Annotated in this window: 52 protein-coding genes (1 of these 52 only partly in view); 32 read left to right on the top strand and 20 right to left on the bottom strand. The window is 70.6% G+C overall.

Annotation, left to right across the window (positions count from 1 at the left end):
- The first annotated feature begins 164 nt into the window (after positions 1-164).
- From OG285_RS04795 to OG285_RS04770, 6 genes are all read left to right on the top strand, one after another.
- Positions 165-1,055 carry a xanthine dehydrogenase family protein subunit M gene (locus OG285_RS04795; protein ID WP_356831287.1) on the top strand — a complete coding sequence of 297 codons (891 nt, stop codon included), beginning with the start codon at positions 165-167 and terminating at the stop codon, positions 1,053-1,055.
- Entirely contained in the window at positions 1,055-1,648 is a 594-nt protein-coding gene (locus tag OG285_RS04790; protein WP_356831285.1) for a (2Fe-2S)-binding protein, read from the top strand. Before OG285_RS04795 ends, OG285_RS04790 begins: the two co-directional genes overlap by 1 nt.
- A gap of 2 nt (positions 1,649-1,650) precedes the next feature.
- Positions 1,651-4,035, top strand: coding sequence for a molybdopterin cofactor-binding domain-containing protein (locus OG285_RS04785; RefSeq protein ID WP_356831283.1), 2,385 nt, complete (start codon positions 1,651-1,653; stop codon positions 4,033-4,035).
- A 231-nt stretch (positions 4,036-4,266) separates the two neighbouring features.
- Positions 4,267-5,745: an NCS2 family permease gene (locus tag OG285_RS04780; protein ID WP_356831282.1), complete on the top strand. Its 1,479-nt coding sequence runs from the start codon at positions 4,267-4,269 to the stop codon at positions 5,743-5,745.
- Between the two features lie 36 nt (positions 5,746-5,781).
- Complete coding sequence (locus OG285_RS04775) at positions 5,782-6,933, top strand: XdhC family protein (RefSeq protein ID WP_371790251.1); 1,152 nt, start codon at positions 5,782-5,784, stop codon at positions 6,931-6,933.
- A gap of 155 nt (positions 6,934-7,088) precedes the next feature.
- Entirely contained in the window at positions 7,089-8,585 is a 1,497-nt protein-coding gene (locus OG285_RS04770; protein ID WP_371790250.1) for a DUF6056 family protein, read from the top strand.
- Here the strand turns inward: OG285_RS04770 and OG285_RS04765 are convergent.
- The 3 genes from OG285_RS04765 to OG285_RS04755 form a co-directional block, all read right to left on the bottom strand.
- Positions 8,560-9,045, bottom strand: coding sequence for a GtrA family protein (locus OG285_RS04765; RefSeq protein ID WP_356831276.1), 486 nt, complete (start codon positions 9,043-9,045; stop codon positions 8,560-8,562). The two genes, OG285_RS04770 and OG285_RS04765, sit on opposite strands and share 26 nt — an antisense overlap.
- Complete coding sequence (locus tag OG285_RS04760) at positions 9,042-10,025, bottom strand: glycosyltransferase family 2 protein (protein WP_356831274.1); 984 nt, start codon at positions 10,023-10,025, stop codon at positions 9,042-9,044. The genes OG285_RS04765 and OG285_RS04760 overlap by 4 nt, the downstream gene beginning before the upstream one ends.
- Before the next feature lie 200 nt (positions 10,026-10,225).
- Positions 10,226-10,405: a hypothetical protein gene (locus OG285_RS04755; RefSeq protein WP_356831272.1), complete on the bottom strand. Its 180-nt coding sequence runs from the start codon at positions 10,403-10,405 to the stop codon at positions 10,226-10,228.
- 166 nt (positions 10,406-10,571) lie between these two features.
- Here OG285_RS04755 and OG285_RS04750 point away from each other — a divergent pair, with 166 nt between their 5' ends.
- The 7 genes from OG285_RS04750 (at position 10,572) to OG285_RS04720 (ending at position 18,650) form a co-directional block, all read left to right on the top strand.
- A complete protein-coding gene (locus OG285_RS04750) occupies positions 10,572-11,789 on the top strand; it encodes a cytochrome P450 (RefSeq protein WP_371793448.1) in 1,218 nt (405 codons plus the stop codon).
- A 395-nt stretch (positions 11,790-12,184) separates the two neighbouring features.
- Positions 12,185-13,447, top strand: a complete 1,263-nt coding sequence (locus tag OG285_RS04745) for an ROK family protein (RefSeq protein WP_371790249.1) — start codon at positions 12,185-12,187, stop codon at positions 13,445-13,447.
- Positions 13,448-13,801: 354 nt separating this feature from the next.
- The gene (locus OG285_RS04740; protein ID WP_356831268.1) at positions 13,802-14,323 is read left to right on the top strand and encodes a flavin reductase family protein; all 522 of its coding nucleotides are present in this window, start codon (positions 13,802-13,804) and stop codon (positions 14,321-14,323) included.
- Between the two features lie 44 nt (positions 14,324-14,367).
- Complete coding sequence (locus OG285_RS04735; protein WP_371790248.1) at positions 14,368-15,432, top strand: ABC transporter substrate-binding protein; 1,065 nt, start codon at positions 14,368-14,370, stop codon at positions 15,430-15,432.
- Entirely contained in the window at positions 15,429-16,403 is a 975-nt protein-coding gene (locus OG285_RS04730) for an ABC transporter permease subunit (RefSeq protein WP_371790247.1), read from the top strand. The genes OG285_RS04735 and OG285_RS04730 overlap by 4 nt, the downstream gene beginning before the upstream one ends.
- Complete coding sequence (locus OG285_RS04725) at positions 16,379-17,137, top strand: ABC transporter ATP-binding protein (RefSeq protein WP_356831262.1); 759 nt, start codon at positions 16,379-16,381, stop codon at positions 17,135-17,137. Before OG285_RS04730 ends, OG285_RS04725 begins: the two co-directional genes overlap by 25 nt.
- A 109-nt stretch (positions 17,138-17,246) precedes the next feature.
- Positions 17,247-18,650, top strand: a complete 1,404-nt coding sequence (locus OG285_RS04720) for an LLM class flavin-dependent oxidoreductase (protein WP_371790246.1) — start codon at positions 17,247-17,249, stop codon at positions 18,648-18,650.
- A 75-nt stretch (positions 18,651-18,725) separates the two neighbouring features.
- Here OG285_RS04720 and OG285_RS04715 read toward each other — a convergent pair whose 3' ends face one another.
- The 4 genes from OG285_RS04715 to OG285_RS04700 all read right to left on the bottom strand — a co-directional run bounded on the left by OG285_RS04715 (position 18,726) and on the right by OG285_RS04700 (position 25,948).
- Complete coding sequence (locus tag OG285_RS04715; RefSeq protein ID WP_371790245.1) at positions 18,726-23,021, bottom strand: discoidin domain-containing protein; 4,296 nt, start codon at positions 23,019-23,021, stop codon at positions 18,726-18,728.
- A 236-nt stretch (positions 23,022-23,257) separates the two neighbouring features.
- Positions 23,258-24,271: an NAD(P)/FAD-dependent oxidoreductase gene (locus OG285_RS04710; RefSeq protein ID WP_356831256.1), complete on the bottom strand. Its 1,014-nt coding sequence runs from the start codon at positions 24,269-24,271 to the stop codon at positions 23,258-23,260.
- Positions 24,268-24,810 (bottom strand): isoprenylcysteine carboxyl methyltransferase family protein, encoded by a 543-nt coding sequence (locus OG285_RS04705; RefSeq protein WP_356831254.1) that lies wholly within the window; start codon positions 24,808-24,810, stop codon positions 24,268-24,270. The genes OG285_RS04710 and OG285_RS04705 overlap by 4 nt, the downstream gene beginning before the upstream one ends.
- 70 nt (positions 24,811-24,880) lie before the next feature.
- A complete protein-coding gene (locus OG285_RS04700) occupies positions 24,881-25,948 on the bottom strand; it encodes a type III polyketide synthase (protein ID WP_371790244.1) in 1,068 nt (355 codons plus the stop codon).
- Between the two features lie 166 nt (positions 25,949-26,114).
- On the opposite strand from OG285_RS04700, the gene OG285_RS04695 reads away from it, so the two are divergent.
- Positions 26,115-26,984 (top strand): UbiA family prenyltransferase, encoded by an 870-nt coding sequence (locus OG285_RS04695; RefSeq protein ID WP_371790243.1) that lies wholly within the window; start codon positions 26,115-26,117, stop codon positions 26,982-26,984.
- An 81-nt stretch (positions 26,985-27,065) separates the two neighbouring features.
- On the opposite strand, the gene OG285_RS04690 is transcribed toward OG285_RS04695, so the two are convergent.
- Positions 27,066-28,211: a D-alanyl-D-alanine carboxypeptidase family protein gene (locus tag OG285_RS04690; RefSeq protein WP_371790242.1), complete on the bottom strand. Its 1,146-nt coding sequence runs from the start codon at positions 28,209-28,211 to the stop codon at positions 27,066-27,068.
- 369 nt (positions 28,212-28,580) lie between these two features.
- On the opposite strand from OG285_RS04690, the gene OG285_RS04685 reads away from it, so the two are divergent.
- On the top strand, positions 28,581-29,066 hold the full coding sequence (locus OG285_RS04685; protein ID WP_371790241.1) for a hypothetical protein: 486 nt from the start codon (positions 28,581-28,583) through the stop codon (positions 29,064-29,066).
- 61 nt (positions 29,067-29,127) lie between these two features.
- On the opposite strand, the gene OG285_RS04680 is transcribed toward OG285_RS04685, so the two are convergent.
- A complete protein-coding gene (locus OG285_RS04680) occupies positions 29,128-29,517 on the bottom strand; it encodes a hypothetical protein (RefSeq protein ID WP_371790240.1) in 390 nt (129 codons plus the stop codon).
- Positions 29,518-30,067: 550 nt separating this feature from the next.
- Here OG285_RS04680 and OG285_RS04675 point away from each other — a divergent pair.
- The 7 genes from OG285_RS04675 to OG285_RS04645 all read left to right on the top strand — a co-directional run bounded on the left by OG285_RS04675 (position 30,068) and on the right by OG285_RS04645 (position 36,048).
- On the top strand, positions 30,068-31,021 hold the full coding sequence (locus OG285_RS04675; RefSeq protein ID WP_356831244.1) for an urea transporter: 954 nt from the start codon (positions 30,068-30,070) through the stop codon (positions 31,019-31,021).
- A 4-nt stretch (positions 31,022-31,025) separates the two neighbouring features.
- A complete protein-coding gene (locus OG285_RS04670; protein ID WP_356831242.1) occupies positions 31,026-31,331 on the top strand; it encodes an urease subunit gamma in 306 nt (101 codons plus the stop codon).
- Between the two features lie 32 nt (positions 31,332-31,363).
- The gene (locus OG285_RS04665; RefSeq protein ID WP_356831240.1) at positions 31,364-31,813 is read left to right on the top strand and encodes an urease subunit beta; all 450 of its coding nucleotides are present in this window, start codon (positions 31,364-31,366) and stop codon (positions 31,811-31,813) included.
- Complete coding sequence (ureC, locus tag OG285_RS04660) at positions 31,813-33,537, top strand: urease subunit alpha (protein WP_371790239.1); 1,725 nt, start codon at positions 31,813-31,815, stop codon at positions 33,535-33,537. The genes OG285_RS04665 and ureC overlap by 1 nt, the downstream gene beginning before the upstream one ends.
- Before the next feature lie 93 nt (positions 33,538-33,630).
- Entirely contained in the window at positions 33,631-34,317 is a 687-nt protein-coding gene (locus tag OG285_RS04655; RefSeq protein WP_371793447.1) for an urease accessory protein UreF, read from the top strand.
- Positions 34,318-34,468: 151 nt separating this feature from the next.
- Positions 34,469-35,110: an urease accessory protein UreG gene (ureG, locus tag OG285_RS04650; protein ID WP_356831339.1), complete on the top strand. Its 642-nt coding sequence runs from the start codon at positions 34,469-34,471 to the stop codon at positions 35,108-35,110.
- Positions 35,107-36,048 (top strand): urease accessory protein UreD, encoded by a 942-nt coding sequence (locus OG285_RS04645; RefSeq protein ID WP_371790238.1) that lies wholly within the window; start codon positions 35,107-35,109, stop codon positions 36,046-36,048. Before ureG ends, OG285_RS04645 begins: the two co-directional genes overlap by 4 nt.
- Before the next feature lie 92 nt (positions 36,049-36,140).
- Here OG285_RS04645 and OG285_RS04640 read toward each other — a convergent pair whose 3' ends face one another.
- From OG285_RS04640 to OG285_RS04630, 3 genes are all read right to left on the bottom strand, one after another.
- Positions 36,141-36,557 (bottom strand): VOC family protein, encoded by a 417-nt coding sequence (locus tag OG285_RS04640; protein WP_356831236.1) that lies wholly within the window; start codon positions 36,555-36,557, stop codon positions 36,141-36,143.
- A gap of 169 nt (positions 36,558-36,726) precedes the next feature.
- On the bottom strand, positions 36,727-37,371 hold the full coding sequence (locus tag OG285_RS04635) for a response regulator transcription factor (protein WP_356831234.1): 645 nt from the start codon (positions 37,369-37,371) through the stop codon (positions 36,727-36,729).
- Positions 37,368-38,783, bottom strand: a complete 1,416-nt coding sequence (locus OG285_RS04630) for a sensor histidine kinase (protein ID WP_371790237.1) — start codon at positions 38,781-38,783, stop codon at positions 37,368-37,370. Before OG285_RS04630 ends, OG285_RS04635 begins: the two co-directional genes overlap by 4 nt.
- 190 nt (positions 38,784-38,973) lie before the next feature.
- Here OG285_RS04630 and OG285_RS04625 point away from each other — a divergent pair, with 190 nt between their 5' ends.
- Together OG285_RS04625 and OG285_RS04620 are read left to right on the top strand one after the other, a co-directional pair.
- Positions 38,974-39,543, top strand: coding sequence for a heme-binding protein (locus tag OG285_RS04625; RefSeq protein WP_371793446.1), 570 nt, complete (start codon positions 38,974-38,976; stop codon positions 39,541-39,543).
- 55 nt (positions 39,544-39,598) lie between these two features.
- Entirely contained in the window at positions 39,599-40,234 is a 636-nt protein-coding gene (locus tag OG285_RS04620) for an ankyrin repeat domain-containing protein (protein WP_371793445.1), read from the top strand.
- 126 nt (positions 40,235-40,360) lie between these two features.
- Here OG285_RS04620 and OG285_RS04615 read toward each other — a convergent pair whose 3' ends face one another.
- Positions 40,361-41,512, bottom strand: coding sequence for an SMI1/KNR4 family protein (locus OG285_RS04615; RefSeq protein ID WP_371790236.1), 1,152 nt, complete (start codon positions 41,510-41,512; stop codon positions 40,361-40,363).
- A 344-nt stretch (positions 41,513-41,856) separates the two neighbouring features.
- Between OG285_RS04615 and OG285_RS04610 the strand changes: the two genes are divergently transcribed.
- Positions 41,857-42,633: a class I SAM-dependent methyltransferase gene (locus OG285_RS04610; RefSeq protein WP_356831230.1), complete on the top strand. Its 777-nt coding sequence runs from the start codon at positions 41,857-41,859 to the stop codon at positions 42,631-42,633.
- A gap of 28 nt (positions 42,634-42,661) precedes the next feature.
- Entirely contained in the window at positions 42,662-43,366 is a 705-nt protein-coding gene (locus OG285_RS04605) for a M24 family metallopeptidase (protein ID WP_371790235.1), read from the top strand.
- A 29-nt stretch (positions 43,367-43,395) separates the two neighbouring features.
- Here the strand turns inward: OG285_RS04605 and OG285_RS04600 are convergent, their stop codons facing one another.
- The gene (locus tag OG285_RS04600) at positions 43,396-43,800 is read right to left on the bottom strand and encodes a hypothetical protein (RefSeq protein ID WP_371793444.1); all 405 of its coding nucleotides are present in this window, start codon (positions 43,798-43,800) and stop codon (positions 43,396-43,398) included.
- Between the two features lie 28 nt (positions 43,801-43,828).
- Here OG285_RS04600 and OG285_RS04595 point away from each other — a divergent pair, with 28 nt between their 5' ends.
- From OG285_RS04595 to OG285_RS04585, 3 genes are all read left to right on the top strand, one after another.
- Positions 43,829-44,338, top strand: a complete 510-nt coding sequence (locus OG285_RS04595) for an MFS transporter (RefSeq protein WP_371790234.1) — start codon at positions 43,829-43,831, stop codon at positions 44,336-44,338.
- A 212-nt stretch (positions 44,339-44,550) separates the two neighbouring features.
- On the top strand, positions 44,551-45,348 hold the full coding sequence (locus OG285_RS04590) for a hypothetical protein (RefSeq protein ID WP_371790233.1): 798 nt from the start codon (positions 44,551-44,553) through the stop codon (positions 45,346-45,348).
- A 159-nt stretch (positions 45,349-45,507) separates the two neighbouring features.
- Positions 45,508-45,897 (top strand): VOC family protein, encoded by a 390-nt coding sequence (locus OG285_RS04585; protein ID WP_356831222.1) that lies wholly within the window; start codon positions 45,508-45,510, stop codon positions 45,895-45,897.
- A 115-nt stretch (positions 45,898-46,012) separates the two neighbouring features.
- On the opposite strand, the gene OG285_RS04580 is transcribed toward OG285_RS04585, so the two are convergent.
- Positions 46,013-46,846: a hypothetical protein gene (locus tag OG285_RS04580; RefSeq protein WP_371790232.1), complete on the bottom strand. Its 834-nt coding sequence runs from the start codon at positions 46,844-46,846 to the stop codon at positions 46,013-46,015.
- Positions 46,847-47,062: 216 nt separating this feature from the next.
- The gene (locus OG285_RS04575) at positions 47,063-47,530 is read right to left on the bottom strand and encodes a MarR family winged helix-turn-helix transcriptional regulator (protein WP_371790231.1); all 468 of its coding nucleotides are present in this window, start codon (positions 47,528-47,530) and stop codon (positions 47,063-47,065) included.
- A 100-nt stretch (positions 47,531-47,630) separates the two neighbouring features.
- Here OG285_RS04575 and OG285_RS04570 point away from each other — a divergent pair, with 100 nt between their 5' ends.
- Positions 47,631-47,990: an HGxxPAAW family protein gene (locus OG285_RS04570; RefSeq protein ID WP_371790230.1), complete on the top strand. Its 360-nt coding sequence runs from the start codon at positions 47,631-47,633 to the stop codon at positions 47,988-47,990.
- Between the two features lie 57 nt (positions 47,991-48,047).
- On the opposite strand, the gene OG285_RS04565 is transcribed toward OG285_RS04570, so the two are convergent.
- From OG285_RS04565 to OG285_RS04550, 4 genes are all read right to left on the bottom strand, one after another.
- Complete coding sequence (locus OG285_RS04565) at positions 48,048-48,728, bottom strand: hypothetical protein (RefSeq protein ID WP_371790229.1); 681 nt, start codon at positions 48,726-48,728, stop codon at positions 48,048-48,050.
- Between the two features lie 358 nt (positions 48,729-49,086).
- The gene (locus OG285_RS04560; RefSeq protein ID WP_371790228.1) at positions 49,087-53,610 is read right to left on the bottom strand and encodes a DUF6531 domain-containing protein; all 4,524 of its coding nucleotides are present in this window, start codon (positions 53,608-53,610) and stop codon (positions 49,087-49,089) included.
- Positions 53,611-53,615: 5 nt separating this feature from the next.
- Positions 53,616-53,927, bottom strand: a complete 312-nt coding sequence (locus tag OG285_RS04555) for a hypothetical protein (RefSeq protein ID WP_371790227.1) — start codon at positions 53,925-53,927, stop codon at positions 53,616-53,618.
- Between the two features lie 86 nt (positions 53,928-54,013).
- Positions 54,014-55,168 carry a magnesium and cobalt transport protein CorA gene (locus tag OG285_RS04550; protein WP_371790226.1) on the bottom strand — a complete coding sequence of 385 codons (1,155 nt, stop codon included), beginning with the start codon at positions 55,166-55,168 and terminating at the stop codon, positions 54,014-54,016.
- A 251-nt stretch (positions 55,169-55,419) separates the two neighbouring features.
- Here OG285_RS04550 and OG285_RS04545 point away from each other — a divergent pair, with 251 nt between their 5' ends.
- Both OG285_RS04545 and OG285_RS04540 read left to right on the top strand, forming a co-directional pair.
- A complete protein-coding gene (locus tag OG285_RS04545) occupies positions 55,420-56,514 on the top strand; it encodes a winged helix DNA-binding domain-containing protein (protein ID WP_371790225.1) in 1,095 nt (364 codons plus the stop codon).
- A 104-nt stretch (positions 56,515-56,618) separates the two neighbouring features.
- On the top strand, positions 56,619-56,885 hold the 5' end (the start) of the coding sequence (locus OG285_RS04540) for a LysR family transcriptional regulator (RefSeq protein WP_371790224.1). It continues 624 nt past the right edge of the window; only the first 267 of its 891 coding nucleotides appear in the window; its start codon is at positions 56,619-56,621; its stop codon lies off the right edge, out of view.

Genomic DNA, 56,885 nt, shown 5'->3' with positions numbered 1-56,885 from the left:
CCAAGGTCACCAGCCAACTCCTTCATGGTTTCGGTGACTGCACCCCGCGCGGCCCGGCTTGTGTACTTGTGCCGTCAAGCGTTAACAGCAGATGAACGTCCAGTCGAGGGCCGGCCGTCCAGGCCCCAGCGAACAACCCCGAATGAGAAGAAGAGAGCCACTACATGGACTTCCTTCGCCCCGCCAGCTGGGAGGAGGCGCTCGCCGCCAAGGCCGAGCACCCCACGGCTGTGCCGATCGCCGGTGGTACCGACATCATGGTGGAGATCAACTTCGACCACCGCCGGCCCCAGTACCTCCTGGACCTGAACCGCATCGGCCTCCTCAGCGAGTGGCATGTCGGCGAGGAGACCGTCCAGCTGGGCGCGTCCGTTCCGTACGCCAAGATCATGGAGAACCTGCGCACCGAGCTGCCCGGTCTCGCGCTCGCGTCCCACACCGTGGCCTCCCCGCAGATCCGCAACCGCGGCGGTGTCGGCGGCAACCTCGGCACCGCGTCGCCCGCCGGTGACGCCCACCCGGCGCTGCTCGCCGCCGACTGCCAGGTCGAGGCCGAGTCGGTGCGCGGCTCCCGGCTGATCCCCATCGACGACTTCTACACCGGGGTGAAGCGCAACGCGCTCGCCCCCGACGAGCTCATCAAGTCGGTCCACTTCAAGAAGGCCGACGGCCCGCAGCAGTACTCCAAGGTCGGCACCCGCAACGCCATGGTCATCGCGGTGTGCGCCTTCGGTATCGCGCTGCACCCCGAGACCCGCACCGTCCGCACCGGCATCGGATCGGCGGCGCCGACCCCGATCCGGGCGAAGGCGGCCGAGGACTTCCTGAACGCGGCGCTCGACGAGGGCGGCTTCTGGGAGAGCGGAAAGATCATCACTCCGTCGATCGCCAAGCAGTTCGCTCAGCTGGTCTCCGGCGCGGCGAACCCGATCGACGACGTCCGCGGTACGGCGAGCTACCGCCGCCACGCCGTCGGCATCATGGCCCGCCGCACGCTCGGCTGGACCTGGGAGTCGTACCGCGGCAACGGCCGCAGCACAGAGGGAGTCGCATAATGCGCGTGAACTTCACGGTCAACGGCCGTCCGCAGGAGGCCGACGACGTCTGGGAGGGCGAGAGCCTGCTCTACGTGCTCCGCGAGCGCATGGGCCTGCCCGGTTCCAAGAACGCCTGCGAGCAGGGCGAATGCGGCTCCTGCACGGTGCGCCTCGACGGCGTCCCGGTCTGTTCCTGCCTGGTCGCCGCCGGGCAGGCCGAGGGCCGCGAGATCGTCACGGTCGAGGGCCTGGCGGACTACGCCAAGCACCGCGAGGGCGCCCACCCCGGCACCGGCTGCGGCTCCTCCGGCTGCGGCACCAGCCTGGACGACGCCAAGCGCTGGCAGTCCAAGCCGACCGACGGCCGTTCCGGCGAGACCCGCGAACTCTCCCCGATCCAGCAGGCGTTCATCGACGCCGGCGCCGTGCAGTGCGGTTTCTGCACCCCGGGTCTGCTGGTCGCCGCCGACGAACTGCTGGAGCAGAACGACTCGCCGTCCGACGCGGACATCCGTGAGGCGCTCTCCGGCAACCTCTGCCGCTGCACCGGTTACGAGAAGATCCTCGACGCGGTCCGCCTCGCGGCCGCTCGCCAGGAAGAGACGGTCTGATCATGGGCGTCACTGGTTCACCCACCAACATCCAGCAGAGGTCGAAGACCAAGGGCGGCATCGGCGAGTCCACGCTCCGCCCCGACGGCACCCTCAAGGTCACCGGCGAGTTCGCGTACTCGTCCGACATGTGGCACGAGGACATGCTCTGGGGCTTCACGCTCCGCTCCACCACCGCGCACGCCGAGATCAAGTCGATCGACGTCTCGGAGGCGCTCGCCACCTCCGGCGTCTACTCCGTGCTCACCTACGACGACCTGCCCACCGAGATGAAGAACTACGGCCTGGAGATCCAGGACACCCCGGTTCTCGCTCACGGCAAGGTCCGCCACCACGGCGAGCCGGTGGCCATCGTCGCCGCCGACCACCCGGAGACCGCACGCCGGGCCGCCGCCAAGATCAAGATCGAGTACGTCGAGCTGCCCGTCATCACCGACGAGGCGTCGGCGACCGGCCCGGACGCGCTGCTCATCCACGAGGGCCGCGACGACCACCACATCGGCCACGTCCCGCACCCGAACATCGTGCACCGCCAGCCGGTCATCCGCGGCGACGCCGACGAGGCCGCGAAGCGCGCCGACATCATCGTCTCCGGCGACTACGTCTTCGGCATGCAGGACCAGGCCTTCCTCGGCCCGGAGTCCGGTCTCGCGGTGCCCGCCGAGGACGGCGGCGTCGACCTGTACGTCGCCACCCAGTGGCTGCACTCCGACCTCCGGCAGATCGCCCCCGTCCTCGGCCTCCCCGAGGACAAGGTCCGGATGACGCTCTCCGGCGTCGGCGGCGCGTTCGGCGGCCGCGAGGACCTGTCGATGCAGATCCACGCCTGCCTCCTGGCGCTCCGCACCGGCAAGCCGGTCAAGATCGTCTACAACCGGTTCGAGTCCTTCTTCGGCCATGTGCACCGCCACCCGGCGAAGCTCCACTACGAGCACGGGGTCACCAAGGACGGCAAGCTCACCCACATGAAGTGCCGGATCGTGCTGGACGGCGGCGCGTACGCGTCCGCGTCCCCGGCCGTCGTCGGCAACGCCGCCTCGCTCGCCGTGGGCCCGTACGTCATCGAGGACGTCGACATCGAGGCCGTCGCGCTGTACACCAACAACCCGCCCTGCGGCGCCATGCGCGGCTTCGGCGCGGTCCAGGCGTGCTTCGCGTACGAGGCCCAGATGGACAAGCTCGCGGCGAAGCTGGACATGGACCCGGTGGAGTTCCGCCAGCTCAACGCCATGGAGCAGGGCACGCTGCTGCCGACCGGCCAGGCCTGTGACTCGCCCGCGCCCGTCGCCGAGCTGCTGCGGCTGGTCAAGTCGCGTCCGCTGCCGCCCGAGCAGCAGTGGCTCTCGGCCGGTGAGGACGCGGACGTCCGCGCCCTGCCCGGCGGGCTCTCCAACACCACGCACGGCGAGGGCGTCGTACGCGGTGTCGGCTACGCGGTCGGCCTCAAGAACGTCGGTTTCTCCGAGGGCTTCGACGACTACTCCACCGCCCGGGTGCGGATGGAGATCATCAACGGCGAGCCCGTCGCGACCGTGCACACCGCGATGGCCGAGGTCGGCCAGGGCGGCGTCACCGTCCACGCGCAGATCGTCCGCACCGAACTCGGCGTCAACCAGGTGACCATCCACCCGGCCGACACCCAGGTCGGCTCGGCCGGTTCGACGTCCGCCTCCCGGCAGACGTACATGACCGGCGGCGCGGTCAAGAACACCGCGGAAGCGGTCCGCGAGAAGGTCCTGGAGATCGGCCGCGCCAAGCTCGGCACGTACCACCCGGCCTGGGCGACGGCCGAACTCCTCCTGGAGGGCGGCAAGGTCGTCACCGACGGCGGCGAGGTCCTGGCGGACCTGGTCGACGTGCTGGAGGACGAGGCGGTGGACCTGGAACTGGAGTGGCGCCACCGTCCCACGGTCGCCTTCGACCTGGTGACCGGTCAGGGCGACGGCCACGTCCAGTACTCGTTCGCCGCGCACCGTGCGGTCGTCGAGGTGGACACCGAGCTCGGCCTGGTCAAGGTCATCGAACTCGCGGTGGCCCAGGACGTCGGCAAGGCGCTCAACCCGCTCTCCGTCGTCGGCCAGATCCAGGGCGGTACGACCCAGGGCCTGGGCGTCGCGGTGATGGAGGAGATCATCGTCGACCCGAAGACCGCGAGGGTGCGCAACCCCTCCTTCACGGACTACCTCATCCCGACGATCCTCGACACACCGACGATCCCCGTCGACGTACTCGAACTCGCCGATGAGCACGCGCCGTACGGTCTGCGCGGTATCGGCGAGGCCCCGACCCTGTCCTCGACGCCGGCCGTCCTCGCGGCGATCCGCAACGCGACCGGGCTCGAACTGAACCGGACACCGGTCAGGCCGGAGCACCTCACGGCCACCTGACCGGCCCCAGGCTCTCCGGGCGGCGTGTGCCTCCTAGGAACGTCACACTTCCCAGCGCGCGCCGCCCGGAGCCCCCAGTACCGCCCCGCTCGCGGTCCTTGCCCCCACAGTCCCCACATTGCAGTACCCCGTCTCGGGCCGTCCCCCGGGTCGTGCAGCCCTAGCAGCATCCCAAATCCCGCGTCTCCAATCTCCAGGCGGGTGCCCCTTTGAACCTTGGGAGTAGGCACCATGACCCAGCAGTCCCTCGAGCCAGAGACCGTGCCGGAAGACGCCGGCGCGGGCACGCGCCAGCCGGCCGGAAGGTCTTGGCTGGACCGGTACTTTCACATAACCAAGAGAGGGTCGACCGTCGCGACGGAGGTCCGCGGCGGCATCACCACCTTCATGGCGATGGCGTACATCATCCTCCTGAACCCGGTGATCCTCTCCGGGGCCGATGTCACGGGCCACCACCTCAACGGCGGCCAGATCACCACCGCCACCGCCCTCGCCGCGGCCGTCACCACCCTCGTGATGGGCTTCATCGGCAACGTGCCGCTGGCCCTCGCGGCGGGGCTCGGTGTCTCGGCCGTGATGGCGTACCAGGTCGCCCCCGAGATGACCTGGGGCAACGCCATGGCGATGTGCCTCATTTACGGCGCCATCATCGTGCTCCTGGTCGTCACCGGCCTGCGTGAACTGATCATGAACGCCATCCCACTGGCGCTGAAGCACGCCATCACCATGGGAATCGGCCTCTTCGTGTGCCTCATCGGCCTGATCCAGGCCGGGTTCGTCACCGGGATGAAGGGCCCCGGCGGCGTCACCGGGGCGAAGCCGCTCCAGCTGGGCACCAGTGACATGCTCACCGGCTGGCCGGTGGTCTGCTTCGCTGTCACCCTCCTGCTGATCTTCGCCCTCCAGGTCCGCAAGGTCCCCGGCGCGATCCTGATCGGCATCGTCGGCGGGACCGTCTTCGCCGCGATCGTCCACCAGGTCGCCGGCCTCAGCCAGAAGGACTGGGGACTCAACGCCCCCGCGCTCCACGGCTCGCCCGTCAGCGCGCCGGACTTCGGCCTCTTCGGCAGTGTCTCGTTCAGCGGTATCGGTCACGTCGGTGGCATCACCGTCGGCGTCATCGTCTTCACCCTGGTCCTCGCCGGATTCTTCGACGCGATCGGCACGATCATCGGCGTCGGCCAGCAGGCCAACCTCGTCGACAAGGACGGGAAGATGCCGGGCCTCAACAAGGCCCTGACCATCGACGGCGCCGGCGGCATCGTCGGCGGTCTCGCCGGAGCGTCGGGCCAGACGGTCTTCGTCGAGTCCACCGCGGGCGTCGGCGACGGTGCGCGCACCGGCCTCGCCAGCGTCGTCACCGGCCTCGGCTTCGCGCTCTGCCTGGTCTTCACCCCGCTCGCCCAGCTCATCCCCACCCAGGTCGCGTCCGCCGCGCTGGTCGTCATCGGCTCGATGATGCTGACCAACGCCAAGCACATCGACTGGAACGACCAGGCCACCTCCATCCCGGTGTTCCTGACCACCGTTCTGATGCCGTTCGCCTACTCCATCACCGTGGGCATCGCGGCCGGCGTCATCTCCCACGTCCTCATCAAGGCCGTCCAGGGCAAGTTCCGGGAGATCGGCTGGCTGATGTGGGTGCTCACCGCAGTGTTCCTGGCCTACTTCGCACTCCATCCCATCGAGAGCTGGCTGGGCGTCAGTTAGCCCATCCCCCTTTCACACATCCGTGAGGAGACCGACATGCTGGACATCGCCGAAGAACTGAACCGGTGGGTCGAGCAGGGACGCGAATTCGCCGTCGCCACAGTCGTGGCGGTCGGCGGAAGCGCACCGCGCCGCCCGGGAGCCGCACTCGCGGTGGACACCGAGGGCACAGCGATCGGGTCGGTCTCCGGCGGCTGTGTGGAAGGGGCGGTCTACGAGCTGTGCCAGGAAGCCCTGGAAACGGGCCGCAGCGTCGTCGAACGCTTCGGCTACAGCGACGAGGATGCCTTCGCCGTGGGTCTGACCTGCGGCGGAGTCATCGACATACTGATCACCCCGCTCCGCGCCGGCGCACCCTCGCGGGAGACGTACGTGGCCGCGCTGGCCGCCGCCGCCGAGGGCACGTCGGCAGCCGTGGCCCGGATCACCGACGGCCCGGACGACCTGCTGGGCCGCGCCGTGCTGGTCCACACCGACGGATCGTACGAAGGAACGCTGGGCGGCCACCGGGAGCTGGACCGTACCGCCGTCGCCGAGGCGATGGCCCTGCTGGACGCCGGCCGCACCGAGACCGTCACGATCGGCGAGGACGGCTCCCGCTGCGGCCGCCCGCTGACCCTGCTGGTCGAGTCGAGCGTGCCGCCGCCCCGGATGATCGTCTTCGGCGCGATCGATTTCGCTTCCGCCCTGGTCAGCGTCGGCAAACTGCTCGGCTACCGGGTCACTGTCTGCGACGCCCGCCCGGTCTTCGCCACGGCCGTCCGCTTCCCGGACGCCGACGAGATCGTCGTCGACTGGCCGCACCGCTATCTGCAGTCCACCGAGGTCGACAGCAGGACCGTGCTCTGTGTCCTCACACACGACGCCAAGTTCGATGTGCCGCTGCTGAAACTGGCCCTCACCCTGCCGGTCGCCTACGTGGGCGCGATGGGCTCCCGCCGTACCCACATCGACCGGAACACCCGGCTCCGCGAGGTAGGCGTCACCGAGCTGGAACTCGCCCGGCTCCGCTCGCCCATCGGCCTGGACCTCGGCGCCAGGACCCCCGAGGAGACCGCCCTCTCGATCGGCGCCGAGATCGTCGCCCACCGGCGCGGTGGCACCGGCGCCCCGCTCACCGGCGCGCACACCCCCATCCACCACGACGGCTCGACGGGTCCGGCCGGACGGATAGGCTCCGTCGCCTGACACCCCCGGGCAGTGCGTGCGCGGGGGACACGCACTGCCCGGCTTCACCCGATCGGGGCAATTAGGTGGCCTGCGGGGGTACGGGGTGGAACGCGCAGGCATCGAAACACGTCTTCGGGGCTGACCGGCAACAACCCCGAGAGGCAGTGGTGCACATGGCCGTCGACGCATCGAGCGTCACCGTCCCCAGGCAACCGGGCGACGGCGACCGGACGTCGAGAGGCCCCGGGCGCGGCGGACCGCTCCGGGAACTGGCCGGGTCGTGGGCGCTCGTCCTCTCCCTGGTACCGCTCGGCCTGCTCTCCGCGGCGGCCTGGTACGGGCAGTACGTGCGCCCCAGCGCCGACGAGTGGTGCTTCCTGCCGTACGTACGCGACCACGGCATCTCCGGGCTCACCGGCAAGTTCTACTTCCACGACAACGGCCGGATCGCCAACGGCTGGCTCGTCGGCCTCTACGCCGAGCCGGGGGTCCCGGGCCACCAGTGGTTCGGGCTGGTCAGCGGCGTGGTGATGGTGGGGCTGCTGTGGGCGGTGATCGCCCTGGCCGTCCGGGCCGGCCGGCTCACCGTGCCGCGCGGCGTACCGCTGCTCGTGGCCTCCGTCACCGCCGTGGTGTTCCTCCTCGCCACCACCAACACGTACAAGACGTTCTTCTGGCCCGCGGCCTCCGTCTCGCACACCGTGGCGCCCGTGCTCGCCTTCGCCGCGCTGATCCCGGCACTGCTGGCCCGCAGCCCCCGGGGCCGGATCGCGGCCCTCGTCGCCGCGGTATTCGCGGGCACGTTCCTGGGGACGCTGTCCGAGGAGACCTCGGTGGTGCTCATGGTGGTCCTCGCGGGCGTCGTGCTCCTCGCCGGACAGGTCTTCACCGCCGGTGTACGGAGCTTCGTCCGCCGCTGGGCGCTCGCCACCATGGCAGGGGTGGCCATCGGTGTACTGCTCCTGGTGACGTCACCCGGCTCGCGCGAGCGCCGGGAGAAGTTCGGCGCCGGGACCTCGATGCTGGCCCCTCATTCGCTCTCCGCCTCACTGCACCTGTACGCCCACATCCTCTGGACGGTCCTGTCGACCTGGCAGTACCTGGGAGCGGTGGCGGCCGGGCTGGTGCTCGGCCTGGTGGCGCGACGGGAGAAGTCCGGAGTCCTGCTGCCGTGCCGCCCGTTCCTCCTCACGGGCGCCGCGCTGCTGGCGTTCCTCCTCTCCGGTTTCGTGTGCACCGTCATCACGTACCCGGTGTTCGGGAAGCACGTGCTGACCACCCAGCGGACCTGGAACGACTATCTGCTGCTGTACGTCCTGCTGCTCGTCGGCATCGGCGCGCTGCTGGGGCGCGCGATCCGGCTGCGCCCGCCCGGGGCGCTGGCCGCGACGGCCGCGGCGTGCGTCGTCTGCGCCGGGGTCTGCGTGTCGCTGGCCGTCCCGCTGCACACCCTCGGCCATCAGATGCACGTCAGGGCCGAGAAGTGGGACCGCCAGGACCAGTGGATGCGGAAGCAGTCGGCGGGCGGGGCGAAGGTGCTGCCGTACAAGCCGCTCCATGTGGCCAAGATGCTGGAGCCCTTCAGCAAGAAGCCGCACGGATGGCCCGCCAGTTGCGTCGCCGACTACTACCACGTCGACCGGGTCACCCACGCGAAGCGGCTGCCCTGACCCGGTCTTCTCCGGGCGGCGGCGCCGCGCCCGAGTCGATGGCCCAGCGGGCCAGCAGGAACGAGACGGGGGTGACGAGGACACCGGCCGTGATGGCCGCGATGTCCTCGTTCATCCCGAGCATGCTCACCGCGAGGTAGAGCAGGATCCCGCTGCCCGCCACATTGACCAGGCCGGAGAGCGGATAGCGGGCGAACGCGCGCCAGGTGGGGCGGGTACGGCAGGTGATGTACGAGTTGAGCAGGAACGACACGGTGATGCCCACGGCCCAGCCCAGCACATGGGCCGCCAGATACGGCATCCAGTGGTTGAGCGTGGCGAACACCGCGTAGTAGGCACCGGTGTTGGCGACCCCGATCGCCGCGAACGTGACGAACTGCCGGAGCGTGCGTTTCTTCGCGGCCGGTGAGGACGGCGGCGGGGGAGCCGCGGGCGGGGTGCGCGCTGCGTCGGGGCTCATGAGGTCGGCCGCACCTGGCCCGCGGCCTCCAGCGGGGAGCGCGGCGAGAAGTCCCTCGGGCGGTCGTCGGTCTCGCTGACCACGTAGTGCGGCCTGCGCTTCGACTCGTGGTAGATCCGTCCGACGTACTCGCCGATGACCCCGAGCGTGGCGAGCTGGATCCCGCTGAGCGCGACGATCGCGGTGAGGAGCGTCGTGTATCCGGGGGTGTCGACCCCGTCGAGCACGACGTTCCCGATGATGTACATCGCGTAGACGAGCGCCGAGAGGAAGAGGCAGAGACCTGTGTGGATGGCGAGCCGGAGCGGCTTGCTGTTGAACGAGAGCAGCCCGTCGATGCCGTAGTTGAGCAGGTGACGGCCGCCCCACTTCGACTCACCGGCGGCTCGCTCGACGTTCTGGTAGGTGAAGCTGACGGTGTTGAAACCGATCCAGGAGAAGATCCCCTTGGAGAAGCGGTTGCTCTCCGGGAGCGACAGCACACTGTCCACCGCGCGGCGGGACAGCAGCCTGAAATCACCCGCTCCGTCGATGACTTCGACGTCCATGCAGCGCCGGACCAGCCGGTAGTACATCCGGCTGAGCGCGGACCGCAGCGCGCCCTCGCCGGTACGGTCGCGCTGGGCGACGACCTGGTCGTAACCGTGCCGGTGCAGGTCGAGCATGCGCGGCAGGAGCGTGGGCGGATGCTGGAGGTCGGCGTCCATCAGGACGGCCGCGTCACCCGCTGTCATCCGCAGGCCGGCGAGCATCGCCGACTCCTTGCCGAAGTTGCGGCTGAAGGAGGTGAAGCGCACCCGTGAGTCGTCGGCTGCGAGCCGGCGGAGTTCGCTCAGGGTCCGGTCTCCGCTGCCGTCGTCGACGTAGCAGATCTCGAATGTCTCCCTGGTCGGTTCGAGCGCGGCGACCAGCGCGGTATGGAAGTCGCCGATCACCTCTGCTTCGTTGTAGCACGGTACGACAACCGAAAGGTGGACCATCGTCATTCACTCCGTGTCTGTCGTGCGAACGGCGATTTCCCTCCGGAAATCGCTACCCATGAAGAACGGTGGTGAGGGCGACGGGGTTGCCTGTCGTGACCAAACCGATTCAGACTTTGCGGCAACGGGTCATTCCGCTCGAAAAGGAACCGAACGGTGGTGAGTCGGACCCGCCACAAGGGTGCGGGCCGGTGTAGGGCTCAGGCCTGCGGGACCTTCCCGGACGTGCGCCGGTGGGTCAGCGCGCCCTCCCAGTACTGCGCGGGGTCCGCCTGCTGGAGGGCCTCCTCGGCGAGCTTCCGCGCCTCGGCGAGAACGTCGCCCTGCTCCTGGACCAGCTGGTCGTATATCGGCGAACCTGGGGTGGAGAGGTAGCTCACTGTCGTACGTTCCTTAGATCTCGGGTTCCTGTCCAGCCGCTGGTGCCCGGAAAGCGCCGGACCATGCACGATCCCGCCGCTCCGCGCCCATCGGACCGGGGAACCGGACCCGCCCGCCCCAGCCAGGAGTCCCGAGTTGAACACCTCACCTGTCTCCCCGCACCGGATGGACCCGTCCGGCGGCTGTCCGCACGCCGACAACGCGCGGCTCCTGGCCGGCGGCTCCGTGGTCCCGGTCGTCCTGCCCGGCGAGGTCGCCGGGGCCGCGGTCCTCGGGCACGCGGCGCTCAGGGAGTTCCTCGCGCACCCCGACATCGCCAAGGGGCCTGAGCACTTCACCGCCCTCCGGGAGGGGCGGATCGAGGAGGGCTGGCCGCTGCGGACCTTCGCCACCGTGCGGTCCATGACCACGGCCGACGGCGCGGACCACCGCAGACTGCGCTCGCTGGTGAGCCGGGCCTTCACCGGGCGCCGGGTGGAGTCGCTGCGGCCGCGGATCGAGACGCTCGCCGCCGGGCTGCTCGACGGCATGGCGGCCGCGGCGGACGGGGACGGCACGGTCGATCTGCGCCGGCACTACGCGCTGCCGCTGCCGATGGGTGTCATCTGCGAACTCCTCGGGGTCGGCCCGGAGTACCGGGAGCGGCTGCACCACCTCTCCGATCAGGTGGTCTCCACCGGCATCGGACCCGAGGAGGTGGTGGCCGCCAATCAGGAGATGGCCGCCGTGCTGGCCGAGGTCGCGGCGGCGCGGCGCGAGCGGCCCGGCGACGATCTCACCAGCGCGCTGATCACGGCCCGCGAGGAGGACGGCGACCGGCTGAGCGAGCCGGAGCTGATCGGCACCCTGCTGCTGATGATCGTCGCCGGTCACGAGACGACGCTGAACCTCGTCGTCAACGCGGTCCGGGCGCTCTGCGCCCACCGGGACCAGCTCGCCCTGGTCATGGCGGGCCGGGCCACCTGGCTGGATGTCGTCGAGGAGACACTGCGGTGGGACAGCCCCGTCAGTTTCTTTCCCTTCCGCTACCCGACCCGCGACCTGTCCATCGCGGGCACCGTGATTCCGCGCGGCACCCCGGTGCTGGCCGGGTACTCGGCGGCGGGCCGCGACCCGGCCGCCCACGGACCGGACGCCGACCGGTTCGACATCACCCGGGACGCCCGCCATCTCTCCCTCGGGCACGGCCCGCACTTCTGCCTCGGCGCACCGCTCGCCCGGCTGGAGGCCACCGTCGCCCTGGAACGGCTCTTCGCCCGCTTTCCCGCAGTGGAACTGGCCCTGCCCGAGGGGGAGTTGCCCCGGCACACGGGTTTCGTGGGGAACGGGGTGCGCGAGCTCCCCGTACGGCTCGGCCCCGACCGGTGCGCACCGCCCCGGTGATCCGCGGGGCGGACCACGGCTGCGTACGGGCCGCACATCGCCCCGGCCGGGGCGCAGCGGCCCACTGTCCCGGCCGTCCATGATGTGGTCGGTGGTTTGACCGGGTTCAGCCGTGCCGGATACGTTGCGCGCCATGCAGCCCTCCGCACACCTGACGACTCGTGGTCATGTCGACCTCAAGCGTGTGTGCTCCGCGGCGTGTCACCGGGCCTGAACGCCCTGGCTGTACGGCGCCGTCCGCTGATGCCATCTCCTCGTACCGGTTCCTCCCGGCAGCGCGGCGCCCTCCCCGGAAGAAGCAGAGCTCGGCCGGCCGCTCGCCGGCGGGGTCTGCCGTGCGGCTCCGCAGCGGAGCCCGACTGGAGTGCCACCCACCGAGCAACGGGATGCCATCCGTGGACCGTCCGCCCGCGCCCGCCCGCCGCCCCGCCCCCTTCCGCCGCTCCGACATTCCGGCCGCCGGGCCGCAGCGCCGTGCTGCCGGCGGTGCCACCGGCGCCGTACTCGCCGCGATCCTCGACCACGGGCCGGTGGCGCGCTCCACCGTCGCCCGGCTCACCGGGCTGTCGCCCGCATCGGTCACCGGCCACTCCAGACAGCTGCTGGCGCGCGGGCTGATACGGGAGGCCGCCGAGACCGCGGGGCCCCGCGGTCTCGGGCGGCCGCACATCCCCGTGGAGATCGACACCGGTCAGTGGCTGGTGGCCGGTGCGCACATCGCCGTGGCGCACTCGACACTCTCGCTGATGGACCTGCGCGGCCGGATCGTGGCCGAGGACCGGCAGCCGCACCGGGACACGGCCCCCGGGCGGGTGCTGGGCGGGCTGGCCGCGCGGCTGCCCGGGCTGGTCGCCGCGCACGCGGGCGGCCGCACCGTGCTCGGGCTCGGTGTGGCCACCGGGAACCGGGTCGACCCCGCGGCCGGGACGATCGTGGACCATCCCCAACTCGGCTGGCGCGATGTGCCGGTACGCGAGCACCTCGCCGCAGCCACCGGGCTGCCGGTCCATGTCGACAGCCACGCACGGGCGCTGGCGCGCGCGGAGCAGATGTTCGGTGAGGTGACCACCCGCGCCAGCGCGGTCCTGCTCTTCGTCGGCGCCGTCATCGACGCAGCCTTCACCTCCGCCGGGACGGTCCATCTGGGGCCGCGCGCCGGTGCGGGGAGCGTGGCGCACCTGCCGGTCGGCCCGGACTGCCGGACCGGTGCCCCGGTGGCCTGCATGTGTGCCAGGCCCGGCTGCCTCCACTCCGTGGCCTCGGAGTCCGCACTGCTGAGCCGGGCAGCCGAACAGGGCCTGTGCGTAACGTCGTTCAGCGCCCTGCTCGATCTCGCCCTGGCCGGTGAACCCCGAGCGCGGGACCTCTTCAGGCACCGGGCCCGGTACGTCGGCCGGGCGGCGGCCCTGCTGCTGGACACATTCGACCCCGAGGTCCTGGTGGTCGTCGAACCGGGAGCCGCCCGGCTGCCGGAGTGTCTGGCCGTGCTCAGGGCGGCGGCGGGCGAGCGCTCCCTGGTCTGTGACGACCCCGAACAGGCGGTGGTGCCCGGCAGTTTCAGCGGATCGGTGCTGGCCACCGCGGGCGGCGCGGTGGCGCTGGGCGCCCTGTACGCGGACCCGCTCGGCCCCTGGCCCGCAGTGTCCGCCGTGTGCTGACCGGCCCCGGCGGCGCACCGGATTAATTCAGAACGTTGCATTGTTGACCGGGCGGGAAACGGAACGCGAGGATGGATTCATGACCGGACCGCAGCGGATTTCCCAGCGCATGCCCCATGGGGCATGCGACTGCCGCGCGGCTGCGCCGGCCGGCGTCTTCACCCGCCTTTTCTGTTGTCGCCCCGTCCGGGTGCCCCGATAACAGCCGGGTGTCCCGCCCGCTCCCACTGAAGAGCGTGCGCATCCCCCGCTTTCCCGCATTCTCGCCCTCGCGCTTTCCTTCATTCTTTTTCCTGCTCTCGGGCACGCCGTGCTGATCCGGCATGCCCGGGGCCGATTTCCCCTGGGGAGACCATGACCGTCACCGCTGCTCCGTATCCCGCGCCGTCCTCGTACTCCGCACCCGGAATCGCTCCCGAGCGGTTCCGGCAGGTGTTCCGCCGCTATCCCGCCGGGGTGGTCGCCGTCACCGCCGACTCCGGCCGGGGGCCGGTCGGGTTCACCGCGACCTCACTCACCTCGCTCTCCCTCGATCCGCCGCTGGTGTCCTTCGGTATCGCGGAGACCGCCTCCTCCTGGCCGCACATCGAGCGCGCCACCACAGCCGTGGTCAACTTCCTCGGCTCCGACCAGGAGCCGCTGGCCAGAACGTTCGCGACGAGCGGCATCGACAGGTTCGCCGCGCCCACCGAGTGGCGGCGGCTGCCGGGCGGTGAGCCGGTGCTCGGCGGGGTGGCCGGCTGGCTGCGGGTCCGCGTCGAGCAGACCGTGCCCGCCGGGGACCACCGGATCGTGGTGGCGCGGGTCGAGGACTCCTGGCTCGACGGGGGCCGCGGCCCGCTGGTGTTCCACGACGGTACCTACCGGTCGCTCTGAACCCGCTGTCCGTGCCGCCGTCCGCCCACTGACCAGGAATCACCATGCCAGCATTCCCGCCATCCGTTCCCGCCGGCCGCCGGTCCTTTCTCGCCCTCATGGGCGGAGCGGTACTCGGTCTCGCCGGGAGCGCTCCGCAGACCAGTACCGCAGCCAGTGGGCAACCGCTCGGGAAACTCCCGTCCGGCGCGCCGCCACCGGGAACGAAACTCTCGGTGGCCGTCCGGACCACACAACTTCAACTTGCCCCGTCCGGACTGAAAAAGGAGCTCCGGTTCACTGTCTCCGACTGGCCGAATCTGAATGCGGGACCCGACATCATCCAGGGATTTCGCGCCCACTCCATCGACCTCGCGGCCAATGCGGGAATTCCCCCGATCCAGGCCGCCGCGATCGGGGTCGGCGCGCGGATCGTGGCGGTCCAGCAGCGCAACCGCCCGGCGTACGTCTTCGCCACCGCCCCGGGCTCGTCGATCAGGAAGGCCGCGGACTTCCGGGGCAGGAAGATCGGCTTCTCGCAGGGCCAGGCACAAGGCGTGGTCGTCCTGCGGGCGTTGAAGAAGGCCGGTCTGCGCAACAGCGACGTCACACTCGTGGCCCTGCCCAGCACCCAGTTCCTCACCGCACTCCAGTCCGGACAGGTGGATGTGGCCCCGCTCGCGGAGCCCACGCTCACCAAGTACCTCAGCCAGTACACCAAGGACGGCGCCCGGGGCGTGCACACCGATGTGGTCGACCTGCTCACTGTTCTCTGGGCACCGGACGAGGTGCTGGACGACCGGGCGAAGGCCGCCGCCGTCCGGGACTTCATCCCGCTCTGGGCCCGCGGCCAGGTCTGGGCGTGGGAGCACCCCGACCGGTGGATCGAGCGGTACTACGTCAAGGACCAGGGCGTCACGGCCGCGGACGGCAGGCGCATCGTCGCTTCCCTGGGCAGACCGGTGTTCACCACACGCTGGGACCGGGCCATCGCCTGGGAGCAGGAGACCGCCGACCTGATGGCCGCGGGCGGCTTCGTCCCCCGGCAGGACGTCACCAAGCGGTTCGACCGGCGTTTCGAGCGGCTGGCGGCCGATGCCGTGCCCGCCGCCTACCGGGAGGGATCATGACCGAAGTACTGCCGGACGCCCGGCTCCGTGACCCGGCGCATCCGGACTCCGTACGCCCCGATGCCGCCCGACCCGATTCCGCCCGACCCGATTCCGTACGCCCTGATTCCGTACAGCCTGAGTCCGCGCGCCCCCGCCCGGAGCACCCCGAGTCCGTACCGCCGTCCCGCACCCGGCCCCCCGGCCGCTCCGCCCGCAGGCGGCTGGGGCCCGGCCGGGCCGTGCCCTTCGGACGGCTGATCGGACCGGCACTCGTGGTCGTCGTGTGGTGGGGCGCGTCGGCCCTCGGCTGCCTCGACCCGAGGATCCTCTCCGGGCCCGGCACCGTGCTCTCCACCGCGGGCGATCTGGCCGCCGACGGACGGCTCCAGGCGAACGTGCTGATCTCGCTCCAGCGCGCCGGGCTCGGGCTCCTCTTCGGGGTGGCGGCCGGAACGGCCCTCGCGGTGGCGGCCGGCCTGAGCCGCACCGGGGAGTACCTGCTCGACGGTCCGCTCCAGATCAAGCGGGCCATCCCCTCGCTGGCGATGCTGCCGCTGCTGATCCTCTGGCTGGGCATCGGCGAGCAGATGAAGGTCACCGTCATCGCCCTCGGGGTCGCGGTGACGGTGTACGTCAACACGTACGCCGCGCTGACCGGCATCGACAGCCGGTATGTGGAGCTGGCGGAATCCCTGGGGCTCAGCCGCGTCCAGTTCATCCGCAAGGTGGTCGGCCCCGGTTCGCTGCCCGGTTTCTTCGTCGGGCTGCGGCTGGGTGTGACCGCCTCCTGGCTCGGCCTGATCGTGGTCGAGCAGATCAACGCCACCAGCGGAATCGGCTACATGATGTTCCAGGCCCAGCAGTACGCGCAGTCCGACGTCATCATCGTCGGTCTTGTGGTCTACGGGGTCTTCGGCTTCGCATCGGACGCCCTGGTCCAGGCGATCGGAAGGAGGGCCCTGTCGTGGCGACGCACCCTGGCGGGCTGACCGCCGCGCCTCCGGCCGTACGGCTGACGAAGCTGGTGCGCCGCTTCGGCGACCGGACCATCCTGCACGAGCTCGACCTGACGCTGGCCCGGGGCGAGTTCACCGCGCTCCTGGGCCCCAGCGGCTCGGGCAAGTCCACCCTGCTGCGGGCCGTGGCCCGCCTCGACCACACGGTCGACGGCTCGGGCGGACTCAGCGTCCCCGAGCGGGTGTCGCTCTCCTTCCAGGACTCCCGGCTGCTGCCCTGGCTGCGCCTGCTGGACAACGTGGTGCTCGGGGTGCGCGGCCCCGGGGTCCGGGAGCGCGGGCTGACCGCCCTGGACGAGGTCGGCCTGGCGGGCCGCGAGCGGGCCTGGCCGCACGAACTGTCCGGCGGCGAGCAACAGCGCGCCGCCCTCGCCCGCGCCCTGGTCCGCGACCCCGAACTGCTCCTGGCGGACGAGCCGTTCGGCGCGCTGGACGCACTCACCCGGATCAGGATGCACGGGCTGCTGCGCGAGCTGTACGAACGCCACCGGCCGGCCGTGCTGCTCGTGACCCACGACGTCGACGAGGCGGTCGAACTCGCCGACCGGGTGCTGGTCCTGGACGGCGGCCGGATCTCCCTCGATCTGACCGTCGACCTCGCCGCACCCCGGACCCGGCGCGATCCCCGGTTCCAGGAGTACCGCGACATCCTGCTCGCCGCCCTCGGCGTGACGGAGCCCGAGCCCCGGGCCGACGCCCTTTCCTAGCCCCCTGACCGCCAGCCCCGGACGCCCGCTCAAGTGCCCAGGGACCTACTGAGGCACGCCCGCGCACCCCCGAGTACACCCGCGTATCTCCTGAGGAGACGACACCGTCATGCCACGTACCCCTGGTACCGCCCCCGGCCGCACCCCGCTGCACCTGAACGCGTTCCTGATGTCCACCGGGCACCACGAGGCGTCCTGGCGGCTCGCCGAGAGCCCGGCGCGCGCCGACTCCGACATCGAGCACTACAAGAACCTCGCCCGGATCGCCGAGCGCGGCAGACTCGACTCACTGTTCCTCGCCGACAGCCCCGTCCTGATGGGCGACCCGGGCAGGCGGCCGGCGGCGAAGCTGGAGCCCACCGTCCTGCTCACCGCACTGGCGGGCGCCACCGAGCACATCGGTCTCATCGCCACCGCTTCCACCAGCTACAACGAGCCGTACAACCTGGCCCGCAGGTTCGCCTCGCTCGACCATGTCTCCGGGGGCCGGGCCGGCTGGAACATCGTCACCACCGCGGGCGCCGACGCGGCCCGCAACTTCGGACTGGACGACACCCCGCTGCACCGCGACCGGTACCGCAGGGCCGCCGAGTTCGTGGAGGTGTCGACCAAACTGTGGGACAGCTGGGCCGACGACGCCGTGGTGGCCGACAAGGAGCGCGGGGTGCACGCACTGGCGGACCGCGTACGCCGCATCGACCACAGCGGCGAGTACTTCCGCGTCGACGGACCGCTGAACGTCCAGCGCCCGCCGCAGGGGTATCCGCTGCTGGTGCAGGCAGGCTCCAGCGAGGACGGGAAGGACTTCGCGGCCCGCTGCGCGGAGGCGGTGTTCACCGCCCAGCAGACACTGGAGGAGGGGATCGCCTTCTACCAGGACGTCAAGCGGCGCGCGCAGGCCGCGGGCCGTGACCCGGTCGGCATCAAGATCCTGCCGGGGATCGTCCCGGTCATCGGCGACACCGAGGCCGAGGCGCGCGAACTGGACGCCGAACTGGACCGGCTGATCATGCCCGAGTACGCCAAGCGCCAGCTGGCCGAGCGGCTGAGGATCGCCCCCGACGACCTGGCACTGGACGAGGAACTGCCCGACGGCATTCCCACCGAGGACGAGATCGAGGGGGCGAAGAGCCGGTACACCCTCGTCGTGGAGCTGGCCCGGCGCGAACGGCTGACGGTGCGGCAGCTCATCGGACGGCTGGGCGGCGGCCGTGGACACCGCACTTTCGCGGGTACGCCGGAGCAGGTGGCCGACACCATCGAGCACTGGTACGACAGCGGAGCGGCCGACGGGTTCAACATCATGCCCGCCGTGCTGCCCTCCGGTCTTGAGACCTTCGTGGACCGGGTGGTGCCGATCCTCCAGGAGCGCGGACTGTTCCGCACCGAGTACACGGGGCGCACGCTGCGCGACCACTACGGTCTGCCGCGCCCCGCCAACCAGTGGTTCGACACTCCCGCACGGAGCGGGGACCGCACCGCGACCGCCCTGGCCGGCTCGGCGACCGGCTGACCCGGCACGGAGCAGCGGGCCCCGGCCGGAATCCCGGCCGGGGCCCGCAGGCCCGCTCCGATCCTGACGGGACAGCTACGGCTGGTTGTTGATCGTGAAGGTCGACGTGGTGTTCTTGATGTCCTGGGCGTTGCCGCTCATCTTGAGGTTGTGGAACGTGACCTCGCCGACCGCAGGCCCCTGGCCCGACTCCGGCATCGCGTTCGCCCAGAGGCCGAAGCCGGACTTGGCGTCATAGGCGTCGCCGCTCTTCCTGGCGCCGGTGATCGTGACGTCGGTCAGGATCGTGTCCTTGATCGGGAACTGCGGCTGCCCTCCCACGTAGTTGGTCTGGAACATGATCCCGCTGTACGTCGGGTCGACGATGTCCACATCGTTGATCCGGATGCCCTGGAACACCTTCGACGCGGAGAACAGCCAGATCCCCGGGAAGGTCTGGCCGTTCCAGAAGTGGCCGCCGGTCCGCTCCAGGGTGATGTTCTCCAGGGTGGTCGGATCGGTGCCGAAGCCGTTCATCGCGTAGCCGAAGTCCAGCGAACTGACCGTGACACCGGCGTAGACGAGCGTGTCCGCGACCCTGATGTTGCGGAAGGTGTTGTCGTAGCCCCCGTAGACGGCCACCCCCGCCGCACGCCAGGTGAGCAGCGAGGTCAGGTTCTCGAAGACGTTGTTCTTCTCGTCCGCGCCCCCGGCGTCGATCGCCGAGAACAGCGCGAAGCTGTCGTCCCCGGTGGCCCGTGACTCGTTGTTGGTCACGTGGTTGTCCGTGCTGCCGTTGGTCATGTTGATGCCGTCGGCGTAGGTGTCGCGGATCCGGGAGTTCTTGATGGTGACGCTGTCGGTGTTGGCACCCCAGTAGAGGCAGACGGTGTGCTCGTCCCAGACGTTGTCGATGGTGATGTCGGAGACGTTGGAGAAGTCGAAGACCTTGCCGGGACCGTCGATCCGTGAGGTGTAGTTCCCGAAGTAGGCGAAGCCGGCGAACGAGGAGCCGTTGGCCGTGGCTTCGGCGCGGAAGCCGATGTCGGTGTTGTCCTGCGAGGACGGTGCGCGGAACCGGGTGAACCAGGGTCCCGCTCCCACCACGTGGACCGCCTTGCCGTACACCTGGAACTTGCTGGACGTCTCGTAGTCACCGGCGGGCAGATAGACACCGGTCAGCTTGCCGGTGGTGTCCATCCGTACCTTGTCCAGTGCGTTCTGCACGTCCTGCTGGGAGAAGCCGGCCGGGACCGTGTACGCGGCCGGGTCCGGGTTCGCCGCCGCTGTCGCCTGCTCGGTGTCGATGAAGTCGATCGCGTACGCCGAGGTGTTGGCGGCGTCCTTCTGGAGCTTGATCTTGTGGCCTGCCGGGACGGTCATGCCCAGCAGGACGTTCGCCTCGTCGTAGATGTGGCGGGGGGCGCCGGATCCCGGGTCGTTCCCGGGGCCGGTCTCCGCGCCGTACAGCCAGGCGTACTTCGATGTGAGGTCGACGGCCTTGAGGAAGGTGCCGTCCACGTACAGGTCCAGGGTGGAGTTGATGCCGCCACCGCCCGGTGCGTCCGGGATGGAGAACCGGGTGACCAGGGTGTTGGTGCTGGCCTTGGTGGTGAACTCGACCGACTGACCGGTGCTGTCGAGCGTCACCGCCTTGCGGCCGGAGGCCTCGCCCGCGAGGTCGCCCACGGTCCGGTTCGGCCCGACGACCTTGGCGCCGCCCGCCAGGACGCCGTCCTCGGCCTCGTAGCTGTCGTACGGCATGTCCGCGCCCCGCCCGATGAACAGCGGTTGCGTGGTCGTGTTGTTGCCCCGTTTGACCGGCAGCTCATTGGCGTCGTCCGCGATCACGGTCTTCACCTGGTAGCTGCCGTTGACCGCCGTCCAGCTGCCGAGGTCCACCGGGGGAGCGGTGCCGCCCGCCGCGATCGCCCCGGAGTACGAGCCGGTGAGGGTCTTGACGGTGGCGCCCTTCGAGTCGGTCACGGTCAGGGTGACGGCATGGGCGCCCGGTGCGGAGGCGACCGTGCCCTGGTTCTTGACCGCCACCGAGAACTTCACCGTGTCACCGGCGGAGGCGGAGCCGGGCGACCAGCTGACCGGGGATGCCACCAGATCGGAGCTGGCGACCGGTTTGACCACCAGCGGGTCCGGACCGGTGTAGGTGTTGTTGCCCTCGTTCGTCTCGACGACCTTGTCCGCCGGGTCGACCTCGGCGCTCAGCGGGTAACTTCCCGCGTCCCGGGCCCCGATGGAGCCGGAGACGGTCTTCGACTCACCCGCGGCGAGTGCGGGCACCGCGGCCGACCCCGCCTTGGTGCCGCCGAGGCTGAAGTCCAGGTCGGTGGCGGCCGACGCCTGGGTGCCGCTGTTGGTGACCGTGGCCGAGAGGCTGATGGCGTCGGACTCGACCGGCGCGGCCGGCGAGGACGTGATCTTGGTGACCTGGAGGTCCGGGTTGGGGGCGGGGACGCCCATGACCTGGAACTCCGCGATCTGCCCCGCGGCGGAACCGGTGTTGGAGGTGATCTTCAGCTGGACATCGGCGACCCGTCCGTTCACCGGGATGGTGACGGTGTTCTGGCTCGACGGATTGAAGGTGTAGTCCTTGGCCGCCGCGAGATTCGTGAACGCGGTGGCGCTCTGTTCGCGCCCCAGGACCTGGATGTTCTGGGTCCGGGTGGCCCAGGAACTGTCCGGGTTGAGCTTGAGCACGACCGAGCCGACATCGGCGTTGGCGCCGAGCTTCACGGTCAGTGTGTTCGGGTAGCTGCCCCCGGCGCCTTCCCAGTAGGTGCTGGTCTGACCGTCATTGGCGTTCTCGGCGGCGAAGGTGAAGACGGTGGACGACGCGCTGATCGGTTTCGACCTGGCGAGGTCGGAACCGGATCCGGTGGCGCCGGGGCGGGTGACGGTGTTGCTGCTGCCCGAGACGTTCCCCGCCGCGTCCCTGGCCCGCACGTAGTAGGAGACCGTGGTGTCGGCGGGCCGGCTGTCGGTGTACGTGGTCACATCACCGGCGACGGACTTGCTGAGCTCGCCGTCGGCGTAGATGTCGTACCCGGTGACCTTCACATTGTCGGTGGAGGCGCCCCAGGTCAGCTTGATGTCACCGCTGGACGGCTGGGTGAACGCCAGATTGGCGGGAGCGGTGGGGGCCTGGGTGTCTCCCGTGTCGCCCTTGCGCGTCACGGTGTTGCTGTTGCCCGACTGGTTGCCCGCGGCGTCGTGGGCCCGTACGTAGTAGGCGACCGTCGTCCCGGCCGGCTGGGTGTCGGTGTATGTCGTCACGTTCCCGGCGACGGAGGACCGCAGCTCGCCGTTGGCGTAGATGTCATAGCCGGTGACACCCACCGCGTCGGTCGACGCCTGCCAGCCGAGCTTGATCTGCCCGCCCGCGGGCTCGGTGTACGAGAGGCCCTGCGGGGCCGTCGGTGCGGTCACGTCGCCGGCCGCCGGGCCGTAGATCTCCAGCTCCGACAACTGGCCGGCGGGCTGCGCGGAGTTGGCGGTGATCAGCACCCGCACGTACCGGGTGGTGGTGGCGTCGAAGGAGATCGTCGCCGACTGCCCGCCCGCCGCGTTGAAGGTGTAGTCCCTGGACGCGGTCAGATCCGTGAAGTCCGTGTTGTTGGTGCTGCCCTGGATCTTCAGCGTCTGGGTACGTGATCCCCAGCCGTCAGGCAGCCGCAGGACGACCTGGTTGACCCGCACCGCTGCGCCGAGGTCGGCCTGGATCCACTGCGGGAGGGCGTTGTTCCTGCTCTCCCAGTAGGTGGCGCGGTTGCCGTCGTTCGCCTGGGCCGCCGTGTAGGTCTCCGTGTAGCTGCCGGCCGTCAGCGTCCTGCCCAGGGCGAGGTTGCCCGAGGAGTCCGAGGCGTCGGCGGCGTGGACCTCCAGCTCGGCGAGCTGTGCCTTGGGCCAGCCGGAGTTGGCCGTGATGTCGATACGGACGTATCTGGTCCGGGTGGCCGGGAAGTCGACCGTCACGGTGTTGCTGTTGCCGGGACCGAAGGTGTGGGCGGCGGACGCGGAGAGGGTGCTGTAGCCGGTGCCGTCCGTGCTGCCCTGCACGGAGAGGGTCTGGCTGCGGCTCTCCCAGCCGGCCGGCAGCTTCAGCACGACCTGGTCGACCCGGGCGGTCGAGCCGAGGTCGGCCTCCACCCACTGGGGGAACGAGCTGCTGGAACTCTCCCAGTACGTGCTGGAGTTGCCGTCGGTGATGTTCGCCGCTCCGTACTCGGCCGCCGCACTGGCGGCCCGGGCGGGCCGGCCGGACGCGAGGTCGGGTCCGCCCGCGGCCGAGGCGGACAGGGCCGGCAGTCCGAGCAGTAACAGGGCTGTCGCGAAGGCGGCCGTCAGGGACCGCCAACTTCTTCTGTGACGCGTCATCTACTGTCCCCATACTCATGAAGTTCGACTTCTTGCGTTCAATTGTTGGAGAATTGCAGAGAGTTGTACGGAGGTCTACAGATCCGACCGAGGTAATCGACGGGTTCATGTCAGGGCGGTGGGGGCGTGCGGAACCGGCTCCGCCGCAAGTCCGTGAGAGAAGTCGTCATGGGAGCCGCTCCACCTGCAAGAACCGCACTGCGGTGGGGTGGTGAGGCGGTGCCGTGAGGGTGCGGCTACTGGAGCGCGTGGACGGCGGCCGCGAAGGCGGCGGGCATCCGGGCGGCCGCGGGCACGACGAGACCCGCGGTCCGCGGGCTGCCGCTGAAGGACAGCAGGGCTCCGGTCAGCAGCCGGTGACGCCGGGTCAGCCGCTGCCAGGCACCCTCGTAGTCGGCGGGCCGGCCGGCGGCCAGACAGCGCACGGCCGCTCCGGCGGTCGCCAGGGCCAGGGCGATGCCCTCGCCGGTGAGGGCATCGACGTACCCCGCGGCGTCCCCGACGAGCAGCACCCGTCCGGCTACCCGGCGCCTTGCCCGCTGGCGGAGCGGTCCCGCGCCGCGTACGGCGCTCGCGTGCGGCCCGTGCAGCGCGGCGTGGAGCGCCGGGAACCCGGCCAGGTGCGCGTCGTATCCGCGACGGCTGCGGCTGAGCACCGCGACCCCGACCAGCTCGTCGCCGACCGGGGTCACATACGCCTCACCGTCCGCGGACCAGTGCACCTCCACGAAGTCGGTCCAGGGGGCACACCGGTAGTGGCGGCGCAGCCCGTACCGGCCGGGGGAGCGGCCGGGCAGATCGAGCCCGAGACCCCGGCGCAGCGGTGAGTGCAGGCCGTCGGCGGCCACCAGCCAGCGCGCGGTGAGCCCGGCCGCCGTGACGCTCCCGGCGCTCTGGCGTACTTCGCCGACCTTGCCCGTGACCATCCGTACGCCCAGCTCGCGGGCGCGCTCGTGCAGTGCGGAGTGCAGCGCCGTGCGGCGGATCCCCAGTCCGGTCCCGCCCCGGAACGCCGCCTCGGCGCTGCGCCGGCCGTCGAGATAGCGGATGCCGCGCAGTTCCCGCCCGCTCACCGCCACCCCCAGCGCACGCAGCGCGGCGGCGCCGCCGGGCATGACCCCCTCGCCGCAGGCCTTGTCCACCGGCGTGGTCCTGGGCTCCACGACGACGGCCTCCAGACCGGCCAGCGCGGCATGGACGGCGGTGGCCAGCCCGGCGGGACCGCCGCCCGCCACCAGTACGTCGATCACGCCGTGACGTCCCCCGCCGGACCGGACGCCGCCCAGGAGCCCGCCAGCGCCGTGTTCTCACAGCGGATGCGGACGGTCAGCAGTACCGCGTTGAGCACCGTGAACGCCAGCGCGGTGATCCACGCGGTGTGCACCAGCGGCAGCGCCACCCCCTCGGCGACCACGGCCACGTAGTTCGGGTGCCGCAGCCACCGGTAGGGGCCGCCCTGCACCAGCGGCAGGCCGGGCACGACGATCACCCGGGTGTTCCAGCGCGGCCCCAGGGTCCCGATGCACCACCAGCGCAGCCCCTGGGCGGCCACCAGCACGGCGGCCATCGGCCATCCCAGCGCGGGCAGGAACGGCCGGCCGCCCAGCGAGACCTCGGCCACGCACGCCGCGAGCAGCCCGGTGTGCAGTGCGACCATCGCCGGATAGTGGCCCTGTCCGGCGACGGTCGCACCGCGCGCCATGCTCCAGCGCTCATTGCGCCGGGCGACGACGAGTTCGGCGATGCGCTCGGCGGCGACAGCGGCCACCAGCAGCACGTACCAGATCATGGGGTCCTCCGAATCACGGCGTCCTCAGGCTCGTTCGGGCGGCTCGTTCCGGCTGAGGGGGAACGCCGGCCTACCAGCGCAGCAGAACCAGTTCGCAGCAGAAGCCCGGGCCCATCGCCAGCAGCAGCCCGGGTGTCCCCGGCGCCGGGGGGTCCCCGGCCAGGGTGTCGCGCAGCACGTGCAGCACCGACGACGAGGACAGATTGCCCACGTCGGCGAGGTGCCGCCAGGTCACGCCGAGCGCTTCGCCGGACAGCCCGAGCGCCTCGGTCACGGCCTCCAGCACCTTGGGCCCGCCCGGATGGCAGACCCAGGCCGACACATCCTTGGGCTTGAGCCCGTGACCGGCGAGGAAACCCGTGACGTCCGCGGCGAGGTGACGGCGGACCACATCCGGCACGGACGGGTCGAGCACCACCTGGAAGCCGGAGCTCGTGATGTTCCAGCCCATGACGTGACCGGTGTCGGGGTAGAGCCGGCTGCGGGTGTCCACGACGGTCGGCCCCGCCGGCTCCCGCTCCCCGGTGGAGCGGTCCGGACCGCAGGCCACGACCGCGGCGGCGCCGTCCCCGAAGAGGGCGGTCGCGATCAGATTGGCCATCGAGCTGTCGTCGCGCTGGAAGGTGAGGGAGCACAGCTCGACGGAGAGCAGCACCGCGACCTGGTCCGGATGACCGAGCAGATAGTCGTGCGCGCGGGCCAGCCCCGCCGCGCCCCCGGCGCAGCCGAGCCCGAAGAGCGGCAGCCGCTTGACGTCGGGGCGCAGCCCGAGCCGCCCGGCCAGCCGCGCGTCGATCGAGGGGGTGGCGATTCCGGTGACCGAAGTGAAGATCAGCAGGTCCACGTCCTCGGGGCGCAGCCCCGCCGCGTGCAGCGCGCCCCGGACCGCCGTGGCGCCGAGCTCCGTCGCGCCGGTGATGAACGCGTCGTTGGCGGCCCCGAATCCGTCCAGCTTCTCGTACGCGTCGAGCGGCAGCGTCATGTGGCGGGAGCGGACCCGGGAGCTGTGGTGCAGCCGGTCGAGGACCCGCCGGTCGGCGCCGTCGGGCAGACAGACGCGGGCCACCATGTCGGTGATCTCGTGCTGGGCGTGGCGATGCGGTGCCAGGACACCGTGGACGGCTGCGATCCGGGTCATATGTTCTCCCGCCTCGGGGATGACGTGCCCTGCATTGCAGCATCCCTGCCCCCGGCACGGCCCCCGACACCCTGGCCGGTGCCCCGGAGCCCTGCGCCGATTCGCCCGTACGCGTGGAGAGCGCGCGGAACCGTGCCGGGAGGGTGCCCGCACCTACGATCACCGGGTGGGAACTCCCGAGCAGCCCCTGGCAGATGGATCCGCCGTCCCGCGGGGCGGTGTCCCGGCAGCCCTGGCCGGATCGTGCCACCCCGGCCCGGTCGTGGCGGTCACCGCGCTGCTGGCCGCGCTCGCCGTGTCCGCGGGGCAGAGCCCCGCGCGGTGCGCGCTGACCGCCGCGGCCGTGTTCACCGGTCAGCTGTCCGTGGGCTGGTGCAACGACGCGGTCGACGCCCGCCGGGACATCGCGGCGGGCCGCACGGGCAAGCCGGTCGCCGACGGCACGGTCGGCGTACGCACCGTGTGGGCCGCCGCGTTCACCGCGCTGGCGCTCTGTGTGCCGTTGTCGTTCGGCTGCGGCGCGTGGGCGGGCGCCGTCCATCTGACCGGCGTCGCGCTGGCCTGGGCGTACGATCTCGGCCTCAAGGCGACCGCCTGGTCCTGGCTGCCGTACGCGGTGGGCTTCGCCGCACTGCCCGCCTTTGTCGCACTCGGGCTGCCGGGAGAGCCGCGGCCCGTCTGGTGGATCGTCACGGCGGGCGCGCTGCTGGGGATCGGTGCCCACCTGGGGGACGTGCTGCCCGACATCCGCAGTGACCTGGCACTCGGAGTGCGCGGCTGGCCGCACCGGCTCGGTCCCGACGGCGCGCGGCTGCTGCTCCCGGTCCCGCTGGTCGCTGCGTCCGCCGTCCTCGTGCTGGGACCCGCCGGGCCGCCCTCCGGCCGGTCCCTGGCGGCGCTCACCGCGGCCGCCGCGGTCGCCGTCGCGGGGACGCTGCTGGGCCGCCGCCGGGAGCGGGCGGCGTTCGCCTCCGCGGTCTGCGTCGCCGCGGTCGATGTGGCGCTGCTGCTGTTCAACGGCGCCGCCATCGTCTGAACACGGTCGCCCCCGCAGCCGTCATCGTCCGGACACGGCCCCGCTCAGCCCTCGGCCCTCGGCCTGCCAGGAGTTTCCGGGTCAGCGCCGCATCCGCCGCCGCAGCAGCCAGAGTGACGCGGAGAGCGAGGCGAGCAGGGCCCCGACCGCCGCGAAGCCTCCCAGTACCGAGGCCTTCCTGGTCGTGGAGCGGTGGGCCGCCACCAGCGCTGCGCCCGCCCCCTGCGCGGGTCCCGGAGCCGACGCCGTAGTGGTCCTCGCGACGGGCGGCCGGAGCGAGCCGACCGGCCGGACCTTGCCGGATGCGGCGAAGCCCCAGTCGAGGAGCGAGCGGGCATCCTCGTAGACGGTGCCCTCCTGAGGGTTCATCACGGTCACGATCAGCGTGCGGCTGCCCCGGTGGGCCGCGGCGATCAGGGTGTTGCCCGCCGCGGTGGTGTAGCCGTTCTTGACCCCGATGAGACCCGGGTAGGGGCTGACGTCCTGCGTGCCCGCCAGCAGTCGGTTGGTGTTCTGGATCTCGTAGGGGGCTTCGGCCCGGCCGGATTTGTCGAGCCCGCCGGGGAACTCCGCGACGCTCGTCGAGCAGTACCGGGCGAACGCCGGGTCGGCCAGGCCGGTGCGGCCGAAGACCGCGAGATCGAAGGCGGAGGAGTACTGGCCGGGGGTGTCGTAGCCGTCCGGGGACATGACACGGGTGTCCCCGGCCCCCAACTGGGCGGCCCGCCTGCGCATCTCGTCCCTGGTCTTCTGCCAGCCGCCGTTCATGGACGCCAGCACATGCACCGCGTCGCCGCCCGAACTGAGGAAGACCCCGCGCCACAGGTCGTCCACCCGGTAGGTGTGCCCCTCGACGACCCCGACGCGGCTGCTCCCCTCACCGAGACCCTCCAGATCCGCGCCGGTGACGGTGTGCAGCTGCCGCGCGGGCAGATGGGGCAGCACCGTCAGGGCGAAGAGCGTCTTGAGGGTGCTGGCCGGGGGCAGATGGCGGTGGGCGTCCTTGGACGCCAGTACGTCGCCAGTGGTCGCGTCGGCCACCACCCAGGACAGGGCCGAAACCTGCCCCGGCAGCGCCGGGGCACGGGTGCCGCTGCCGGTGCCGCTGCCGGGCGAACGGTGGCCGGTCTGCGGGGCCAGCGCGGCGCAGGGAGCGATCGCGGTGACACCGGCGGCCAGTACCACCGCTCCGGTGCAGAGGCTTCGTACGACTGGTCTGAAGATCATTCAGTTACGTTAAAAACACTGCGGGTTGCCCGCATCTCGGGCGTACGCCGGGAAGTCCGAACGGCCGACACCCGGCTGCCGCGCGGCCGGACCGGCCCCGGGGGACCACCCGGACCGCGCCGCTGGCCTGTCCGGCGCAACCTGACGCCCCGTACGGGTGGCCGGGCTCGCCAGACCACGCCGGAGCGGCCTACCGTGGCCCGGCAGTGGTGTGCGTTTCCCGCTCAGCGCGCGGCCGCGGCACGGGCAGGTCCGCGCGCGTGCTCCTTTGCCGCGCATCCCTGTTGGCCGCAGCCCGGTTGCCGCCCCGCCCCGCACCGGCCTGCTGCCGCGGTCCTGTACCCGCATCGTGTGCCCGGAGGTCCCCCAATGCGCTTGACGAGTATCGGGTCTGCCGCCCTGCTGGGCGCCGCTCTGCTGTCGGTGGCCGCGCCGGCCGCGTCGGCCGACGACAACGGCGGGGCCCCGCCGTTCGGTTTCACCGTGTCACCCGGATCGGTCGCTCCGGGCGGCACGGTCACCCTCGGTGCCACCGGCTGCCGGGCGCCCGGCGTCACCGTCTCGTCCGGCCTCTTCGGCCCGGTCACCCTCCGTCACGGACACCCCGCGTCCGTCGTCGTCGACCCGGGTGCGGAAGCCGGGAAGCGGTACGACGTGACGTTCGCGTGCGCGGGGCAGCGGGGAAGCGCGCCGCTGCTGCTGTCGGGCACGCCGGACAAGCGCATCAGGGCGGTGCTCAGCGGTTCGCTCACCGACCTGGACACCACCGAGCTGGTCGCGGGCGGTGTCCTGATCGCGGCGGCCCTCGGCGGCGTCCTCCACCTGCGCCGCCGTACCGCCCACGGCGCGTCCTGACCGACCCGGCACGCCGTACCAGGGGCGGCCCCGGCGGTGTGGCGAGCGCCGGGGCCCGGTCTCAGCGCGTCCGGCACTCCGCCCTGATCAGCCGCGCGGCGTAGCGCGCGTCGAGGGCCGGGCTGGAGAAGCTGTCCGGATGCGCGCACATCCGGGCGCGCCCGGCCGCCGTGGTGCCCTTCCAGCTGAGCCGCACGGTCTGCTCGGTGAACGCGCGCCGGTCGTACGGAGGCGGATTGGTGTCCCCCTCCGTCCTGGGAGCGCCGGTCCCGTGTGCATCGGTCCCGGGGGCGTCGGCCCGGGGCGCATCCGTCCGGGGCGCATCCGTCCGGGGCGCCGACGGTTTCGCGGTCGCGGGGCTGAGCACATGGCCCGGGTTGATCGCGCCTGCGGTGAGGGTGGCGCACAGGGCTGCCGCGGCGAGCGCGGTACGCATCAGGGCGGAGTGCATGGCGGGGCTCCTTCGGCTCGTCGGAGGCGGTGTCGGGGCGAGCCGCCCGGGGGCCGGCTGCGGTGGTCCTCACACGGCCTGTGCGGCGACGGCGACGCCGGACGCGGTCGCGCCGGTCGGGGTGTCGTGCTGCCTGAGCGGTGGGGACATAGGGGGCAGAGCCTGCCGAAGCCGTTCCAGGATGGCCGCGGCGCGGCGGCCCCGCAACCCGGTGTTTTTCCCGGGCTGAAATGCCTGGTCGGCGGGGCGCACGGCAGTCCAGACCCAGTTCGGTCAAATGACAGGTATGAAGCATTCAAAAAAAGTTCAACCTCTTACCAAGACTTACGGCCGGGCCGACGGGGGGCAGACCGCGGTGGGCCGGTCCAGCGCCACATCCCAACAGCGGTTATGCCGTACCGTACCGCCCCGGACACGCTCGGTGTCCGATGTTCGGGACCTTGCTCCGCTTGCGCCGGGCGTACCGTTTTCAACAGAAAGTTGATCTAGCGCCAATCCCCCCTGACGTGGGGGTATCTGGTGAATTCGCCATGCCCTCAAGGGAGTAGACATGTCTGCGGCGGAACAGGCGGTGCAGGCGAAGGGCCGGACGCCGCTCCAGCTCGGGCAAGTGCAGCTGCGGGGCATCGCTCAGGTCACACTCAGTGCCAACCCGTGGACCGGACTGCTGTTCACCGTCGCGCTGTTCGCAGAGGGATGGCGCACCGGCGTGTACGGGCTGCTCGGCGCGGGCGTGTCCACCGCCACCGCGGCCCTGCTGGGCGCCGACCGCGGGAATCTCGTCAAGGGCCTTGAGGGCTACTGCGGTTGCCTGGCCGGTATCGCCCTCCTCGTCACGTTCGGCTCATCGGGACGTACGGTCCTGCTCACGGTCGTCGGCGCGGCGGTCTGCTCGGTGCTGAGCGCCGCGGGCAGCCGCTTGTTCGGGCGTGTCGGGCTGCCTGTGCTGACCGCCCCGTACTGCCTGGTCGCCAGTGTGCTGATGATCGCGCTGCCGACGGCCCCGGCGGCCGCCACGGCCACCGCGCGGGTCGGCGGGTTCACCACACTGACCGCCTCGGAGGCCGGCCGGGCGTTCTGCGACAGCATCGGGCAGATCTTCTTCCTCGACAAGTGGTACGCGGGCCTGATCCTGCTCGTCGGGCTCCTGGTCACCTCGCGGGCCGCCGCCGTCGCGGCGGCCGGTGCCAGCGCCCTCGCACTGCTGACCGCCTGCGCCGCCGGACTGCCGGCCGACCGGATCACCCAGGGCCTCTACGGCTACAACGGGGTGCTCTGCGCCATAGCGCTGGCGGCCACCTTCCTGACCCTCACCCGGTGGACCGCCGGATACGCCGCACTCGCCGTAGTGGCCTCGGTCCCCTTCACCGCCGCCTGGGAAGCGTTCACCCGGCCGTCCGGCGGATCCCCCTTCACCTGGCCGTTCGTTGTGACGACCTGGCTCTTCCTCGCGGCGGGTCCAGCGCTGGGCCGGCCCGGCATCTCATTCGAGAAAGCAGAGTGACGCCATGAATCTCGCACCACGCGAAATCGACAAACTCCACGTCTACGTGGTGGCCGACCTGGCCCGCCGCCGCAGGGCCAGGGGGACCAAGCTCAACTACAGCGAGGCTGCCGCGCTGATCACCGAGGCCGTCCTGGAGGCAGCCCGGGACGGCCACACCGTCGCCGAGTGCATGGAGCTGGGCCGCAAGATCGTCACCCAGGAGGACGTGATGCCCGGGGTGCGCGAGATGCTCACGGTCCTCCAGGTCGAGACGGCGTTCGTCGACGGGACGAAGCTGGTCACCTGCCACGACCCGATCAGCGCCTGAACCCTGAAGCCTGAACCACCGAGGAGACAGAGATGTCGGGCGGAGCCCATTACCTCTACGGAGATGACCCCGTGGAGATCAACGCCAACCGGGCCACGGTCAGGCTCACGGTCGCCAACACCGGCGACCGTGCCATCCAGATCGGGTCGCACTACCACTTCTTCGAGATCAACCGCGCGCTGCGCTTCGACCGTGAGGCCGCCTTCGGTATGCGCCTGGACATCCCCTCCGGTACCGCCGTGCGCTTCGAGCCCGGTGACACCCGGGAGGTCGACCTGTGTGCCTTCGCCGGCGCCGGGCGGCTCGTCGGATTCGCCGGGCTCGTCAACGGGGGCCTGTCGGCGCCCGACACCAGGCGCAACGCGCTGCGCCGGGCGACGGAGCTGGGATTCGCACACGCCGGCAGCGCTGCCGGTACGGACAGCACAGGGAACACGCCCGGCGCCGACAGCACCGCGGGCACCGAGGGGACTCAGCACTGATGGCGATCATTCCGCGCAAGCAGTACACGGACCTGTTCGGCCCCACCGTGGGCGACCGGTTCCACCTCGCCGACACCAACCTGGTCGTCGAGGTCGAGTACGACCACAACGCCGGTTCCTACGGGGAAGAGGCCGTCTACGGCGGCGGCAAAGCCATCCGTGACGGCATGGCGCAGGACCCGTCCGCGCTCAACCGCGAGGGCGCCCTCGACCTGGTCATCACCAACGTCGTGGTCATGGACCCGGTGCTCGGCGTCGTCAAGGGCGACATCGGTGTCCGCCACGGTCTGATCGTCGGGGTCGGCAAGGCCGGCAACCCGCAGCTCCAGAACGGCGTGGACCCCAAGCTCGTCATCGGCCCCGGCACCGAGGTGATATCCGGCGAGCACCTGATCGCCACCGCGGGCGGCGTCGACACGCACATCCACTTCATCTCGCCGCAGCAGGCCCAGGAGGGCCTGTCCAACGGCATCACCACCTTCTTCGGCGGCGGCACCGGGCCGACCGACGGCACCAACGGCACGACTTGCACCCCCGGCCCGTGGAACATCCACCGGATGCTGGAGGCCGTGGAGGACCTGCCGGTCAACGTGGGTCTGCTCGGCAAGGGCAACGGCAGCCAGCCCGAGGCGCTCCGCGAGCAGATCGAGGCGGGCGCGGCCGGTCTGAAGGTGCACGAGGACTGGGGCGCGACCCCGGCCGCCATCGACACCGCCCTGCGGGTCGCCGACGAGCACGACGTGCAGATGGCCATCCACACCGACACCCTCAACGAGGGCGGGTTCTTCGAGGACACCCTGTCGGCGATCGACGGCCGGACCATCCACACCTTCCACACCGAGGGAGCGGGCGGCGGCCACGCCCCGGACATCATCCGGGTATCGGGCGAGGCCAACGTACTGCCCGCATCCACCAACCCGACGCTGCCCTACACGGTCAACGCGGTGGACGAGCTGCTGGACATGGTGATGGTCTGTCACCACCTGTCCCGTGACATCCCCGAGGACGTCTCCTTCGCCGACAGCCGGGTGCGCGCCGAGACGATCGCGGCCGAGACGGTGCTGCACGACCTCGGCGTGATCAGCATCTTCTCCTCCGACTCCCAGGCCATGGGACGGGTCGGCGAGTCGTTCGTCCGGGCCTTCCAGACCGCGCACCACTGCAAGGAGCTGCGCGGTCCGCTGGCCGAGGACAGCTCCCGCAACGACAACGCACGCGTGCTGCGCTACCTGGCCAAGCTGACCATCAACCCCGCCATCGCGGTCGGCGCGTCCGACGTGATCGGGTCCCTGGAGCCGGGCAAGCTCGCCGACATCGTGCTCTGGCCGATGCACTCCTTCGGTGCCAAGCCCAAGATGATCATCAAGGGCGGCATGGTCAACTGGGCGCTGATGGGCGACCCCAACGCGTCCCTGCCGACGCCGCAGCCCGTCTACTACCGCCCGATGTTCGGCTCGTACGGCCGTGCCAAGCAGCGGACGTCGGTCACCTTCATGTCACAGGCTTCCATCGCCGCGGACGTCCCCGCCGACCTGGGCCTCCAGCGGCGGATCGAGCCCGTACAGCGCTGCCGGACCATCGGCAAGCAGCACATGGTGCGCAACGACGCGCTGCCGCGCATCGAGGTGGACCCGGAGACGTACAAGGTCACCGTCGACGGCGAACCCGCGACGATCGAACCCGCCGAGCGGCTCCCGCTCAACCACCTCTTCTACGTCGTCTGACCGCTGCGCCGGCCGACCGCCCCGGCGGTCGCCGGCCGCCGGATCACCGCGGACCACCCCTCGCACGAACGGAGCCCCGGCGTGAACGACCCGATGCCCACAGCAGCGCTGCTGACCGGGCTCCAGCTCACCGACTCGGCCTTTCCCAGCGGCTACTACACCCTCTCCCACGGTCTGGAGGGCTTCCAGCAGGCCCGCGCGGTGACCCCGCGCACCCTGCCCGGCCTTCTGGACGACCTGCTGCGCCACAGTGCGGGCCCCTCCGACGCCACCGCGCTCGCGCTCGCCCACCGTGCGGTCGCCGCCGGCGACTGGACGGAGCTGACGGCCGTCGAGCAGCGGCTGCACGCCACCAAACTGGGCCGTGAGGCCCGGCAGGCCTGCGTCCGCACCGGGCGGCAGCTGCTCGACCTGGCCGCGGAGGTGTACGGGACCCCGGAGATCGAGCAGTACCGCACCCTCTACCGGGACGGCGCGGTGCGCGGCTGCCAGCCGGTCGTCGCCGCGGTGGTGCACGCGGGCAACGCCGTGTCCGTACGGCAGGCGGTCACCTGCGAACTGTTCGCCTTCGCGGCCAGTTTCGTGGGGGCCGCCCTGCGGCTGCGGCTGACCGACCACCGCCAGGCGCAGGTCGTACTGCACCGGGCGGCCCCGGTGATCGAGGAGGCCGCCGAAGCCGCCCTGGAGCGGGAGTTGGCCGACATCGGCGGCTTCGTCCCGGTGGCGGACGTCATGGCGGGCCGCCACGAGCGTGCGGAGGCACGGCTGTTCGCCAGCTAGGCGGAGTGCGGCCAGGCAGTGTCCGACCGTGCAGCCGTACGGACCAGGACAGCGCCGCGTGCCGCCCCCCGCGAAGACACCACACCAGAGAAGGATCACCATGCACGACCCCATGCAGGCCCGGCACCACCACAGCCACGACGACGAACTCATGCGGCGCCCGAAGGACGGCGTCCTGCGCGTGGGGATCGCGGGTCCGGTCGGCTCCGGGAAGACGGCTCTGATCGAGGCGCTCGTCCCCGTACTGTTCGCACGCGGCCGCACCCCCGCCGTCATCACCAACGACATCTTCACCACCGAGGACGCCGCCCACGTCCGGCGCACCCTCGACGGGATCCTCGACGCGGACCGGATCGTCGGTGTCGAGACCGGGGCCTGCCCGCACACCGCGGTCCGGGACGACCCGACGATGAACCAGGCCGCCGCCGACGAACTCCTGGAGCGCCACCCCGACGTGGACACGCTGCTCTTCGAGAGCGGCGGCGACAACCTGACCCTCACCTTCAGCCCCGCACTGGTCGACCTCTTCCTGTTCGTGCTGGACACCGCGGAGGGCGACAAGATGCCGCGCAAGCGGGGCCCCGGCATCACCGAGTGCGAACTGCTCGTCATCAACAAGGTCGACATCGCCCAGTACGTGCGGTGCAACCTGGAGCAGATGGAGTCGGACGCGCGCCATGTCCGCGAGGGGCGGCCCGTGGTGCTGACCAACTCCCTCACCGGAGACGGCCTCGACGCCATCGCCGACTTCATCCTGGCCCACGAAGCCGCCCGGGAGGCGGCCCCCGCGTGACCACGGCGCCCGCGCGGCTGGACCCCGCGCACTACGAACCCCGGCGGACACCGGCCCGGCTCCGCGGCCTGGCCGGTCCGGCGGACACACTGGCCGCCGGGCGCCCCGGCAAGGTCGGTCTGCTCGAACTGCGCTACGCGCGGGTCGGCGACCGCACCGAACTCGTCGACCGCTACCAGAAGTCACCGCTGCAGATCATGCGGCCGCTGTACATCGACCCGCACCGGCCCGACCTGCCGGTGACCTATCTGATGTCGACCGGCGGCGGCATCCTCCAGGCCGACCGGAACCGCATCGACATCGACTGCGGGCCCGGCACCTCCGTGCACCTGACGACGCAGGCCGCCACCAAGGTGCACCGCATGGAGTTCGACCATGCGACCCAGAGCGTCAACCTGACGGCGGGGGAGGGCAGTTACGTCGAGTACCTGCCCGACCCGCTGATCCCGTACCGGGACGCGCGCTTCTACCAGCACACCCTGGTGACAGCCGATCCGTCGGCGACCGTACTCCTCGGCGAGACGATCGCGGCCGGGCGGCTGGCCCGGGGCGAACGGCACGCCTACCGGATGCTCTTCAGCGATCTGGAGGTCCAGCGGCCCGACGGCACGCTGCTGGCGGCCGACACCGTACGGCTCGAACCGGACGGTCCGGGCGGGGTGACCGGAGCCGCCGTCTTCGCCGGTCACGACCTGATGGCCTCGCTGTACGTGCTCACACCACTGGCCCCGGCCGCGCTGGTCGCCGACACCCTCCACGAGGCGCTGCAGGCCACCGGCCTGGTCTTCGGAGTGAGCGTGCTGCCCGACGACACGGGGGCGTGGGCGCGCGTGATGGGGAGCGACTCGCCTGCTGTCACCCGTGCGCTGCGCGCCGCGTGGGATGCGGTGCGCCGGCTGCTCATCGGGGTGCCCGCTCCGGACCTGCGCAAGACCTGACGGCGCGGGCTCCGACCACGCAACCGCCGCCCGCCGCCCCTGCGGACCTCGCGGCACCGCAGGGGCCGGGCGGCTGGGCGGCGGCTCGGCCGTCAGGGCTTGGGTGCGAAGAGCTCCAGCGCGATGTTGTCGGGGTCGCGGAATTCGAGGATGTGACCGACGCCGATGTCCTTGACCCCCTCGTGAGGCACGTCTCGCCCGTCGAGCAGGCGCACCGCCGCGTCCAGTTCCGCCCGGCTCCCCACGGCGAAACTGAGATGGTCGAGACCGGTGCGGTCCTCGTCGAACCGGTCCGTGGCGACCGGGCGGAGTCCGAGCAGGGAGTCTCCCAGCCGGTAGATGACACCGCCGAAGAGGAACGAGAGCTGCTCACGCGTCTCGTCGTCGGCGTCCGGCGGGACCTCGAAGGCCACCGGAAGCCCGAAGAGGCCGTCGTAGAACGCACGGGACCGGTCGATGTCGTTGACCGTGAGACGCACATGGGCGAAGGCGCGGGGGGTGATCGTCATGTCCCCATGCTGCGCCGCCCGCCCGGCCGATGACGGCGCGAAACGCGGTCACCGCGCGGGTCCCTGCCCGGACAGCGGCCACCGTACCGGACGGGGGCCGCCGAGGACGGCTGCCGGACAGCGGCTGCGCGATGGGGCGCCGGGTGGGTGTTGAGCCACCGGACAGGGCCTACGTGATGAGGCGCTGCTCCTTCGCCACCACGACGGCTCCCGCCCGCGTCTCGACGCCCAGCTTGCTGTAGATACGGCCCAGGTGGGTCTTCACGGTCGCCTCGCTGATGAACAGGGCACGGGCGATGTCGCGGTTGCCGAGCCCGCGCGCGAGCTGGCCGAGGATGTCCAGTTCCCGCGCGGTGAGCGAGGGCTGCGGGCTGCGCATCCGGGCCATCACCCGGCTGGCGACCGGAGGGGAGAGCGCGGTGCGGCCCTGCGCGGCCGCGTGGATGGCGTCGAACAGCTCATCGGGCCGTACGGCCTTCAGCAGATAACCGGTCGCTCCGGCCTCGATGGCGCGGGTGATGTCCGCGTCCGTGTCGTACGTGGTCAGGACCAGGACGTGCGGGCCGTGCGGGGAGACCGCTGCGGACGTGATGCGGCGGGTGGTCTCGACGCCGTCGATGCCCGCGCCCAGCTGGAGGTCCATGAGGACGACGTCGGGGGCCAGCCCGGCCGCGAGGGCCACCGCCTCCTCCCCGGTGCCGGCCTCGCCCACCACGTCGATGCCGGGGGCGCTCCCGAGCAGGGCGAGCAGGCCCGCGCGCACGACGACATGGTCGTCACAGACGACGATCCGGACCGGGGACGGCGTGCTCACGGGCTCTCCGGCGGGGAGGAGGGGGCGGGGGCGGTCAGCGGGACCGACACGGACAGTACGGTGCCGTGGCCCGGCGCCGACTCGACGGTGAGGGTACCGCCGAGCTGCCGGGCGCGGGCACGGATCGCGGGCAGGCCGTGCCCGCGCAGGTCCGGCCCGCCCGCGGACGACCGCGTGGCGAGCCGCTCGGGGTCGAAGCCCCGGCCGTCGTCCGCGATGTCGAGGACCACCTGGTCGTCCAGGCTGGTCAGGGTGAGCGCGGCGGTGGTGGCACCGGAGTGCTCGCGTACGTTGGCCAGGCCGCCCTGGGCGATCCGCAGCAGGGCGTACCGCACCCGGTCGGGGAGCGCGCCCGGCGCGCCCTCGGCGTGGAAACGGACGCTCGTCCCGGCGCCCGACTCCCGCTCGGCCAGGGCCCGCAGCGCCTCCTCCAGGCCGCCGTCGGCCGCCTCCGCCTCGGCGAGATCGGCGGGGGCCAGATCCCGTACGAAGCGGCGCGCCTCGGCCAGGCCGCGCTCGGTGACCGACTCGGCGGTGCGGACGTGGGAGCGGGCGAGCGTCCCGTCGGTCTCCCAGATCCGGTCAGCGGCCTGGAGCAGCATCTGCTGGCTGGACAGGGACTGCGCGAGCGTGTCGTGGATCTCCATGGACAGCCGCTGGCGTTCGGCGAGCATGCCCGCGCGGCGCTCGGTGGCGGCCAGTTCGCAGCGGGTACGGATCAGGTCGCCGATCAGCACGCGCTGCCGGTCGGTCTGCCGCTCCATGTGGAGGAAGACGGCGGTGGCGATCGCGGCGACGGCGGGCGGGGCGAGCAGCCGGTCCGCGTCGAAGCGGCCGGCCAGCTCCAGTTGCGCGGCGACGACCAGGACGGTCAGCAAGGCGGCGAGGACGAGCGCGGCACGTGTCGGCAGGGTGCGCAGACCGGCGTAGAAGAGCGGCACCGCGCACCACGCGAAGCTCGGCGCCAGCAGGACGAGGACCACCCAGACGGCGACCACCAGCGCCAGCCCGGCCAGCCGGCGGGGCGTGGCGCGGGCGCCGAGCGGGGGGCCGAACACGTACAGCAGGGCAAGGACGCCGGACAGGGCGATGATCCAGGGGATGCGCGGCTCGCCGGAGTGCCGGATCAGGACGCGCGTGAGGGCGCCGCCGAGCAGCAGGAAGAACGCCACGTGCATGACGGCGGCGAGCCACCCGGCGTCCGGGTCGGCGTCGGCGTGCTCTGCCACGGCCGGGCTCCTCTCGTCCAGTGTCGTGCCGTCCCGTGTCGTGCCGGGTGTCGGCCGCCGGGGGGGGATGGGGCACCGCGTGGCGCCCCCTCCGACGGCGTCCGTCCCGCCCCGCAGGGCAAACACCTCATTGTGGTCGATCACGGCGAGGGCTTGCGTCAACCGATCGGATGACGCGGACATCAGCCGGTCCGCGCTCCGCTTCCAGCCGGTACGCCGACGGCCCGGCGGGGATCCGGACCCAGGATGGATCCCGGAGCGGACGGTGGGCCGGGACCTTCCCGGCAGCCGCTCTCCCCGGCCGCATCCACGAGCCCCACCACCCCTGCCATCCTCACCCCCGATCTCATCAGGAGCCGGACTCATGAAGCACATCAAGCAGACTTCCAGGCGCACCCGTCTCGTCGTGGCCGGTGCCCTCGTCGCAGCGACGGCCGCGGGCACCACGCTCGGCGCGGTCTCCGCCAGCGCGTCCTCCCCGTCCCCGGCCCGTGCCGTCTCCGGCGCCGAGGGGCGCCAGGACGTGCACAAGGGCGACCTCACGCTCTCCACCCACCTGGACGTCGACGGCGCGGCCAAGGCGGCGCGGGCCGCGCTCGACGCCGCCGAGAAGGAGAACCAGCACGTATCGGTCGCCGTCGTCGACCGCAACGGCAACACGATCGTCGCCCTCCGCGGCGACGGCTCCGGCCCCCAGTCGTACGTGTCGGCCGAGAAGAAGGCGTACACCGCGGTCTCCTGGAACGCCCCCACCTCCGAGCTGGTCAAGCGCCTGGACCAGACTCCTCAGCTGAAGGACATCCCCGGCACACTCTTCCTCGCGGGCGGCGCGCCCGTCGCGGTGAAGGGCGCCCCGATCGCGGGTATCGGTGTCGCGGGTGCCCCGTCCGGTGACCTGGACGAGAAGTTCGCCCGGGCGGGCGCCGCCGCTCTCACCGAGTAGGCGGCGTCGCGCGGGCGCGGAGCGGAGGGACGACAGCAGGATGGACAGGACGGACATGCACCATGCGGACCGGGACCGGCGGAGGAGCACCACAGTGAACGAGCAGCACCGGGCCCTCCTGGACGCGGCCGGCCGGGGAGACGTGACGGAGGTGCGGGCCGCCCTGGCGGCCGGCGCCGGCCTGGAGTCCCGCGACGCGCACGGCCGCACCGCCCTCCTCCTCGCGTCCCTCGGCGACCAGGTCGACGTTGCCCGTGTCCTGGTCGCCGAGGGCGCCGACCCCGACGCCCAGGACGACCGCGACGACAGCCCCTGGCTGGTCACCGGGGTCACCGGAAGCGTGGCGATGATGCGCGTGCTGCTGTCGGCCGGCCCCGATCTGACCCTGCGCAACCGCTTCGGCGGGATCGCGCTGATCCCGGCCTCCGAGCGCGGCCATGTGGACTATGTACGCGCCCTCCTCAGGGAGACCGACATCGACGTGGACCATGTCAACCACCTCGGCTGGACTGCCCTGTTGGAAGCCGTGATCCTCGGTGACGGGGGTCCGGCCCACCAGGAGGTCGTCGAACTGCTGATCACGGCCGGTGCCACGCCGGGCCTCCCGGACGGCGACGGCGTGACGGCTCTGCGCCATGCCGAGCAGCGCGGGTTCACCGCGATCGCGGACCTGCTGAGGGCCGCGGGGTGAGCCGCATGCCGCCGCCCGGCCCCAGGTGACGGCTTGTTTCCGGTCGTACCCGCAGGACCCCATGACCCGCCCCAGGAGACAGGAGACAGGAGGCAGGAGCCAGGAGACAGGAGACCGCGGGGTGTATCAACCGGCCTCGATCCAGGGGTGTCTGAGGTTCGCCCAGAAGTCTTCGTCGGGCATCGGCGGGAGCGGCGGAGGCCCGAAGTCCTCCCACAGGACCTCCCGCCAGTTCAGGACGACGTGGCTGCTCACGTCGGCGATCTCCAGCACGGCCCGGTGCGGTCCGTCCACCAGCAGGGTCACCAGTGCCTGGGCGCTCCACCTCCGGTAGGGGTCCTTCTGCCGCCGGGATGCGTGGATGACCGCACGCAGGCGCAGGCCGAGGCGGTTCGTGTCGGTCAGCTCCACCCGGTTCCCCGCACGGAACTGGTTGATGGCCTCGGCCACTTCCGGATACTTGATCAGCCCGGTCTCCTGGGAGAGCCGCCACATCTGCCGGCCTGCCGTGTCATCGACCTGCTCGGTGGAGGCGGTGGCGAGGACGGCGCCCAGTTCGTCCAGCCTCACCAGCTCCGTGGCCCGTACCCGTCCCTTCGGTACGAGATCGAGCGTGGGAAGACCGTCCGCCTGCCCCGGGACGGGATCGCCGCCCGTACCCCAGTCCGGGTTCCCTTCGGACGCCGTCTCCCACAGAAGGCGTCCGTTGAACACGAGCGGCCATCTCCCGTGGACCGGTTTCCGCCGTTCCAGGGCCTCCGCCACGGCGGACAGGTAGGCGGAGAGCGCCGGAGCCAGACCGAAGTCGGTCCCGGACTCGTCGAAGAACCGGCCCACCCGGCCGGATCCCTCACCGTCCCGGCAGTCCACCGTCAGCCCGTCGGCGGTGACTTCGTAGTCGGCGAACTTGACGTAGCCCTGGTGCCAGTAGCGCCCCTGCGGGTCGTCCTCCGCCGGTGGCATCACGCCGCGCAGCTGTGTGGTGGCGCTGACGATGTCCTCAGCGGACAGCAGCCGGTCGTGCGTCGGGAACGTGAAGTCGGCATGGACGCAAGGGCCGTTCCCCCGCCGCTCCCCGGCGCCGTTGTTCCTGCGGAGTGATGCCACGAGCCCTGGTGGGAAGGTCACGCCGAGTTGTCGCTCGGCGCCGCGTATCTCCTCGGCGCCGGCCGGGCCGTTCAGCGTGGCCATCGTCTGCGGCGCATGCCGGGACAGCCACGATTCGATCCGGTCCCACGCCTCGCCGACCCGGGCGGACTCCTGCTCTCGATCAGTCATGACTGCCTTTCTCGGTCGCGCCGCCCCCACCATAGGAGCGTGATCCGACAGCGCCGGGTCCTCAGCAGGCCGAAAGGCTGTTTCTGGAGATGTCCACAGGATCACATCTGCGAGGGATTCGGTTGATGGAACGAGCATTCACCAGCTGATTTACGCCAAGGCTATGGCAGATGCAGTATGGGGGGCGACGGATTCCCGGGTAGGTGCGGAGGCGAAGACGGTGGCTGGTGTCGCGGAGGGTTCCGGCATGCGGGATCCGTCGCGCGTACCCGGGGTGTCCGCCCGGCGGCCCGGGCTCCCCTCCTTCTCCGACTCCCTGCTCACGAGGCGAGGTTTGGATCTTCATGGATGTCCGCAGCTCTGATGGCAGCGCCGGCGATGTCGACTACGGCAGCAACGGCACCGGCTACGCGAACTACCGGCGGCCCGATCCCCGGATCGCCCAGGTCATCGCCGACGCTCTGGGGGGTGCCCGGAAGGTCGTCAACGTGGGTGCGGGAGCGGGTTCGTACGAGTCCGCCGCAGCGGCCGTCACGGCCGTCGAGCCGTCGGAGTCGATGCGGGCGCAGCGCTCGACGGGCCTGCCCCGCGCGGTGGACGCGGTAGCGGAGAACCTGCCGTTCGCGGACGGGGAGTTCGACGGGGCGATGACCCTCTTCAGCGTGCACCAGTGGTCCGACGTCGACGTGGGACTGCGGGAGATGCGCCGGGTGACCCGTGGCCCGGTGGCCGTGCTGACCTGCGATCCGGCCCTCGTCAGGGACTTCTGGCTGTACGAGTACGCGCCCGAGGTCCTCGATACCGAGGCCCGGCGCTACCCCGCCCTCGGGACGATGGCCGAGGCTCTCGGCGGTACCGTCGGTGTGCAGGCCGTACCGATCCCGCTCGACTGCACGGACGGGTTCAACGAGGCGTACTACGGGCGCCCCGAAATGCTGCTGGACCCAGCCGCCCGGCAGGCGTGCTCGGCATGGAGCTTCGTGGACGACGGGGTGCGCGAGCGGTTCACGGACCGGCTGCGGGCAGACCTGGACTCCGGAGCGTGGGACGCTCGTTTCGGACACCTGCGCAGCCAGTCGCACTACGAGGGGTCGCTCGTCATCGTGCGGGCGACACCGTAAGAGGCCCAGGAAACAGAGGAACACCACTATGGCGGTACCTGATCGGATGGACGAGCAACTGCGTGCGCTCGGGCTGGTGGAGGCGCAGCGCAAGGCGGTGGCCCTCTTCGCCGAGGTCGAGGCGCGGGGCCTGGTGGCGCCGGGCGCCGGTGAGCGGGAGGTCAGCGACCGGATCCGGGACCTCGCGAACGACATGTTCGGGACGACGAAGCACTGGCACAAGCGGATCGTCCGCTCCGGCCCGCACACGATGTTCCCGTACCAGGAGAACCCGCCGGACCGGGTGATCCGCGAGGACGACATCGCGTTCGTCGACTTCGGCCCGATCTTCGAGGAGTACGAGGCGGACTTCGGACGCACCTTCGTCCTCGGCGACGACCCTCACAAGAAGCGACTGCGCGACAGCCTGGCGACGGTGTTCACGGCGGGCCGGGAGGCGTTCCGGGCGGCCCCGGACATCACGGGCAAGCAGTTGTACGCGGAGGTCGAACGGCTGGCCGCCGACGCGGGCTGGACGCTCGGCGGCTGGCACGCGGGCCATCTCGTCGGAGAGTTCCCGCACGAGTTGATCGACGGCGCGAAAACGGAGTCGTACATCACGCCGGAGAACAACAACCCGCTCCGCCGCACCGATCGCGCCGGGTGGCGCTGCCACTGGATCCTGGAGGTCCATCTGGTCGACGAGAAGAACCAGTTCGGCGGTTTCTACGAGCAACTCCTCGACCTCGCCTGACCCGGGAGCACCCGGCCCGGGGTGGGCTGTCAGACGTGCGGACAGGACTGCAGCAGGCGGGTGATGCCGTCGGGGCTGAAGATGTCACGGGCGGCGAGGGCGACAGCGCCGGTCAGGCCGGGCTCGGAGCCGGGCTCGGTGGTGGTGATGGTCAGCCTGCGGATGGCCAGCGGGAGGGCCCGCTGGTAGACGACGGCGGGTACGCCGGAGAGCAGTTCGTCGCGCTGCTCGCTCATCGGCCCGCCGAGCACCAGCGTGCGCGGGTTGTACATGTGCACCAGCATGGCGACGACTTCGCCGATCTCGGTCTCCTCCAGGATGCCGCGCCGTAGCAGCTGGTCGACCTGCTGTCCCACCGTGGAGCGGGCCAGTGAGGTCCGGCGGGCGATCTCCGCGCGGCTGGTGGCCTCCCCGGCGGCCACGGCGCCGAGGATCCGGCGCAGAGCGACTGTCGCGGAGTTCGTGACCTACCAGGTCTACTACCTGTCCGACTCCCTCCACATCAGTGAGTCCGGACTCCCCGGTCTGACGTTCGTCCTCACCCTCGTCATCAACGGAACCAGCGCGCTCACGGTGCTCGTCTCCGGATGGATGGCAGACCGCTTCCAGCGGCGGAAGTTCTACATGGCCGTCGCCGGGATGCTGGCCGTCGCCGGATTCCTCGTCCTCATCACCACGCGTTCGATGGCCGGCATGTTCACCGGCGCGACCGTCCTCGGCCTCGGCAACGGCTTCTTCTGCAGCGGGCACTACACCCTGCCCAGCTCCGTACTGCCGAGCGAACAGGACGCCGCGAAGGACATGGGCGTCGTCAACATCGCGGTCACCCTGCCCAGCTCCCTGGTCCCGGTCTACGCACCCACCCTGCTCGGCACCGGCGGCGGCAACAGCTACCCGGCGCTCTTCGTCTCCGGGATCGTGCTCGCGCTGCTCGGGATCCCGGCGGTCAGGCGAATCCGCGGAGTGAACTGACCGAGCGGAGGGGCTGCGGGGGCGGGCTCAGTGCACGGGTGGCCACCAGCGGATCTGATCGTGTTCGGCCGGGTCACTGAAGCCCGACCTCCGCAACGTAACGGTCCTGCCGCCGCCATCCGGCGGACCCGGTGCACCCGTGCGGAGGGCGTTCGCGCCGGGCCATGCCCGGCGCCCGGTGAGCCGTAAATCGTGTGCTTAACGTGCCGGGCATGAGTCGCATCAGTCTTCTCTCCGTGACCGCATGTGCCATGTGCCCGGCCGCCGCTCCCACCGAGCGCGACCGGGCGATGGCCACCGGTGGCACCCCGGCCGGGCCCGGCTGCCATGTCGCGCTGCACACACCCAGCGTGTTCACCGCACCCGTGGACTACCACCCGACTTCCCTCTTCGTCGAGGCGGGCCGCAGTGACGACGCGGTGCACCCGGCCGGAGCCGGGAAGTTGGGGCACGGCCGTTCGGTGTTCTGGCCCGAGGGTAACGTCCGGCCGATGCCCGGTCAGCAGATCCTCATCCCCGGTTCACGGTCGCACATCACGCTGAACGACCCTCAGCCCGGGGCGCTGCTGGCACCGGCCGGGACGGGGCCGACCGGTGCCGCACTGAACGGCGTCGCCTCGCTGGACTTCGACACCCCGCCGATGCCGCCGAGGCAGCGGGGTGCGGCCGACGGCCCGGCCGTCCTCAACCACGCACACAGCTGGCAGGCCCCCGAACACGTTCGGATTTCGGGCGAGAGGTGCGCGTACCGGCCCTGGAACGCAACCGGACCGACCGGCCTCACCACGGCCGGACAGCCGTCCTCGATCGAGGCGCCCCGGAGCGAGGCGTCGTCGGACGAGGCGGGACCGGATCGCCGGTTGCCCGTACCCGCCCCGCCCGGGTCCACCGCGGAGTCCCCGCACGGATTCGCCAGGGCGGGCGGCCCCGCGGCCGTCTGGTACGCGGCAGGTGGCGTCCTGCTGCTGGTGATCGCCGGGGTGCTGGCCCGCCGGCGGCTGCGGGACTGATCCAGTACGCCGAGGGGCGGCCGGCGCGCCGGGACCGTCGGCCGCCACGCGCTCCGGAAAAGAGGGTCGACCGGGCGGGACCTGGCGTGTGCTCTCCGGGGCGGGGTAGGCGGCTCCTCAGCGAACAGGGATGTGCCGCAGACCGAAAGCAGGAGGATCATGGCAGTTCCGAAGACGACTGTGCTTGTACTGGACTGTTCGGAACAGGCAGAACTCGCCGACTTCTACGCCCAGTTGCTCGGGGCGAAAACGCGCGTGGGAGACGACCCCGACGTCATGGAGGTCATCGGGAACGACGGCGTCCATCTGGCGGTCCGCAAGGACCATGGCTACGCTCCGCCCAGCTGGCCGCGGCCCGATGACGCCTCGCAGGCACACCTTCGCATCCTGGTGTCCCAGGGCGACATGGACGAGGCCGAACGCGAGGCGATAAGCCTCGGCGCGCGGCCCCTCGACACCAAGAACAACGGCGGCCGACGCGACGTCCGCCTGTACTCCGATCCCGCCGGGCACTCGTTCGCTCTGGTGGTCTCCACTCAGGTCGAGTGAGCGCCCGCGCCGTGGGTGCGCACCGGGGGAGAGCCGGCTGTCCCGGGCTCACGGCCCAGCCCGCTCACCCGGTACCGGTCGGCGGAGGGAGTCCGGCGTCGGCGCTTGTCCGCCACTATTCGCCGAAGGGCGGCGGCGCCGTGTCCCCTGCTGTTGGTCCCTCAGGGCTGTCCGCTTCGTCCGGCCCTGCGGTCGGGAATGCGTCCAGCTGGCCCCCGACGAGTTGCAGGGCCATCTGGGCGCGCACCTGATTGCGCAGTGCGTCTTCGCTGATGTTGTCGGACAGGACGCTCGCGGCCTTCAGCCGTCGGTCGAATCTGCTGTCGTCGCGCAGCATCACGCCCTGCGCGCCCATGTCCCGGCGCGTGCGGTTGGACTGCAGGAAGAAGACTCCGGCCAGGACGTTGATGACTGCTCCGGCGGTCTGCGTCACGATCGCCCCGTAGCGGCTCCCGCTACTGTCGGCGTGCATGATCGCCAGGACGACTCCAGCCAGCAGAATGGCCGATCCCACCATCCCGAACACGATGCTGACGAAGAAGCTGACCTTCGCCTGGGCAAGCCCGTGCGAATAGATCTGGGTCAGCATCGACACCTGTGGGTCTGGCTCCAGGAGGGATGCGGTGGCCAACTGTGCAGTCTCGACATGCGAGTTGCGCGGCTGGATGTGGATCTGGGCGCTGTGACCGTTGATGTGGAGATGGGGGACGTCAGCATCCTCCACGTGGCTGCGTGCGCTCTCTGCCTCGTGGGCGAAGGACCGGCTCGCTGCCCACAGCAAGGATGTGACAACTCCGGCTATGCCGACGAGGACGGCAGCGGTCGTGGTCGCCAGCTCCAGCCATGCCCGGCGCTGAAGGTTGTCATAGGCCGGGCCGTTCGCTTCGACCAGTGCCCACAACACAAAGGCGAACACCACTGACAACACCGTGCCCAGGACGGCGATCACGGGTGTTCGCAGCCTGTGTACACGTCGGACCACACTCACCGACACCGGAGGCGCGGATCCCTCGTCCGTATTTCGATCCGTTCCGGACAATGTCTGTTGAGCCTTCCTCCGGGACGCGCTGCAGGTGGCGTCCCGGCCTCGCGGTCCGGCCGGGGTCGCTGTCGCGCGGAGTCCGAGTCCTGTCGTGCGGCGTATGCGGCGGCCGGAAGACGCGCGTCAGCACGACTCCTCCAGGTAAGTACGCGCCAGCGTGGCGGCGCGCGTGAACCAGTCGGCGAGTACGGCGGTTTCGTCCGGCGTGTAGTCCGCGAAGAGCTCCATGAGGAGCGCGGAGTATGGCCTGTAGACGGCTTGTACGCGTTCGGCGGCGGTCGGGACCGCGGTGACGCGCACCCGGCGCCGGTCGTCCGGGTCCGGCCCACGGGTCACGAAGCCGCCGCGCTCCAGGCGGTTGAGGATGCCGGTCACCGCGCCCGTCGTCACGTGCGCGCGCCCGGCCAGGTCACCGGCGGTGACCGGGGAGTCCCCGGCCTCCAGGACGTACGCGAAGCAGCTGAGGTCCGTGACGCTCAACCCCAAGTTGCGGGCGAACTCCTGCTGGCCGACGACGCTCGTCGCGACGAGGTCGTCCATCGCGCGGATCGCCTCCGGGGCGGAGGCTGCGGGGCGGGGCTTGCCCTCCATTGAAGTCCCTTAGAGCTTGAGATAAATTCCTCACTTGCTAAGACACCATAGCCCGGCGTTGGGCCGTGTCATGGCCCGGGGGGCGCGAGGAGGCGTGCACGTGAGCGGACATCAGCACGACGAGGGCCACACCGTCGCGGGGTGGGCCAGCAGCGCCATCGCCATGGTCGGGGCCGCGGTCGCCGGCGCGGGTATCGCCGGCTGGAGCCCGGGGATCTGGGCGGGGTCGGCCGTCACAGCGTTGGCCCCGTTGGTCGCGTGGAGCCTGCACCTCGCGGGCTGGGGCAAGCCGCCCGGCGTGCGGGCCGCCGACCAGTGGGGCCTCCACGTACGGGACCGCACCGCACGCGGAGGGCATGCGGGCTGCCTCGGGTGCCGACTGGCCGGACGGCGGGGCGTTTCGGTGCGCACGGACGGCCCGCCCGAGCCGGCCGTCACCGCCGCTCGTGCGGGTACTTAGTTCCTGGGTGGGCCTGTCGTGGTGGTGCAGATTCCCAGAGGTGCGCTTGGACCCGCGTCACTGGAGGGTGATCCGGTGTGCGTGCGTGGGATCCGCAGGACAGGCGAAGACGGTCAGGGAGCCGTCTCTGCCCACGGAGACGCGGGTGGGGGTGTTCGCTTCGGGTTCGTCTCTGAGGTGCTGGTCCTCCACCGGCACCCAGCTGAGGGTCTCGTCCTCCCACTCCGTACTGGCGATAGCCAGCAAGGGCTTCATGGGTGAGCCGCAGGTGCATACGACCTGATACGGGCCGCTCGTCTCCCAGGTCGCGTACCCTCCGAGCTTCCATCCAGGTGCCGTGGACAGGTCCGTCTGGTACCGAGGTGGTTCATCGCCCTCGAAGTCGTCGGTCTCGGCTTGCCCGTCTTCCCAGCGGTAGACGCGTTCCTGCAGGTCGCCGTCCAGAAGTCCGATGTACTCGTGTTCCGTGGCACTTTCGGGGTGAAGAACGCAGGGTTCCGGCACGTATTCGTCATCACCCACCACCGCGGTGAGCGGAGGTTCCGCCAGAGGATCGCCGATCTCTGAGGAGTTGCGCCATTTGAGATGGATGCCGGGCGTGGCCAGATCTCCATGCGCACTGAAAGGACACCACAGGACCTGGAGTACATCGGCTCCCATGGGCCCGGCAAGGCCCGGCACGTCCCGAGCGAAGAGTTGTGCCAACGGCAGCAGCGGGACAGGGTAGGTGTCGCTCATCCCTGGTACGTGATGTTCTTGCTCAAGCGCGGACAGGTGCTGGAGTTCTTCCGGGGTCGGCCCACTGTTCGGAGACCTGCGCCACGCTTCCGTCAGGGTGCGACGCCATTCGTGAATGTCGTCGACGGTTCGTCCCCGATCCCGCGGGTGCGGTTCCTGACAGGTCGGCCACGGTTCGTCGGCAGGCCACAGAAGCGGGCCGCCGACAGAACTGTCGGTAACCTTGGGGCTGCCGGGGCGAGGGTGGAGACGGGTGCAGTCCCGTCGGTGGGAGCGCAACTCGGGGAAGGCTGCTTCGATGTCCACGGGGCGCGGGGGAGTGGTTCGGGTCACGGCTGGCCTCGCATTGCACTTCAGACTACTTGGGGACAGGGATTCGCACACCGGCGGCGGGGTTTTCCAGCGAGCGCCTCAGGCTGAATCCGCGGTCGCCGTGCGCTGAGATGTCAAGTCTTGTGGGTACTGGGTTGGTCCCTTCGTAGACGGGGACGACGGAGTACTGAACGTTCTCGCCCTTCGCCACTGCGTTGTACACCTCCTTTTCGAGGCCCCGCATGACCGGAGTGTTCACCGGGTTCTGAGTCAATGTGACCAGGTTTCGGTAGCCGTTCTCTCCCGATCCCGGGCCGCCGAGCTTCCTGGCGAGTAGGTGACCACGCGCCTCGTTGAAGAGGCGGCCGTTCCCACGCCATCCGGGTGGCCAGATGTAGTCCGCTGCTCCACTGCCATCCTTCATGATTCCCTTGCGGAGCGCAGCCCAGGCTCCGGTCGGGCGCGCGAGCCCGTCCAGTTTGCCAAGTCGGACGCTGCCGTCCCACAAGTAGGAGTCCGACTCAAGACACGCCTTCGGGACGAGTCCGAGGGGGTCGCTCCATGTGTGGGGATTGTTCGGGTAGGTGACGGGATTGGGGGCGGGATCGAGGCCGAGGGGGTCAGGGCTGGTGAACCGAGCCGTGTCGGGGTCGTAGTGTCGGAAGAAGTTGTAATGAAGGCCGGTTTCGGGATCGGCGTACTGGCCGGGGAAGCGCAGCGGTGTGTACGCGGAGGCAGTCCGGTTCCACGTGGTGGTGCCCCACAAGGTCGTGCGGGAGTGCCAGGCGATGTCGCCGTGTTCGTCAACGAGTTCCGTGGGGGTGCCGACCAGGTCAGTGACGATTGCGAAGAAGCGGGCATCGACCTCGGGCTGCGTCAGCCCTTCTGGGGAGACGTGACGTTCGAGCTGGGCCAGCGGGAATTCGTCGCTGTACTCCCACGTGGTGACGACACCCGTGGTGCTCTCGGTTTGTTCGGCAAGGTTGGTGCCGTCCCAAGCGAAGCGGATGGTCTGCGGGATCGTTTCGCCGTCAGGCGCCATGCGGCGCTTGGCGGTGCGGCGGCCCAGTGCGTCGTAGTTGTAGCGCCAGGTCGTGCCGTCGGGGGTGGTGCAGGCGAGGAGGTGGTCCTCGGCGTCGTACTCGTAGCGCCAGGTGTCGGGCTTGCGGGACAGGCGCGTCTTCTGGCGCAGGATCATTCGGCCGGCCGCGTCGTATTCGTAGCGAACGTTTCCGGCGGAGCGTATTCGGGTGCCGCTGTAGCGGCGTTCACCGCGGGCCTCAGGATGGGGCGCCGTGTCGGGCCACCGCGCGCTGATTTGGTTGCCAGCCGGGTCGTAGGCGTATGACTCGCTCCAACCGTCCGCCGTGACAGTGAGCGGCCTGCCGATCGGGTCGAGGGAGATGGCGCGCTGATCACCGGTGAGTTCGTCGTTGATCGCAGTGAGGATACTGTCCGCGCGGTAGGCGTAGGTGCGGGAGCGCAGTGTTCTTCCTAGGGTGGCCAGCTTCTGCATGGTTGGGCGCCCGGCACTGTCATAGGCACGGCTGAGCGTCACCGGGGCTGCGGGTGCCCCAAAGGCACGATTGGTTTCGCGGTCGAGGCTGTCGCGGGTAAAGGAGAGGGGGTGTCCGGCGAGGGACATCTCTGTGAGGCCACCTGCCGCGTTGCGGGCGATGCGGGTGACTGCACCGCTGGGGGTACTGCGGCTGGACCGCTGTCCCAGAGAGTCGTAGGTGTATCGGGTGATGTTTCCGTCGACCGTTTCGGCCAGGACACGGCCCAGGACGTCGAGTCGCAGGGTGAGCGACGATGAGCGTTTCGTCGCGGCTGTGAGCTGCCCGGCGGCGTTGTACGTGTACGCGGTGCTCTTACCGTCGACGTCCTTGCTGATGATCCGGCCCGCATTATCGAGTTCGTGGGTGATCACCTGGCCGAGCGCTGTCGTCCGGGAAATGAAGCGGCCAGCGGCGTCGTAGGCGTATGTGAGGGTGCGACCATCGAAATCTGTTTCCGAGATCAGGCGTCCGGCAGGGTCGTACACATACCTCCATTTGAATCCCTGCGGGTTGGTGACCTGGGTCAAGCGCAGCTCGGCGTCGTGCGTGAAGGTGGACCGGGCACCGTCTGGATCAGTGCGGGCCGCCAGTAGGTCGAAGTCTCCGTACTCGAAGTGTGTGATTCCGCCGATTGGATCGGCGTGTGCGACGCGGTTGCCCTCGTTGTCATAGAGGTACGTCTCGCTTGTGCCGTCCGGGTTCGTGCGGCGCGTCAGGTTGCCCTCAACGGTCCACTCCAGCTGCGTGGTGTTGCCTGCCGCGTCCGTGATGGCCGAGCGCCGGGCCATGCTGTCGTACTGGTACGAGGTCACAGACCCCAGCGGATCGGTGATCTCAACGGGCAGACCAGCCTTGTTGTACCGAACCCGAGTGGTGTTGCCGAGTGGATCGGTCAACAATGTCATTTGTCCGGCGGAGTTGTAGGTGTAGCGCGTGGTGGACCCGGCCGGATCGGTGACTGCGGTGCGATTGCCATGCTCGTCGTACTCCTGGCGCCACCTGTTCCCGTCCGGGCCAGTGATAAGTGTTGGTAGACCGTTCTCGTTGTACTCGCACTTGTTCTCCCGGCCGTCTGGCCCGGTGACGCAGCTCACTTGGCCCAGCTCATTGAACTGTGTCCGAGTCGTGTGACCCAACGGATCGGTGGTCGCGACCAGCCGTCCCGCAGCGTCCCACTCGTAGTGGGTGGTATTGCCGAGAGGGTCGGTCTCCCGGATCAGCCGGAATGCCTCGTTGTGCTCGAATGCCGTGGCATGGCCCAGAGCATTGACGACCGTCGTGGTACGGGTTGCATCCTCGTAGCGCAGCGTTCCCGACAGGAAACCGCCGCTACCCTCTGTCCGCACTACGCGACCACAGTCGTCGTAGTTGTACGAGTACGTGTTGCCATTTCGGTCTGTCCACGAGGTGATCCGGCCTGCGGCGTCGTAGGTGAAACCCATCGGTGTGCCTGACGAGCTGTGCACTGCGGACAAGTTTCCGTATTCGTCGTAGCTGTAGGAGACCAGCACCGTGCCGCGGCCGTCGGAGTATTGGGGGTCGAGTAGTCGCAGGGCAGTAACGCGGGGAAGGCTGGCGTGGTGATCCAGCGCGATGCGGTAGCCACTGGAGTGGGCGACCTCCACTGGCACCCCCCGATCGTCGTAGTGGAAGGCGATCCGCATGCCGTGGCGAGTCTCGATGAACTGGATGGGCAGGTCGATGGCCTCACCGCCATCGGCGGACTGCGGGTTGTGGAAGACGTAACTCAGCCCGGACCCGGGATTGGTGATCCGTAGCGCTCCCTCGACCTCACTGTCCCATCGCAGGGGCAGCAGCGGCCCAGTCTCAGGAAACACTGGATCACTGGTGTCGGGATCGGGGAAGGGGTACACGAGGCGGCAGCCGTCGGGCGCCGCAAAAATGATCCCGTCGTCGTCCACTTGCAGGCGTTGGTCGAGGGTGGAGGCCCAGGAGGGGCCGAACCAGCCGCCCCACCGGCAGGAGGAGAGGTGGGTGCGCTCCAGAATCATCGGCAGCGTCGCAGCGAGTTCGACATCGGTCTGCGGCAGCAGCATGGTGCCGGTGGCCACGTCGATCGGGTCGAGCTTGCATTCCTTCTCCGCGGCCTGGATGCCGGCTTCGAGCTTCTCCGCCTCCCCGGGGCGCAGCTTGACCCGGGACAGGCCCGATTCGCCAATCCCCAATGCATTGCCGAGCTTGGACAGTTCGCTCGGCTTGAGAGCCTTGAGCCCTTTGCCCAGAGCTTTTCCGAGGAGGCCTCCACCGACGCCCATCAGAGCCCCCGCGCCCAGCAGGGCCGCCAACTTATCCGGGTCCTTGAACGCCCCCGGGTCCTCCAGCGCAGTGGAGAAGGCGCTGAAGGCCGCCCCCTGCAGCGCCATCTTGCCGAGCTTGCCCGCCTTGGTGACTCCGGCAACGGCCTTGAAGTCCTTGAGCGCCCGAAGGGTCCGTTCCAGGTAGCGGATGGCCTCCAGTACACCCCGGACCACACTGGCGAGCGCCGAGCCGCGCTCCTCAAGCCGGGCTATCAATGCCATTATCTTCAAGGCACGTTCGCCTGCGGCCAGACTGGCGGCGACGTCGGACAGACCGGCGGTGAGGACGGACAGGGCCAGACCTGCGATCTCGAACTCGGCGATCTCCGCGACCATCACGCCGATTTCGGAGATCAGCTCATGCGCCTCATCGGCGAACTTGTCCAGCGCGTCGGCGCCCTTGTGTAGGGCGTCCGAAGCGTTGCCGGCGTCCTTGCGCGCCGACTTGGCCCGTTTGTGGAACGCTTTGGCGGCTTGGCCCTCCCACACCACATCCTTTAGTGCCAAGTCGGCATCATGGCAGGCGTCTTCGAGGCCCTTGCCCAGGTGCCGCCATTTCTTGGCGATCTCCCGCACTCCATCCGGATCCACCGCCGGATCCGTGATGCCCAAAAACTCCAGACCCTGGGCCATGGTGTCGCCGAATGCGTGATTGGCCTTGCTGATCCAGTGCACGGGATTGAGGTCGACCATCCCGCTCAGCTCTTCCTGGCGCGCGCTGCCGCGCTCAACAGAATGTCCAACAGGTCGAAGGCGTCAGAGACGTCACCCAACAGCTTCACCTCGGCCTGCCACTCCTCATCCACGGCATGGGTGATCTTGGCCAGAGTTTCCATGCCGTCGCGTATTTTGTCTGCTGCGCCTATCAGGGAGCCCAGCGCACCCAGCGCCGACAGATCGTGCGATGCCTCTTTGAAGTCGTGCAATGGCTTCGTCGTGTGTCGCTCTACGTTGCCCAGCGCGGAAGCCGCCCTGTGCAGCGATACCGCCTCTTTCTTCAGGTCCGACACGCGAACCAACTCCCCCTGATTTTGCCGTCTATACAAGTCGTTGCTGCGAGCTCAAGGAGCGTGGATCAAAGATGGCAGGTTCGCCCCTACAACCAGTCCCGCCGCTTGAAGATGAAGTACAGGCTCACGCACACGACCGCCATCAGCCCGATCGCGAACGGGTAGCCGAACGACCAGTGCAGCTCCGGCATGTGGTCGAAGTTCATGCCGTAGATCGTCCCGACAAGCGTCGGCGCAAAGAGAATCGCTGCCCACGACGAGATCTTCTTGATCTCCTCGTTCTGCTCGAAACCCGCCTCGGCGAGTGCGCGCATTTCCGCGTTCTGCTGCTGCGTCACCAAAGTGGCGTTCACGGTGAGGATCTCTGTCAGGGCCTGGCGGAACCCGTCCACCCGCTCGCTCGTGTGCGTCACGTGGTCGGCCACGTCGCGCAGGTAGCGCTGCAGTTCCTCGTGGGTGCCGTACTTGGCGAATCCGGCCATGAGGGCGTGCAGCATTCCGACGAGTGGCCGGGTCGCGCGCTGGAACTCGACCATTTCACGGGAGAGTTCATAGATACGGCGGGACACCGCCGGGTCGCCGCTGAAGACCTCGGTCTCGATCTCGTCGATGTCGATCTGCACGCCTGTGACGACCGGGGCGTAGCCGTCGACGACCGCGTCCAGGATCGCGTACAGGGCCGCCTCGGGGCCCAGGGCCAGCAGGTCCGGGGTCTCCTCCATGCGGGTGCGCACGGCGGACAGGTCGGGTGCCGCGCCGTGCCTGACCGTGATCAGGAAGTCCCGGCCGATGAAGACATGCAGCTCACCGAAGTCGACCTCCTCCGGGGCGTCGAGATAGCGCGCCGCGCGCAGTACGACGAAGAGGGTGTCGCCGTACCGCTCCATCTTCGGCCGCTGGTGGGCCTCCAGGGCGTCCTCCACGGCGAGCGGATGCAGGTCGAACTCCGCTGCCAGCGAGAGGATTTCCTCCTCCGTCGGGCGGTGCAGACCGATCCAGGCCATACCGTCCGGGTACTCACGAAGCTGGCGGAAGGTCTCCGCGAGCGAGTCGGGGGTGGAGACGCGGCGGCCCTCGCGGTACAGCGCCGCCTGCACCACACTGGTGTTGTCCAGCTGTACGGGCTCGGGCGAGGGTGAAGCGGGCGGGGTCTCGGCGGGCGGCTGCTCCGCGCGGTCGGGTGGGGGATCCCTGCGCCAGGAGTGCTTCCGGGCGTTCCTGTTCCTCGGGGACAGCGGCATGTGGCCACTCACCTCCCGTTTCGGCTGGGCCGGGCACGGCTCCGACCGGCGTCGCCCGGCTTCGGTGCAGGATATACGGGCCGCATGACACAGGCATGACGGAGCCGCCACCGGACCACGGACAGCAGATGCCGGGAGCAGATGCCGGTAGTGAGCGGTGTTCGCGAGCGGTGTCCGTCGGCCGTGACCCAAGTGGAGCCCCAGAGCGATGACCGCCGGTGGCGTCCGCGCGCCCGGGTAGCGTGCCCCGCATGGCCCCCATCAGCATCCGTGCACTCAACCGCGCCACCCTGGAACGCCAGCTTCTGCTGCGCCGCGCCGAGCTGACCGCGGAGGAGGCCGTCGCGCGGCTGCTGGGGCTCCAGGCGCAGAACACCAGGCCGCCGTACTTCCAGCTCTGGTCCCGGCTCGCGGATTTCGACCCGTACGAGCTGTCGGAGCTGCTGGAGACCCGTGCGGCCGTACGGATGGTGACCATGCGCTCCACCATCCATCTGCACACCGCCGACGACGCCCTCACTCTGCGGCCGCTCGTCCAGGCCGCACGCGAACGTGAGCTGAAGGTCTTCCGCGGCGGGCTGGCCGGGGTCGGTCTCGACCGACTGGCCGAACTGGCGCGCGACCTGGTGGAGGAACGTCCCCGCACGATGAAGGAGCTCAGGGAGTACCTGCTCAAGGAGTGGCCGGACGCCGACCCGCTCGCCCTCACTGTCGCCGCCCGCTGCCGTCTCCCGCTCGTGCAGGTCACCCCGCGCGGACTGTGGGGCCGCAGCGGGCAGGTCACGCTCACCACCGTCGATCGGTGGCTCGGCCGCCCGTCGGTCCCCGCCCCGGATCCCGACGAGACCGTGCTGCGTTATCTGCGTGCGTTCGGGCCCGCCTCGGTCAAGGACATGCAGATGTGGGCGGGACTGACCCGGCTGGCCGGGGTGTTCGAGCGGCTGCGGCCACAGCTGATCACCCTCCAGGGCCCCGGTGGCGCCGAGCTCTTCGATCTGCCCGACGCGCCCCGGCCGGACGAGGACACCCCTGCGCCGCCCCGCTTCCTGCCCGAGTTCGACAATCTGCTGCTCGCCCACGCGGACCGTACGCGGGTCATTCCCGCCGAGTACCGCGGCCGCAACGGCAAGGGCAACCAGGTCTTCGGCAGCTTCCTGCTCGACGGATTCCTCGCCGGTATCTGGCGGCTGAAGGAGCAGGGGGCCACGGCCACGCTCCGCATCGAACCGTTCGCCCGGCTCACCCGCTCCGACCGGGCGGCCCTGGCGGACGAGGCCGAGCGGCTGCTCACCGGTATGACGCGGGCCGGCGTCCACGACATCGGGTTCGGCGCCCTCGACGGGTGAAACCGCCGGCCGCGCGCACCGCCGCCCCGGGTCGACCCGCTGAGCCGGGCGAGCCGCGAGAGCCGTCTGCCCTGGCTCCGCGGTGCCCGGTTACTGTCCTCGGCATGGAGTTCCGCCAGCTCAGCTACTTCGTGACCGTCGCCGAGGAACTGCACTTCGGCCGTGCCGCCGGCCGTCTGCACATCGTCCAGTCGGCTGTGAGTCAGCAAGTACAGCGACTGGAGAGGGAGTTGGGCCAGGAGCTGTTCGACCGCTCACCCCGGCACGTACGGCTCACCGAAGCGGGGGAGCGGCTGCTGCCCGAGGCGCGGGCCGTGCTGGCCGCGGTGGACCGGGCCCGGGCGGCCGTCGCGCCGCGCACCACCCTGCGG

The organism is Streptomyces sp. NBC_01471, from assembly GCF_041438865.1.
Taxonomy (GTDB): domain Bacteria; phylum Actinomycetota; class Actinomycetes; order Streptomycetales; family Streptomycetaceae; genus Streptomyces.
The sequence above is the reverse complement of the archived record's forward strand: the minus strand, read 5'-3'. Positions and strand labels throughout refer to the sequence as shown.

Excerpts from the sequence above, each read along its gene's own strand:
- OG285_RS04795 (WP_356831287.1), top strand. The coding sequence starts at position 165 with ATGGACTTCCTTCGCCCCGCCAGCTGGGAGGAGGCGCTCGCCGCCAAG.
- OG285_RS04790 (WP_356831285.1), top strand. The coding sequence starts at position 1,055 with ATGCGCGTGAACTTCACGGTCAACGGCCGTCCGCAGGAGGCCGACGAC.
- OG285_RS04785 (WP_356831283.1), top strand. The coding sequence starts at position 1,651 with ATGGGCGTCACTGGTTCACCCACCAACATCCAGCAGAGGTCGAAGACC.
- OG285_RS04780 (WP_356831282.1), top strand. The coding sequence starts at position 4,267 with ATGACCCAGCAGTCCCTCGAGCCAGAGACCGTGCCGGAAGACGCCGGC.
- OG285_RS04775 (WP_371790251.1), top strand. The coding sequence starts at position 5,782 with ATGCTGGACATCGCCGAAGAACTGAACCGGTGGGTCGAGCAGGGACGC.
- OG285_RS04770 (WP_371790250.1), top strand. The coding sequence starts at position 7,089 with ATGGCCGTCGACGCATCGAGCGTCACCGTCCCCAGGCAACCGGGCGAC.
- OG285_RS04765 (WP_356831276.1), bottom strand. The coding sequence starts at position 9,045 with ATGAGCCCCGACGCAGCGCGCACCCCGCCCGCGGCTCCCCCGCCGCCG.
- OG285_RS04760 (WP_356831274.1), bottom strand. The coding sequence starts at position 10,025 with ATGGTCCACCTTTCGGTTGTCGTACCGTGCTACAACGAAGCAGAGGTG.
- OG285_RS04750 (WP_371793448.1), top strand. The coding sequence starts at position 10,572 with ATGGACCCGTCCGGCGGCTGTCCGCACGCCGACAACGCGCGGCTCCTG.
- OG285_RS04740 (WP_356831268.1), top strand. The coding sequence starts at position 13,802 with ATGACCGTCACCGCTGCTCCGTATCCCGCGCCGTCCTCGTACTCCGCA.
- OG285_RS04735 (WP_371790248.1), top strand. The coding sequence starts at position 14,368 with ATGCCAGCATTCCCGCCATCCGTTCCCGCCGGCCGCCGGTCCTTTCTC.
- OG285_RS04730 (WP_371790247.1), top strand. The coding sequence starts at position 15,429 with ATGACCGAAGTACTGCCGGACGCCCGGCTCCGTGACCCGGCGCATCCG.
- OG285_RS04720 (WP_371790246.1), top strand. The coding sequence starts at position 17,247 with ATGCCACGTACCCCTGGTACCGCCCCCGGCCGCACCCCGCTGCACCTG.
- OG285_RS04715 (WP_371790245.1), bottom strand. The coding sequence starts at position 23,021 with ATGACGCGTCACAGAAGAAGTTGGCGGTCCCTGACGGCCGCCTTCGCG.
- OG285_RS04705 (WP_356831254.1), bottom strand. The coding sequence starts at position 24,810 with ATGATCTGGTACGTGCTGCTGGTGGCCGCTGTCGCCGCCGAGCGCATC.
- OG285_RS04700 (WP_371790244.1), bottom strand. The coding sequence starts at position 25,948 with ATGACCCGGATCGCAGCCGTCCACGGTGTCCTGGCACCGCATCGCCAC.
- OG285_RS04690 (WP_371790242.1), bottom strand. The coding sequence starts at position 28,211 with ATGATCTTCAGACCAGTCGTACGAAGCCTCTGCACCGGAGCGGTGGTA.
- OG285_RS04685 (WP_371790241.1), top strand. The coding sequence starts at position 28,581 with ATGCGCTTGACGAGTATCGGGTCTGCCGCCCTGCTGGGCGCCGCTCTG.
- OG285_RS04680 (WP_371790240.1), bottom strand. The coding sequence starts at position 29,517 with ATGCACTCCGCCCTGATGCGTACCGCGCTCGCCGCGGCAGCCCTGTGC.
- OG285_RS04675 (WP_356831244.1), top strand. The coding sequence starts at position 30,068 with ATGTCTGCGGCGGAACAGGCGGTGCAGGCGAAGGGCCGGACGCCGCTC.
- OG285_RS04670 (WP_356831242.1), top strand. The coding sequence starts at position 31,026 with ATGAATCTCGCACCACGCGAAATCGACAAACTCCACGTCTACGTGGTG.
- OG285_RS04665 (WP_356831240.1), top strand. The coding sequence starts at position 31,364 with ATGTCGGGCGGAGCCCATTACCTCTACGGAGATGACCCCGTGGAGATC.
- ureC (WP_371790239.1), top strand. The coding sequence starts at position 31,813 with ATGGCGATCATTCCGCGCAAGCAGTACACGGACCTGTTCGGCCCCACC.
- OG285_RS04655 (WP_371793447.1), top strand. The coding sequence starts at position 33,631 with ATGCCCACAGCAGCGCTGCTGACCGGGCTCCAGCTCACCGACTCGGCC.
- ureG (WP_356831339.1), top strand. The coding sequence starts at position 34,469 with ATGCGGCGCCCGAAGGACGGCGTCCTGCGCGTGGGGATCGCGGGTCCG.
- OG285_RS04640 (WP_356831236.1), bottom strand. The coding sequence starts at position 36,557 with ATGACGATCACCCCCCGCGCCTTCGCCCATGTGCGTCTCACGGTCAAC.
- OG285_RS04630 (WP_371790237.1), bottom strand. The coding sequence starts at position 38,783 with ATGTCCGCGTCATCCGATCGGTTGACGCAAGCCCTCGCCGTGATCGAC.
- OG285_RS04620 (WP_371793445.1), top strand. The coding sequence starts at position 39,599 with ATGCACCATGCGGACCGGGACCGGCGGAGGAGCACCACAGTGAACGAG.
- OG285_RS04615 (WP_371790236.1), bottom strand. The coding sequence starts at position 41,512 with ATGACTGATCGAGAGCAGGAGTCCGCCCGGGTCGGCGAGGCGTGGGAC.
- OG285_RS04610 (WP_356831230.1), top strand. The coding sequence starts at position 41,857 with ATGGATGTCCGCAGCTCTGATGGCAGCGCCGGCGATGTCGACTACGGC.
- OG285_RS04605 (WP_371790235.1), top strand. The coding sequence starts at position 42,662 with ATGGCGGTACCTGATCGGATGGACGAGCAACTGCGTGCGCTCGGGCTG.
- OG285_RS04590 (WP_371790233.1), top strand. The coding sequence starts at position 44,551 with ATGAGTCGCATCAGTCTTCTCTCCGTGACCGCATGTGCCATGTGCCCG.
- OG285_RS04585 (WP_356831222.1), top strand. The coding sequence starts at position 45,508 with ATGGCAGTTCCGAAGACGACTGTGCTTGTACTGGACTGTTCGGAACAG.
- OG285_RS04575 (WP_371790231.1), bottom strand. The coding sequence starts at position 47,530 with ATGGAGGGCAAGCCCCGCCCCGCAGCCTCCGCCCCGGAGGCGATCCGC.
- OG285_RS04565 (WP_371790229.1), bottom strand. The coding sequence starts at position 48,728 with ATGAGCGACACCTACCCTGTCCCGCTGCTGCCGTTGGCACAACTCTTC.
- OG285_RS04560 (WP_371790228.1), bottom strand. The coding sequence starts at position 53,610 with ATGGTCGACCTCAATCCCGTGCACTGGATCAGCAAGGCCAATCACGCA.
- OG285_RS04550 (WP_371790226.1), bottom strand. The coding sequence starts at position 55,168 with ATGCCGCTGTCCCCGAGGAACAGGAACGCCCGGAAGCACTCCTGGCGC.
- OG285_RS04545 (WP_371790225.1), top strand. The coding sequence starts at position 55,420 with ATGGCCCCCATCAGCATCCGTGCACTCAACCGCGCCACCCTGGAACGC.